At 72.1% G+C, this 54,592-nt stretch carries 57 protein-coding genes and 1 riboswitch (1 of these 58 running past the window's edge); of the genes, 24 read left to right on the plus strand and 33 right to left on the minus strand.

Translation table 11 applies throughout. The annotated features are described in order from the left end of the window. Nucleotides 1–461 precede the first annotated feature (461 nt). The 3 genes from ACIP8Z_RS32240 to ACIP8Z_RS32250 all read right to left on the minus strand — a co-directional run bounded on the left by ACIP8Z_RS32240 (nucleotide 462) and on the right by ACIP8Z_RS32250 (nucleotide 2,640). The gene (locus ACIP8Z_RS32240) at nucleotides 462–701 is read right to left on the minus strand and encodes a chaplin (protein ID WP_319308141.1); all 240 of its coding nucleotides are present in this window, start codon (nucleotides 699–701) and stop codon (nucleotides 462–464) included. 156 nt (nucleotides 702–857) lie between these two features. Continuing rightward, complete coding sequence (locus ACIP8Z_RS32245; protein WP_319308144.1) at nucleotides 858–1,502, minus strand: response regulator transcription factor; 645 nt, start codon at nucleotides 1,500–1,502, stop codon at nucleotides 858–860. Continuing rightward, nucleotides 1,495–2,640, minus strand: coding sequence for a GAF domain-containing protein (locus ACIP8Z_RS32250; RefSeq protein WP_402089758.1), 1,146 nt, complete (start codon nucleotides 2,638–2,640; stop codon nucleotides 1,495–1,497). Before ACIP8Z_RS32250 ends, ACIP8Z_RS32245 begins: the two co-directional genes overlap by 8 nt. 428 nt (nucleotides 2,641–3,068) lie before the next feature. On the opposite strand from ACIP8Z_RS32250, the gene ACIP8Z_RS32255 reads away from it, so the two are divergent. After that, nucleotides 3,069–3,851 carry a transglycosylase SLT domain-containing protein gene (locus tag ACIP8Z_RS32255; protein WP_402089760.1) on the plus strand — a complete coding sequence of 261 codons (783 nt, stop codon included), beginning with the start codon at nucleotides 3,069–3,071 and terminating at the stop codon, nucleotides 3,849–3,851. Between the two features lie 87 nt (nucleotides 3,852–3,938). On the opposite strand, the gene ACIP8Z_RS32260 is transcribed toward ACIP8Z_RS32255, so the two are convergent. After that, nucleotides 3,939–6,527 (minus strand): FHA domain-containing protein, encoded by a 2,589-nt coding sequence (locus tag ACIP8Z_RS32260; RefSeq protein WP_402089762.1) that lies wholly within the window; start codon nucleotides 6,525–6,527, stop codon nucleotides 3,939–3,941. Nucleotides 6,528–6,748: 221 nt separating this feature from the next. Here ACIP8Z_RS32260 and serB point away from each other — a divergent pair, with 221 nt between their 5' ends. After that, on the plus strand, nucleotides 6,749–7,966 hold the full coding sequence (gene serB, locus ACIP8Z_RS32265) for a phosphoserine phosphatase SerB (protein WP_402089764.1): 1,218 nt from the start codon (nucleotides 6,749–6,751) through the stop codon (nucleotides 7,964–7,966). 147 nt (nucleotides 7,967–8,113) lie between these two features. Here serB and ACIP8Z_RS32270 read toward each other — a convergent pair whose 3' ends face one another. The 4 genes from ACIP8Z_RS32270 to ACIP8Z_RS32285 form a co-directional block, all read right to left on the minus strand. Beyond that, complete coding sequence (locus ACIP8Z_RS32270) at nucleotides 8,114–8,632, minus strand: histidine phosphatase family protein (RefSeq protein WP_355964962.1); 519 nt, start codon at nucleotides 8,630–8,632, stop codon at nucleotides 8,114–8,116. 35 nt (nucleotides 8,633–8,667) lie between these two features. After that, nucleotides 8,668–8,871 carry a hypothetical protein gene (locus ACIP8Z_RS32275; protein ID WP_402089766.1) on the minus strand — a complete coding sequence of 68 codons (204 nt, stop codon included), beginning with the start codon at nucleotides 8,869–8,871 and terminating at the stop codon, nucleotides 8,668–8,670. 156 nt (nucleotides 8,872–9,027) lie between these two features. Continuing rightward, nucleotides 9,028–9,144: an SGM_5486 family transporter-associated protein gene (locus tag ACIP8Z_RS32280; protein ID WP_319308163.1), complete on the minus strand. Its 117-nt coding sequence runs from the start codon at nucleotides 9,142–9,144 to the stop codon at nucleotides 9,028–9,030. A gap of 17 nt (nucleotides 9,145–9,161) precedes the next feature. Beyond that, nucleotides 9,162–10,463, minus strand: a complete 1,302-nt coding sequence (locus tag ACIP8Z_RS32285) for a CynX/NimT family MFS transporter (RefSeq protein WP_402089768.1) — start codon at nucleotides 10,461–10,463, stop codon at nucleotides 9,162–9,164. Between the two features lie 81 nt (nucleotides 10,464–10,544). Here ACIP8Z_RS32285 and ACIP8Z_RS32290 point away from each other — a divergent pair, with 81 nt between their 5' ends. After that, nucleotides 10,545–11,258, plus strand: a complete 714-nt coding sequence (locus ACIP8Z_RS32290) for a FadR/GntR family transcriptional regulator (protein WP_402089770.1) — start codon at nucleotides 10,545–10,547, stop codon at nucleotides 11,256–11,258. Here ACIP8Z_RS32290 and ACIP8Z_RS32295 read toward each other — a convergent pair. The 3 genes from ACIP8Z_RS32295 to fabG all read right to left on the minus strand — a co-directional run bounded on the left by ACIP8Z_RS32295 (nucleotide 11,203) and on the right by fabG (nucleotide 13,275). Beyond that, nucleotides 11,203–11,613 carry a hypothetical protein gene (locus ACIP8Z_RS32295; RefSeq protein WP_402089772.1) on the minus strand — a complete coding sequence of 137 codons (411 nt, stop codon included), beginning with the start codon at nucleotides 11,611–11,613 and terminating at the stop codon, nucleotides 11,203–11,205. The genes ACIP8Z_RS32290 and ACIP8Z_RS32295 overlap by 56 nt on opposite strands. Before the next feature lie 163 nt (nucleotides 11,614–11,776). Continuing rightward, complete coding sequence (gene fabI, locus ACIP8Z_RS32300) at nucleotides 11,777–12,553, minus strand: enoyl-ACP reductase FabI (protein WP_209494099.1); 777 nt, start codon at nucleotides 12,551–12,553, stop codon at nucleotides 11,777–11,779. A 2-nt stretch (nucleotides 12,554–12,555) separates the two neighbouring features. Continuing rightward, entirely contained in the window at nucleotides 12,556–13,275 is a 720-nt protein-coding gene (gene fabG, locus ACIP8Z_RS32305; RefSeq protein ID WP_030322734.1) for a 3-oxoacyl-[acyl-carrier-protein] reductase, read from the minus strand. 242 nt (nucleotides 13,276–13,517) lie between these two features. On the opposite strand from fabG, the gene ACIP8Z_RS32310 reads away from it, so the two are divergent. Genes ACIP8Z_RS32310 through tyrS form a run of 3 tightly spaced genes read left to right on the plus strand, consistent with a single transcriptional unit; the run spans nucleotide 13,518 to nucleotide 17,751 of the window. After that, entirely contained in the window at nucleotides 13,518–15,041 is a 1,524-nt protein-coding gene (locus ACIP8Z_RS32310; protein ID WP_055599878.1) for a TldD/PmbA family protein, read from the plus strand. Next, on the plus strand, nucleotides 15,038–16,429 hold the full coding sequence (locus ACIP8Z_RS32315; RefSeq protein ID WP_402089775.1) for a metallopeptidase TldD-related protein: 1,392 nt from the start codon (nucleotides 15,038–15,040) through the stop codon (nucleotides 16,427–16,429). The genes ACIP8Z_RS32310 and ACIP8Z_RS32315 overlap by 4 nt, the downstream gene beginning before the upstream one ends. Nucleotides 16,430–16,482: 53 nt before the next feature. Further along, the gene (tyrS, locus tag ACIP8Z_RS32320; RefSeq protein ID WP_402089777.1) at nucleotides 16,483–17,751 is read left to right on the plus strand and encodes a tyrosine--tRNA ligase; all 1,269 of its coding nucleotides are present in this window, start codon (nucleotides 16,483–16,485) and stop codon (nucleotides 17,749–17,751) included. Nucleotides 17,752–17,832: 81 nt separating this feature from the next. Here tyrS and ACIP8Z_RS32325 read toward each other — a convergent pair whose 3' ends face one another. Then, a complete protein-coding gene (locus tag ACIP8Z_RS32325; RefSeq protein ID WP_402089779.1) occupies nucleotides 17,833–18,108 on the minus strand; it encodes a GlsB/YeaQ/YmgE family stress response membrane protein in 276 nt (91 codons plus the stop codon). Nucleotides 18,109–18,277: 169 nt separating this feature from the next. Between ACIP8Z_RS32325 and ACIP8Z_RS32330 the strand changes: the two genes are divergently transcribed. Beyond that, nucleotides 18,278–18,622: a DUF3099 domain-containing protein gene (locus tag ACIP8Z_RS32330; RefSeq protein WP_402089781.1), complete on the plus strand. Its 345-nt coding sequence runs from the start codon at nucleotides 18,278–18,280 to the stop codon at nucleotides 18,620–18,622. A gap of 182 nt (nucleotides 18,623–18,804) precedes the next feature. Beyond that, a complete protein-coding gene (locus ACIP8Z_RS32335) occupies nucleotides 18,805–19,020 on the plus strand; it encodes a hypothetical protein (RefSeq protein ID WP_055599883.1) in 216 nt (71 codons plus the stop codon). Between the two features lie 68 nt (nucleotides 19,021–19,088). On the opposite strand, the gene moaA is transcribed toward ACIP8Z_RS32335, so the two are convergent. The 3 genes from moaA to ACIP8Z_RS32350 all read right to left on the minus strand — a co-directional run bounded on the left by moaA (nucleotide 19,089) and on the right by ACIP8Z_RS32350 (nucleotide 22,257). Then, nucleotides 19,089–20,078 carry a GTP 3',8-cyclase MoaA gene (gene moaA, locus ACIP8Z_RS32340; protein ID WP_319308187.1) on the minus strand — a complete coding sequence of 330 codons (990 nt, stop codon included), beginning with the start codon at nucleotides 20,076–20,078 and terminating at the stop codon, nucleotides 19,089–19,091. A 167-nt stretch (nucleotides 20,079–20,245) separates the two neighbouring features. Continuing rightward, on the minus strand, nucleotides 20,246–21,886 hold the full coding sequence (locus ACIP8Z_RS32345) for a cation acetate symporter (protein ID WP_319308190.1): 1,641 nt from the start codon (nucleotides 21,884–21,886) through the stop codon (nucleotides 20,246–20,248). Then, the gene (locus tag ACIP8Z_RS32350) at nucleotides 21,883–22,257 is read right to left on the minus strand and encodes a DUF485 domain-containing protein (protein WP_402089783.1); all 375 of its coding nucleotides are present in this window, start codon (nucleotides 22,255–22,257) and stop codon (nucleotides 21,883–21,885) included. The genes ACIP8Z_RS32345 and ACIP8Z_RS32350 overlap by 4 nt, the downstream gene beginning before the upstream one ends. 273 nt (nucleotides 22,258–22,530) lie before the next feature. On the opposite strand from ACIP8Z_RS32350, the gene ACIP8Z_RS32355 reads away from it, so the two are divergent. Together ACIP8Z_RS32355 and ACIP8Z_RS32360 are read left to right on the plus strand one after the other, a co-directional pair. Next, nucleotides 22,531–24,072, plus strand: a complete 1,542-nt coding sequence (locus ACIP8Z_RS32355; protein WP_402089785.1) for a S8 family peptidase — start codon at nucleotides 22,531–22,533, stop codon at nucleotides 24,070–24,072. A gap of 89 nt (nucleotides 24,073–24,161) precedes the next feature. Beyond that, a complete protein-coding gene (locus ACIP8Z_RS32360; protein ID WP_402089787.1) occupies nucleotides 24,162–25,463 on the plus strand; it encodes a CoA transferase in 1,302 nt (433 codons plus the stop codon). Here ACIP8Z_RS32360 and ACIP8Z_RS32365 read toward each other — a convergent pair. From ACIP8Z_RS32365 to ACIP8Z_RS32400, 8 genes are all read right to left on the minus strand, one after another. Then, nucleotides 25,453–26,496, minus strand: a complete 1,044-nt coding sequence (locus tag ACIP8Z_RS32365; protein WP_402089789.1) for a zinc-dependent alcohol dehydrogenase family protein — start codon at nucleotides 26,494–26,496, stop codon at nucleotides 25,453–25,455. The two genes, ACIP8Z_RS32360 and ACIP8Z_RS32365, sit on opposite strands and share 11 nt — an antisense overlap. An 18-nt stretch (nucleotides 26,497–26,514) precedes the next feature. Continuing rightward, entirely contained in the window at nucleotides 26,515–27,159 is a 645-nt protein-coding gene (locus ACIP8Z_RS32370) for a lysoplasmalogenase (RefSeq protein WP_402089790.1), read from the minus strand. Continuing rightward, the gene (locus ACIP8Z_RS32375) at nucleotides 27,156–28,052 is read right to left on the minus strand and encodes a sterol desaturase family protein (protein ID WP_402089792.1); all 897 of its coding nucleotides are present in this window, start codon (nucleotides 28,050–28,052) and stop codon (nucleotides 27,156–27,158) included. The genes ACIP8Z_RS32370 and ACIP8Z_RS32375 overlap by 4 nt, the downstream gene beginning before the upstream one ends. A 115-nt stretch (nucleotides 28,053–28,167) precedes the next feature. Continuing rightward, nucleotides 28,168–28,893: a VIT family protein gene (locus ACIP8Z_RS32380; RefSeq protein ID WP_402089794.1), complete on the minus strand. Its 726-nt coding sequence runs from the start codon at nucleotides 28,891–28,893 to the stop codon at nucleotides 28,168–28,170. A 24-nt stretch (nucleotides 28,894–28,917) separates the two neighbouring features. Beyond that, nucleotides 28,918–30,141: an amidohydrolase family protein gene (locus ACIP8Z_RS32385; protein WP_402089796.1), complete on the minus strand. Its 1,224-nt coding sequence runs from the start codon at nucleotides 30,139–30,141 to the stop codon at nucleotides 28,918–28,920. Continuing rightward, entirely contained in the window at nucleotides 30,141–31,424 is a 1,284-nt protein-coding gene (locus tag ACIP8Z_RS32390; RefSeq protein WP_402089798.1) for an amidohydrolase family protein, read from the minus strand. Before ACIP8Z_RS32390 ends, ACIP8Z_RS32385 begins: the two co-directional genes overlap by 1 nt. Before the next feature lie 10 nt (nucleotides 31,425–31,434). After that, a complete protein-coding gene (locus tag ACIP8Z_RS32395) occupies nucleotides 31,435–32,319 on the minus strand; it encodes an SDR family NAD(P)-dependent oxidoreductase (protein ID WP_402089800.1) in 885 nt (294 codons plus the stop codon). Continuing rightward, entirely contained in the window at nucleotides 32,319–33,116 is a 798-nt protein-coding gene (locus ACIP8Z_RS32400; protein ID WP_402089803.1) for an acetoacetate decarboxylase family protein, read from the minus strand. The genes ACIP8Z_RS32395 and ACIP8Z_RS32400 overlap by 1 nt, the downstream gene beginning before the upstream one ends. A gap of 96 nt (nucleotides 33,117–33,212) precedes the next feature. On the opposite strand from ACIP8Z_RS32400, the gene ACIP8Z_RS32405 reads away from it, so the two are divergent. From ACIP8Z_RS32405 to ACIP8Z_RS32430, 6 genes are all read left to right on the plus strand, one after another. Further along, complete coding sequence (locus ACIP8Z_RS32405; protein ID WP_402090050.1) at nucleotides 33,213–33,881, plus strand: TetR/AcrR family transcriptional regulator; 669 nt, start codon at nucleotides 33,213–33,215, stop codon at nucleotides 33,879–33,881. Continuing rightward, nucleotides 33,878–34,867: a DEDDh family exonuclease gene (locus ACIP8Z_RS32410; protein ID WP_383870785.1), complete on the plus strand. Its 990-nt coding sequence runs from the start codon at nucleotides 33,878–33,880 to the stop codon at nucleotides 34,865–34,867. Before ACIP8Z_RS32405 ends, ACIP8Z_RS32410 begins: the two co-directional genes overlap by 4 nt. 63 nt (nucleotides 34,868–34,930) lie before the next feature. Continuing rightward, complete coding sequence (locus ACIP8Z_RS32415) at nucleotides 34,931–35,164, plus strand: hypothetical protein (protein ID WP_189830397.1); 234 nt, start codon at nucleotides 34,931–34,933, stop codon at nucleotides 35,162–35,164. Between the two features lie 108 nt (nucleotides 35,165–35,272). Then, a complete protein-coding gene (locus ACIP8Z_RS32420; protein WP_402089805.1) occupies nucleotides 35,273–36,103 on the plus strand; it encodes an SURF1 family protein in 831 nt (276 codons plus the stop codon). Nucleotides 36,104–36,137: 34 nt separating this feature from the next. After that, entirely contained in the window at nucleotides 36,138–37,928 is a 1,791-nt protein-coding gene (locus ACIP8Z_RS32425; protein ID WP_402089807.1) for a glycoside hydrolase family 15 protein, read from the plus strand. Between the two features lie 4 nt (nucleotides 37,929–37,932). Then, nucleotides 37,933–38,688, plus strand: coding sequence for an SDR family oxidoreductase (locus ACIP8Z_RS32430; protein ID WP_402089809.1), 756 nt, complete (start codon nucleotides 37,933–37,935; stop codon nucleotides 38,686–38,688). Between the two features lie 58 nt (nucleotides 38,689–38,746). On the opposite strand, the gene amaP is transcribed toward ACIP8Z_RS32430, so the two are convergent. From amaP to ACIP8Z_RS32455, 5 genes are read right to left on the minus strand one after another with little or no spacing between them, the layout of a single operon-like run. Next, on the minus strand, nucleotides 38,747–39,334 hold the full coding sequence (gene amaP, locus ACIP8Z_RS32435; protein WP_402089811.1) for an alkaline shock response membrane anchor protein AmaP: 588 nt from the start codon (nucleotides 39,332–39,334) through the stop codon (nucleotides 38,747–38,749). 26 nt (nucleotides 39,335–39,360) lie between these two features. Next, nucleotides 39,361–40,116 (minus strand): DUF6286 domain-containing protein, encoded by a 756-nt coding sequence (locus tag ACIP8Z_RS32440; RefSeq protein WP_402089813.1) that lies wholly within the window; start codon nucleotides 40,114–40,116, stop codon nucleotides 39,361–39,363. After that, nucleotides 40,113–40,472 carry a hypothetical protein gene (locus ACIP8Z_RS32445; protein WP_402089815.1) on the minus strand — a complete coding sequence of 120 codons (360 nt, stop codon included), beginning with the start codon at nucleotides 40,470–40,472 and terminating at the stop codon, nucleotides 40,113–40,115. Before ACIP8Z_RS32445 ends, ACIP8Z_RS32440 begins: the two co-directional genes overlap by 4 nt. A gap of 6 nt (nucleotides 40,473–40,478) precedes the next feature. Beyond that, nucleotides 40,479–40,670: a hypothetical protein gene (locus ACIP8Z_RS32450; RefSeq protein ID WP_055602871.1), complete on the minus strand. Its 192-nt coding sequence runs from the start codon at nucleotides 40,668–40,670 to the stop codon at nucleotides 40,479–40,481. A gap of 52 nt (nucleotides 40,671–40,722) precedes the next feature. Further along, complete coding sequence (locus tag ACIP8Z_RS32455) at nucleotides 40,723–41,208, minus strand: Asp23/Gls24 family envelope stress response protein (protein WP_402089817.1); 486 nt, start codon at nucleotides 41,206–41,208, stop codon at nucleotides 40,723–40,725. A 93-nt stretch (nucleotides 41,209–41,301) separates the two neighbouring features. On the opposite strand from ACIP8Z_RS32455, the gene ACIP8Z_RS32460 reads away from it, so the two are divergent. Further along, entirely contained in the window at nucleotides 41,302–41,949 is a 648-nt protein-coding gene (locus ACIP8Z_RS32460) for a hypothetical protein (RefSeq protein WP_402089819.1), read from the plus strand. Between the two features lie 22 nt (nucleotides 41,950–41,971). On the opposite strand, the gene ACIP8Z_RS32465 is transcribed toward ACIP8Z_RS32460, so the two are convergent. From ACIP8Z_RS32465 to ACIP8Z_RS32475, 3 genes are all read right to left on the minus strand, one after another. Beyond that, nucleotides 41,972–42,772 (minus strand): enoyl-CoA hydratase/isomerase family protein, encoded by an 801-nt coding sequence (locus ACIP8Z_RS32465; RefSeq protein WP_030322673.1) that lies wholly within the window; start codon nucleotides 42,770–42,772, stop codon nucleotides 41,972–41,974. Between the two features lie 131 nt (nucleotides 42,773–42,903). Next, nucleotides 42,904–43,125 carry a helix-turn-helix domain-containing protein gene (locus ACIP8Z_RS32470; RefSeq protein ID WP_006123601.1) on the minus strand — a complete coding sequence of 74 codons (222 nt, stop codon included), beginning with the start codon at nucleotides 43,123–43,125 and terminating at the stop codon, nucleotides 42,904–42,906. A gap of 342 nt (nucleotides 43,126–43,467) precedes the next feature. After that, entirely contained in the window at nucleotides 43,468–45,066 is a 1,599-nt protein-coding gene (locus ACIP8Z_RS32475) for an ABC-F family ATP-binding cassette domain-containing protein (RefSeq protein WP_030322666.1), read from the minus strand. A 267-nt stretch (nucleotides 45,067–45,333) separates the two neighbouring features. On the opposite strand from ACIP8Z_RS32475, the gene ACIP8Z_RS32480 reads away from it, so the two are divergent. Further along, entirely contained in the window at nucleotides 45,334–46,224 is an 891-nt protein-coding gene (locus ACIP8Z_RS32480) for a neutral zinc metallopeptidase (RefSeq protein ID WP_402089822.1), read from the plus strand. A gap of 67 nt (nucleotides 46,225–46,291) precedes the next feature. Beyond that, nucleotides 46,292–46,693, plus strand: a complete 402-nt coding sequence (locus ACIP8Z_RS32485; protein ID WP_402089824.1) for a VOC family protein — start codon at nucleotides 46,292–46,294, stop codon at nucleotides 46,691–46,693. 58 nt (nucleotides 46,694–46,751) lie between these two features. Here the strand turns inward: ACIP8Z_RS32485 and ACIP8Z_RS32490 are convergent, their stop codons facing one another. Next, nucleotides 46,752–48,188 carry a hypothetical protein gene (locus ACIP8Z_RS32490; RefSeq protein WP_402089826.1) on the minus strand — a complete coding sequence of 479 codons (1,437 nt, stop codon included), beginning with the start codon at nucleotides 48,186–48,188 and terminating at the stop codon, nucleotides 46,752–46,754. A 77-nt stretch (nucleotides 48,189–48,265) separates the two neighbouring features. Next, nucleotides 48,266–49,393 (minus strand): alpha/beta hydrolase, encoded by a 1,128-nt coding sequence (locus ACIP8Z_RS32495; RefSeq protein ID WP_402089828.1) that lies wholly within the window; start codon nucleotides 49,391–49,393, stop codon nucleotides 48,266–48,268. Nucleotides 49,394–49,814: 421 nt separating this feature from the next. On the opposite strand from ACIP8Z_RS32495, the gene ACIP8Z_RS32500 reads away from it, so the two are divergent. The 5 genes from ACIP8Z_RS32500 to ACIP8Z_RS32520 form a co-directional block, all read left to right on the plus strand. Continuing rightward, nucleotides 49,815–51,083 (plus strand): anion permease, encoded by a 1,269-nt coding sequence (locus tag ACIP8Z_RS32500; RefSeq protein ID WP_402089830.1) that lies wholly within the window; start codon nucleotides 49,815–49,817, stop codon nucleotides 51,081–51,083. A 12-nt stretch (nucleotides 51,084–51,095) separates the two neighbouring features. Then, nucleotides 51,096–51,317, plus strand: a complete 222-nt coding sequence (locus ACIP8Z_RS32505) for a hypothetical protein (RefSeq protein ID WP_073917272.1) — start codon at nucleotides 51,096–51,098, stop codon at nucleotides 51,315–51,317. 112 nt (nucleotides 51,318–51,429) lie between these two features. Then, nucleotides 51,430–51,572: riboswitch (cobalamin riboswitch) on the plus strand. 32 nt (nucleotides 51,573–51,604) lie between these two features. Further along, nucleotides 51,605–52,582, plus strand: a complete 978-nt coding sequence (locus tag ACIP8Z_RS32510) for a cobalamin biosynthesis protein (protein WP_402089831.1) — start codon at nucleotides 51,605–51,607, stop codon at nucleotides 52,580–52,582. Further along, on the plus strand, nucleotides 52,579–54,087 hold the full coding sequence (locus tag ACIP8Z_RS32515; RefSeq protein ID WP_402089833.1) for a cobyric acid synthase: 1,509 nt from the start codon (nucleotides 52,579–52,581) through the stop codon (nucleotides 54,085–54,087). The genes ACIP8Z_RS32510 and ACIP8Z_RS32515 overlap by 4 nt, the downstream gene beginning before the upstream one ends. A 55-nt stretch (nucleotides 54,088–54,142) precedes the next feature. Next, nucleotides 54,143–54,592, plus strand: the beginning of a protein-coding gene (locus ACIP8Z_RS32520; protein WP_402089835.1) for a putative cobaltochelatase. It continues 1,605 nt past the right edge of the window; only the first 450 of its 2,055 coding nucleotides appear in the window; its start codon is at nucleotides 54,143–54,145; its stop codon lies beyond the right edge, outside the window.

Below are 54,592 nucleotides of genomic sequence, written 5' to 3' on the forward strand. Positions count from 1 at the left end.
GCGGGTGGCCAGACGGGCGCAGGTCGCCGCCTACAACGCGTACGTGGAGGAAAGGGAGCGGGACCGGGGCTTCTGACCCCCACGGACCCGCCACCCCCGGCCGGCGGACGGAGTCCGCCACAGCGGACCGAAGCCCGGAAGGCGCCCCGGCGCCGAGCGGCGCGAGGACCGCGTCGAGAGAGGGGCTGGCGGCGCGGGGGGAGGCGCTGCGGCCGGTGGAGCGGGTGGCCAGACGGGCGCAGGTCGCCGCCTACAACGCGTACGTGGAGGAAAGGGAGCGGGACCGGGGCTTCTGACCCCCACGGACCCGCCACCCCGGCCGGCGGACGGAGTCCGCCACAGCGGACCGAAGCCCGGAAGGCGCCCCGGCGCCGAGCGGCGCGAGGACCGCGTCGGTAGGGGGGAACGCGGAACCGGCCCCCGGGGGGATCGTCCCGGGGGCCGGTTGGTGTGTGCGGCGGTCAGCCGTTGAGGGCGTGGTTGCCGAAGGCCGGGTTGAGCAGGCCGATCACGTTGACCGTGTTGCCGGAGACGTTCACGGGGACGTGGACCGGGACCTGCACCAGGTTGCCGGACGCGACGCCCGGCGAGTGGAGGGCCTGCCCGTTGGCGTCCGCGTTCGCGGAGGCGACACCCGCACCGGCGGCGACGATGCCACCGGCGACCATGGTGAGGGCAGCGGCCTTCTTGAGGTTCTTCACTTGGTACATCCTCCTGGTCATCGCTGCGGCCGGTCAGCCGCAGCACGCCATGGAGAACGCGGCGCCCCCCGTCAGGTTGCGCCGAACGGGGGACATACACACGACGGTATGAAGGACAGAACGGTCGTGCGCCCGGCGCGCGGGGGGGGGCGCGCGTCAGTCGGTGAGGCCGTGCCGGACCGCCCAGAGGGCCGCCTGGGTGCGGTCCGCGAGGTCGAGCTTCATCAGGATGTTCGAGACGTGCGTCTTGACCGTCTTCTCGGAGAGGACGAGCGCGCGGGCGATCTCGCGGTTGGACCGGCCGTCCGCGATCAGGCCGAGGACCTCGCGCTCCCGCTCCGTGAGGGTCGAGCCGCGTCCCGTACCCCCGTGGGAGTCGTCCTGGCTGAGGAGCGCGCCCGCGACCTCGGGCTGGAGCAGGACGTGCCCGGCGTGTACGGAACGGATCGCGCCGGCCAGCGCGTCGGGGTCGATGTCCTTGTAGACGTATCCGGAGGCGCCGGCGCGGAGGGCGGGGACCACCGTCCGCTGCTCGGTGAAGCTGGTGACGACGAGGACCTTCGCCGGGTTGTCGAGCGCCCGGAGCCGCTTCAGCGCCTCGATGCCGTCCGTCCCCGGCATCTTCACGTCCATGAGGACCACGTCGGGGCGGAGCTCCTCGGCCCGGGCGACGCCCTCGGCGCCGTCCGAGGCCTCCCCCACCACCTCTATGTCGTCCTGCACCTCCAGAAAGGTGCGCAGGCCTCTGCGGACGACCTGGTGGTCGTCGACCAGCAGGACACGGATCTGCTTGTCAGCCACCGGGAACCTCCATCTCGATCGTGGTGCCCTCGCCGGGGGCCGAGGTCACGGTCAGCGATCCGCCGACGCCGCCCGCCCGGTCCCGCATGGAGACCAGGCCGAGGTGGCGCCCCGCGCTGCGGACCGTACGCGGGTCGAAGCCCTTGCCGTCGTCGGTGACGGTGAGCCGCGCGCCCTGGCCCGCGCGGGCGAGGCAGACGGTGACGAGCCCCGCCCCGGAGTGCCGCAGGGCGTTGTGCAGGGCCTCCTGGGCGACCCGGAGCACCGCTTCCTCCTGCGCGGCGGGCAGCGCGCGCGTGCCGGGGCTCTCGAAGGTGACCCGGGCGGTGTGGGCGCGGTCCAGGACCTGGATGTGGGTACGGAGGGTGTGGACGAGGCCGTCCTCGTCGAGGGCGGCGGGGCGGAGCTCGACGACGGCGGCGCGCAGCTCGTCGGCGGCCTCGGCGGCGAGCAGGGCGACCTGCTGGAGCTCTCCCTTGGCGCGGGCGGGGTCGCGGTCGACGAGCGCGGCGGCGGCCTGCGCGGTCAGCCGGAGCGAGAAGAGCTTCTGGCTGACGGCGTCGTGCAGCTCGTGGGCGAGGCGGGAGCGCTCCTCGGCGATGGTGAGCTCGCGGCTGCGCTCGTACAGACGGGCGTTGGTGAGGGCGATGGCCGCGTGCTGGGCCAGGATCGAGAGGAGTTCCTCGTCCTCGGCGGTGAAGCCGCAGCCGCCGGCCTCCCTCGGGCAGCGCTTGTTGGCGAGGAAGAGGGCGCCGAGGATCTCGTCGCCGTCCCTGACGGGGAGGCCGAGGAAATCGGACATCTCGGGGTGGGCGGCGGGCCAGCCCTCGAAGCGGGGGTCCTCGCGGACGTCGGCGAGCCGCTCGGGCTCGGCCTTGTGGAGCATCGCGGCGAGGATGCCGTGCTGCCGGGGCAGCGGGCCGATGGCCTTCCACTGTTCGTCGCTGACGCCGTCGACCACGAACTGGGCGAAGCCCCCGTGGTCGTCGGGGACGCCCAGGGCCGCGTACTCGGCGTCGAGCAGCTCGCGGGCGGAGGCGACGATCGTCTTGAGGACGTCGCGGACCTCCAGATGGCGGCTCATGGCCAGGAGGGCGGTGCTCACGGCGGCCAGGCCGGAGCTCGGTCGATGGCTCATGTGTTCACCGTACCGGCGGCCCGTGACGGTCCGTATCCGTCCGGAGACCGCGGAGGAGGGGGACCGGGGACCTAGGTCGTAGTGCCCGGAGGCCCCTGTCCTCCTTCAGGAGGAGGGGACTCACTGTGCGCATTGCTCACGCAACGGCTGGTGAGTTCGTTACGTGCCCGATGTGAGCCCGCGCATAGGACCCAGGTCACTTACGAAGCCCCCTAGTGGACTCCCGAAGGGCGGGTCAGGGTGGGGTGAGCCCGACATAAGGGTGCTTCTGTGGCCCGTGCACGGGCCCCTGATCCACTACCCGGGATCGTACGTCACACCTTTGCCACGGCATTTTGCGGGCGCTAAGAATTGCCCCCGTCGCCGCCGAGCTGGCGAGACACCGCCCCGGTGGAGCGACCCCCAGCGATTCGAAGAGGTAGTCCGTTATGTCTGCGAACACCCCTGGCCACATTCGTGGTCTGAAGAAGACCCACAAGGCCACGATCGCCGGCGTCGCCGCTCTGGGCGCCGCGGCGCTCACCCTCTCCCTCGTCCCCGGCAACGGCTCCACCGAGACCGAGCCCCAGGCGCTCTCCGGTACGCAGCAGGTCGCCTGGTCGTACAACGCGAACAGCCCGCAGGCGAAGGCCTTGGCCGCCAGCGTGAACGAGCAGCACACCACCATCGGCCTCAAGGCCAAGCAGGACGCCGCGGCGAAGGCCAAGGCCGACGCCAAGGCCAAGGCCGCCGCCGCGGCCAAGGCGAAGGCCGACGCGCAGGCCAAGGCCGCCGCGAAGGCGAAGGCGGACGCCAAGGCGAAGGCCGCGGCGAAGGCGAAGGCCGACGCGAAGAAGCGTGCCGCGGCGAAGGCGGCCGCGAGCCGTTCCGTCGCCCGTACCCCGGTCTTCGCGAACAACCTCGACGGCTGGATCCGCGAGGCGCTGTTCATCATGGACAAGCACGACATCCCGGGCAGCTACCACGGCCTGCACAAGAACATCATGCGCGAGTCCAGCGGCAACCCGCGGGCCATCAACAACTGGGACATCAACGCCATCAACGGCGTCCCGTCCAAGGGTCTGCTTCAGGTCATCTACCCGACCTTCAAGGCCTACCACGTGCCCGGCACCGCGTTCGACCAGTACGACCCGGTCGCCAACATCGTCGCCGCCGCCAACTACGCGGCCGACCGCTACGGCTCGATCGACAACGTCAACAGCGCGTACTGATCGCACTCGGTCCGCTGTCCGTACGCCGAAGGGCGGCACCCCCCGCACTGGGGGTGCCGCCCTTCGGCGTACGGGTCGTTCAGCCGGTCACTTGCGCATGACCTCGGGCTCGTGGCGGCGCAGCAGCCTCGCCACGGCGACGCAGCAGATGGCCGCCATGAACAGCTGGATGCCGAGGTTGAGGCTCCACTGGCCGACCGTGTGCTCCCACAGCGGGTCGGTGTTCGCGGGGTTCTTCTGGTCCCACGGCGGCATCAGGTGGGCCAGGTCCAGGGTGGCGCCCGCGCCGGCGATGCCCCAGCGGGAGGGCATGAGCCAGGCGAACTGCTCCAGGCCGGGCGAGTCGTACACCTGGAAGAGGATGCCGGTGAACACGACCTGGATGATCGCGAACATGACGAGCAGCGGCATGGTCTTCTCGGCGGTCTTCACCAGGGCCGAGATGACCAGGCCGACCATCATCGAGGTCAGGCCGAGACCGATGACCTGGATGCACAGCTCGGCTGCCGGCGGCATCAGCAGGCCCTCTTCGGGCAGCGCGCGGGTCGAGAAGCCGATGGCGCAGATGATCACGCCCTGGAGGGCCGTGATCACGCCGAGGACGATGACCTTGGACATCAGGTACGCGGAGCGGGACAGGCCGACGGCGCGCTCCCGCTCGTAGATGACCCGTTCCTTGATCAGCTCACGGACCGAGTTGGCGGCGCCGCTGAAGCACATGCCGACCGCGAGGATCAGCATGATCGTGCCGGCGTCGCCGTTGAACCGGGACGGGGGCGTGGGCTTCCCGAGGCCGAAGTCGGCGGGGATGACCACGGACACCGCGCCGAGGACGGCCGGCAGGATCACCATCAGGGCCATGAAGCCCACGTCGGAGGCGATGACGGAGACGTAGCGCCGGATCAGGGTCCACAGCTGGGAGCCCCAGCCCTGCGGCTTCGGCGGCCTGGACATCGCCTGCTGCGGCATCTGGACGGGCTGCGCGGCGACGGCGTCGATGTCCGCGGCGTACAGCTGGTAGTGCTGCGAGCCCTTCCAGCGGCCCGCCCAGTCGTAGTCGCGGTAGTTCTCGAAGGCGGAGAAGACGTCGGCCCAGGTGGAGTAGCCGAAGAAGTTCAGCGCCTCGTCCGGCGGGCCGAAGTACGCCACCGAGCCACCGGGGGCCATGACGAGCAGCTTGTCGCAGAGGCCCAGCTCGGCCACCGAGTGGGTGACGACGAGGACCGTGCGGCCGTCGTCGGCGAGGCCGCGGAGCAGCTGCATGACATCGCGGTCCATGCCCGGGTCGAGGCCGGAGGTCGGCTCGTCCAGGAAGATCAGCGACGGCTTGGTGAGGAGCTCCAGGGCGACCGACACGCGCTTGCGCTGACCACCGGAGAGGGAGGTGACCTTCTTCTCCTTGTGGATGTCGAGCTTGAGCTCGCGCAGCACCTCGCCGATGCGGGCCTCGCGCTCGGACTCGGCGGTGTCGCCGGGGAAGCGGAGCTTGGCGGCGTAGCGCAGCGCCTTCTGGACGGTCAGCTCCTTGTGCAGGATGTCGTCCTGCGGGACGAGACCGATGCGCTGGCGCAGCTCGGCGAACTGCTTGTAGAGGCTTCGGTTGTCGTAGAGGACGTCGCCCTCGTTGGCCGGGCGGTAACCGGTCAGCGCCTTGAGCAGCGTGGACTTTCCGGAGCCGGACGGGCCGATGACACCGATCAGCGACTTCTCCGGGACGCCGAAGGAGACGTCCTTGAGGATCTGCTTGCCGCCGTCGACCGTGACCGTGAGGTGGCGGGCCGAGAAGGAGACGGAGCCGGTGTCGACGAACTCCTCGAGCTGGCCGCCGACGAGCCGGAACGTCGAGTGGCCGACGCCGACGATGTCCTGGGGGCCGAGGAGGGCGGAGCCGCCCTTGGTGATCGGCTGGCCGTTGACGTACGTGCCGTTGTGCGAGCCGAGGTCGCGAATCTCGAAGCGACCGTCGGGCGTCGCGTGGAACTCGGCGTGGTGCCGCGAGACCTGGAGGTCGGAGACGACCAGTTCGTTCTCGAGGGCACGGCCGATGCGCATGACGTGGCCGAGGGCCAGCTGGTGGAACGTGGTGGGGCTGCGGTCGGCGTAGGCCGCCGACGCCCCCGCGGCTCCCGGCCCGCCGTGTCCCTGCTGGTGCGGGACCTGCTGCCGGGCGGCCTGCGGGTGCACGGGCGGCGGGCCCTGCTGCCAGTTCTGCTGCGGGACCTGCTGCTGACCCTGCTGCGGCGGGGCCTGGTGCGTGATCCACTCGGCCTGGGCGGCCTGCTCGGCGGCCTGATGGGCGGGGACCTGGTGGGCCGGTGCCTGGGCCGCGGCCCGCTGCTGGGCCGCCGGGGCCTGCTGGTGGGCCGGGGCACCGGCCGCGGCGAGATTCAACCGCGGGCCGTCGGTGGCGTTGCCGAGGTGGACGGCAGAGCCGGGGCCGATCTCCACCTGGTGGATCCGCTGCCCCTGCAGGAACGTGCCGTTGGTCGAGCCGTGGTCCTCGATGACCCAACTCCGGCCGCCCCAGCTGATGGTGGCGTGGCGCCACGAGACCCTGGCGTCGTCGATGACCAGGTCACCCTGCGGGTCGCGGCCCAGGGTGTACGACCTGGACGGATCGAGCGTCCAGGTCCTTCCGTTCAATTCCAGTACGAGTTCTGGCACTCCATGCCCCACTACTTGTCCCCCGATGTACCCCCGTCGCGGGGAGTCCAGGGATGCGAATCATCCTGGGGAACTATTTCAGGCCCGGTCCCTTCTCCGAAAGTCGGGCCGCGTGAAGACCCGGCGCAGGCTCTCCGGGGACGCCCCCGGGATCAAGGGCGCGCCCACTCGGGTGTCCGCTGGGCGGGACGGGGGGTCGGGTGGCACACGGTGCCCGATACGGTGGAAGCACCATGAGCGCATCGCAGACCTCAGACGTTCCCACCCTTCTCGTCAAGATCTTCGGGAAGGACCGTCCCGGGATCACCGCGGGACTCTTCGACACCCTCGCCGCCTACTCCGTCGACGTCGTGGACATCGAGCAGGTCGTCTCCCGCGGCCGCCTCGTCCTGTGCGCGCTCGTCACCGAGCCGACCGTCGCCTCGCAGGGCGAGCTCCGCGCGACCGTGCACAGCTGGGCCGAGTCGCTGAAGCTCCAGGCCGAGATCATCTCGGGTACGGGTGACAACCGTCCCCGGGGTGAGGGGCGCTCGCACGTCACCGTGCTGGGCAACCCGCTGACGGCGGAGCAGACGGCGGCCATAGCGGCCAGGATCGCGGAGGCCGGCGGCAATATCGACCGTGTCTTCCGGCTGGCGAAATACCCGGTCACGGCCGTCGAGTTCGCCGTCTCCGGCTGTGAGACCGCGCCGCTGCGGACCGCCCTCGCCACCCAGGCCCACAGCATCGGGGTCGATGTGGCCGTGGTCTCGGCCGGGCTGCACCGCCGGGCCCAGCGGCTCGTCGTCATGGACGTCGACTCGACCTTGATCCAGGACGAGGTGATCGAGCTCTTCGCGGCGCACGCCGGGTGCGAGGACAAGGTCGCCGAGGTGACGGCCGCGGCGATGCGCGGGGAGCTGGACTTCGAGCAGTCGCTGCACGCGCGCGTGGAGCTGCTCGCCGGGCTCGACGCCTCGGTGGTCGACAAGGTCCGTGCCGAGGTGCGGATGACGCCCGGGGCCCGGACCCTGATCCGTACGCTCAAGCGGCTCGGCTACCAGGTGGGTGTCGTCTCGGGCGGGTTCACGCAGGTCACCGACGATCTGAAGGAGCGGCTCGGGCTCGACTTCGCCTCGGCCAACACCCTGGAGATCGTCGACGGGAAGCTGACCGGGCGGGTGACCGGCGAGATCGTGGACCGGGCGGGCAAGGCGCGGCTGCTGCGCCGGTTCGCGGCGGAGGCGGGTGTGCCGCTGGCGCAGACCGTGGCGATCGGCGACGGGGCGAACGACCTGGACATGCTGAACGCTGCCGGTCTCGGCGTGGCGTTCAACGCGAAGCCGGTGGTGCGCGAGGCGGCGCACACGGCGGTGAACGTGCCGTTCCTGGACACCGTGCTGTATCTGCTGGGGATCACCCGCGAAGAGGTCGAGGCCGCGGACGGCGGCGAGGAGGACCTGCTGCACTGAGCGGCGGGTGAACCCGTACGAGGGAGGGCCCGGCCGTCGCGTGACGGCCGGGCCCATTTTTTCCGTACGGCTGCGGCTTCGGCTACGACGTAGGCACGCGGCTGAGGCGTGCGGATTCCGCCCAGGCGTACGGGTCGGGTGTGCCGGTCAGGCGTGCGGGGTCCAGAAGTCGACGAGGCGTCCGGCGCCGTGCTCCAGGGACTTCCACGAGCCGTTGAAGGTGAGGACGGCGAAGGCGGAGGTCGGGAAGCCGCTGCGGTTCATCCGGGGCAGCACGTCGCCCTCGGACTCGCCCGCGAGGGCGTCGGCGAGGGCGTGCATCCCGGGGTTGTGGCCGATGACCAGGAGGTCGGACACGTCTTCCGAGGTCTCGTTGAGCAGGGCGATGAGCTCGCCGAGCGAGGCCTCGTACAGCCGGTCCTCGTAGACGGTCTTGGGGCGCTCGGGGAGGGCCTGTACGGCCAGCTTCCAGGTCTCGCGGGTCCTGGTGGCGGTGGAGCAGAGGGCCAGGTCGAAGGCGATGCCGGTCTCGGCGAGCCGGCGGCCGGCGACGGGGGCGTCCGCGCGGCCTCGCTCGGCGAGGGGGCGCTCGTGGTCGGACTCCTGGTTCCAGTCCGCCTTCGCGTGTCGGAGCAGCACGATCCTGCGGGGTGTGTCGACGCTCATGGTCCTCAGCTTCGCACGAAACGGCGCGCGCCGACTCAGAGAGAGAGCGTTTGCTGGATCCGCTCCAGGAACCCTCCGACCCCCGGGGAGCCGACCGCCGCGTGGGCCTCACCGGGCCCGGTCATCAGCATCAGAAGGGCGACGAACGCGACCGCCGGGAGGGCGAGCGCCCACCAGGGCAGCCGGGTGTCGACGCCGGTCGCCCCGGGCCGGACGCGGGTGGACGTGTGGGCCGACATGACCGCCTCCGTGGGTGAGAACTCCGCTTTCCCTGTTGTCTCCAACCTAGGGATCGCGGGCCCCTCGGCCCATCCGGTGATCCACCCACTTCACCCTGAGTCCCGCCCCCTAGGGGATGCGGGGGTTGTCCCCACCACGGGTGCGGTGGGCGGGCGTCACGGGGAGGCGAACGAGGCGATGAGGCCGATGACCACCGTGATGCCGATCATCGCGCCGAAGACGATGAGCAGCTTCTTCTGGCCGTTCGGGGGATGGGGTTCGAGAACTGGCATGACGACAGTCTCCCATCTCAGGATTCGTCCTCGACCGTCCGGTCCCTGCCCGCCAGGGTTCCGACGATCATCTGCGGCACCATGAGCCCGCCCATCAGGACGATCGGCAGTCCCCAGCCGCCGCTGTGCTGGTAGAGCACGCCGACGAGGAGCGGGCCGGGGATGGAGATGAGGTAGCCGACGCTCTGGGCGAAGGCGGAGAGCCGGACGACTCCGGCGCCGGTGCGCGAGCGCATGCCGATCATCGTGAGGGCGAGCGGGAAGGAGCAGTTGGAGACGCCGAGGAGCAGTGCCCAGACCCAGGCGCCGGCGGCGGGGGCGAGGAAGAGGCCGGTGTAGCCGGCGAGGCCGCAGAGGCCGAGGGCGACGACGATCGGGCCCTGGTTCCTCATGCGGGTGGCGAGCCGGGGGATCACGAAGGCGAGCGGGACTCCCATGACCATGGTGACGGCGAGGAGCACGCCCGCGGTGGAGGCGGGGACGCCGGCGTCGCGGAAGATCTGCGGCATCCAGCCCATGGTGATGTAGGCGCCGGTGGCCTGGAGGCCGAAGTAGCAGCCGAGGGCCCAGGCGGTGCGGCTGCGGGTGATGCGCGGGGCGGTCTCCGTCGCGGCGGCGGTGGCCCGGGTCTCCCGGGTGGCGCGGTCCCGGTCGCGGACGAGCGGGATCCAGGGCAGGACGGCGAGTGCGGCGATGGCCGCCCAGACGCCGAGGCCGATGCGCCAGTCGCCGCCGAGGGCGGCGGTCATGGGGACGGTCGCGGCCGCGGCCATGGAGGTGCCGAGGGCGAGGGCCATGGAGTACAGGCCGGTCATGCTGCCGATGCGGTCGGGGAAGTACCGCTTGACGATGACCGGCATCAGGACGTTGCTGACGGCGATGCCCATGAGGGCGAGGGCGCTGGCGGCGAGGAAGCCGACGGTGCCGCCGGCGAAGGGGCGCAGGATCAGGCCGGTGAAGATCGCGGCCATGCCCGCGCAGACGACGGCGGCGGGGCCGAAGCGGCGGGCGAGGCGCGGGGCCGTGATGCCGAAGACCGCGAAGCAGAGCGGGGGGACGGAGGTGAGGACGCCGGCGACGGTGCCGCTCATGTGGAGGTCCGCGCTGACCTCTTCGAGGAGGGCGCCGAGGCTGGTGATGGCGGGGCGCAGGTTCAGCGCGGCCAGGACGAGTCCGACGGTGACGAGGCCGAGGGTCCAGCGCCCCCGTGCGGGAGAATCGCCGGCGACGGCGGCTCCGGGCGGGGTCGTGGTGGCCGCCGGAACGGTGGTCGTGGCCGGTCGTGCGGTGGGGTCGAGAGTCTTCGGCTCGTCAGGCATGAGGCCATCATAGAATCATGGGATGATTGGTTGTCCAATCTCGAACGACTTGGGCGACACGAACGAATGGGAAGGTGCTCCATGGCCCTCGGCCACCCCCGGCGCGCAGGCCTCTCCGATCAGGTGATCGCCGAGCTGCGGAACCAGATCACCTCCGGCGAGTGGCCGGTGGGTTCACGCATCCCGACCGAACCCGAGCTGGTCGAGCAGCTGGGCGTGGCCCGCAACACCGTGCGCGAGGCGGTCCGGGCGCTCGCGCACAACGGGCTCCTCGACATCCGCCAGGGCTCCGGGACGTACGTCATCGCCACCAGCGAGCTGGCGGGCGTCATGCACCGCCGCTTCGCCGGCTCCGACCCCCGGCACGTCGCCGAGCTGCGCTCGACCCTGGAGTCCGCGGCGGCGCGGCTCGCGGCCGCGCGGCGCACCGAGCGGGATCTGAAGCAGCTCGACACCCTGCTCGTACGACGGGAGGAGGCGTGGGAGTCCGGGGACGCGGAGCGGTTCGTGACCGCCGACGCGACCTTCCACCACGCGGTCGTCGCCGCCTCGGGCAACGAGGTGCTCACCGAGCTCTACGCGGACCTGGGCGATCTGCTGCGGGAGTGGCTGCGCGACGACGTCGGGCAGGAGTTGCGGCCGGAGAACCGGATGGATCACGCACGCATGGTGGACGCGATCCGGGAGGGCGACGCCGAGCGGGCCGGCGCGGAGGCGGCCGGCTACCCCTACATGTGCCTCAGGAGCCCCGTACCGGAGTCGGATCGGGAGCCTGGTCCGCCGGCTGGTGAGTGATCCAGGCGGACCGGACCTCCTTCCAGCAACGGCCGGTGATCGTGCCGTAGTCGGCCGGGCCGACCTCCACGGGGGCGCTGTCGGAGTCGATGTCCCACCAGCGCTCGCACTCGACGTGGAGCCGGATCCGGTCGGTGCGGGGGTACGGGTTCTGACAGTGCGCGGTGACGGTCGAGCCCTGGACGACGGTGCGGCAGGAGGCGCCGAAGTTCTCCGGCTCCTCGGTCGCCGGGGCGGTGACGGGGAGTTCCTCGGCCGGGGCGGGCGCGGCCCGCACCTCGGCGGCGACGGCGATCCCGGTGAGCAGTACGGCGACGGAGACGAAGGCGCCGAACCCGTGACGTATCGCGCGCATGCCCGTACCTCCTCCCCGTCAGCAGCAGAAGCATCACGCTCTGCCCCAGTCTGGGGTGGTTCGCGCGACTTTTCGAGTCGGGCAGGAGTTGCGGAACGGCGAGGGCCGTGTGTCCGCCCCCTCCGGGGCGGGCACACGGCCCTGACGCTCTGACGAGCAGCGGTTACGCGCCGATGGCGTGCAGGCCGCCGTCCACGTGGATGATCTCGCCCGTGGTCTTCGGGAACCAGTCCGAGAGCAGCGCGACGACGCCGCGGCCGGCCGGCTCCGGGTCCGAGAGCTCCCACTCCAGCGGGGAACGGCTGTCCCAGACGGCCGCCAGCTCGCCGAAGCCGGGGATCGACTTCGCGGCCATCGAACCGATCGGGCCCGCCGAGATCAGGTTGCAACGGATGTTCTGCTTGCCCAGGTCACGCGCCATGTAGCGGCTGGTGGCCTCCAGGGCGGCCTTGGCCGGGCCCATCCAGTCGTACTGCGGCCAGGCGAACTTCGCGTCGAAGGTGAGGCCGACGACCGAGCCGCCCTCGCTCATCAGCGGCAGCAGCGCCATCGTCAGCGACTTCAGGGAGAAGGCGGAGACGTGCATGGCGGTGGCCACGGACTCGAACGGGGTGTTGAGGAAGTTGCCGCCGAGCGCGTCCTGCGGCGCGAAGCCGATGGAGTGCACGATGCCGTCGAGGCGGTCGCCCAGGTGCTCACGGACCTGACCCTCCAGCCGGGCCAGGTGCTCGTCGTTCGAGACGTCGAGCTCCAGGACCTTCACCTTGTCGGGGTGGGGCAGCTTCTTGGCGATGCGCTCGGTCAGCGTCGGCCGCGGCCAGGCGGTGAGGATGATCTCCGCGCCCTGCTCCTGGGCCAGCTTGGCGGTGTGGAAGGCGATGGAGGACTCCATCAGCACACCGGTGATGAGGATGCGCTTGCCCTCGAGAATTCCGCTCATGGTCAGTGACCCATGCCCAATCCGCCGTCAACCGGGATGACGGCTCCAGTGATGTACGAGGCGTCGTCGGAGGCGAGGAACTTCACCGCGGCGGCGATCTCCTCCGGCTGGGCGTAGCGGCCCAGCGGCACCTGGGACACGATGCCCGCGCGCTGCTCGTCGGTGAGCACGGCGGTCATGTCGGTGTCGACGAAACCAGGGGCGACGACATTGAAGGTGATGTTGCGGGAGCCCAGCTCACGCGCGAGGGAACGGGCGAAGCCCACCAGGCCGGCCTTGGAGGCGGCGTAGTTCGCCTGGCCCGCGGAGCCCAGCAGCCCGACGACCGAGGAGATCAGGACGACGCGGCCCTTCTTCGCGCGCAGCATGCCGCGGTTGGAGCGCTTGACGACCCGGAAGGTGCCGGTGAGGTTGGTGTCGACGACGGAGGTGAAGTCCTCCTCGGACATGCGCATGAGGAGCTGGTCCTTCGTCACGCCGGCGTTGGCCACGAGGACCTCCACCGGACCGTGCTTCTCCTCGATCTCCTTGTACGCCTGCTCCACCTGCTCGCCGTCGGTGATGTCGCACTTGACGGCCAGGCAGCCGAGCTCGGTGAGGGCCGCCGGCGGCTCACCGGAGCGGTACGTGATCGCGACCTTGTCGCCGGACTCGGCGAACGCGCGGGCGATGGCGAGGCCGATGCCCCGGTTTCCTCCGGTGACGAGAACCGAGCGGCTCAACGGATCACCCTTTCGATAGCGGTCTGGTAGCCGAAAACCTATCGGTATCGCCCCCGACATGAGGAATCGACCTCCGACAGTGGCGCCCGGGTGTCGCTGTCGGGTCCCTACAGCTCAGGTGGCCGGGCGTCGGTAATGCGCCGACTCCGCGGGCCGTCCCGTGATTGACTTCCGTGGCAGATCAACGACAGCTCCACCCCTGCTCGACCCCAGCCTTCCGATCACCGAGAGCGAGGCCGCTCGTGGTCCACCAGATCGACCCTTCGTTCGTCGCGCTGCCCCTGCGGGCGCTCGCCGACGCGGCGCTCGCCCGAGCGCGCGCGCTCGGTGCCGAGCACGCGGACTTCCGCCTGGAGCGGGTGCGCAGCGCCTCGTGGCGGCTGCGCGACGCCAAACCGTCCGGTTCCTCGGACACCACGGACCTCGGCTACGCGGTGCGCGTGGTGCACGGCGGGGCCTGGGGCTTCGCGTCCGGGGTCGACCTGACCATGGACGGGGCCGCGAAGGTCGCCTCGCAGGCGGTCGCCATGGCGAAGCTGTCCGCCAAGGTGATCGCGGCGGCCGGCTCCGACGAGCGCGTCGAGCTCGCGGCGGAGCCGGTGCACGAGGAGCGCACCTGGGTCTCCTCGTACGAGATCGACCCCTTCTCCATCCCCGGCGAGGAGAAGAGCGCGCTGCTCGCCGACTGGAGCTCCCGGCTGCTGCGGGCGGAGGGCGTGGCGCATGTGGACGCCTCGCTGCTCACCGTCCACGAGAACAAGTTCTACGCGGACACGGCCGGCACCGTGACCACCCAGCAGCGGGTCCGGCTGCACCCGCAGCTCACGGCGGTCGCCGTCGACGAGACCACCGGTGAGTTCGACTCGATGCGGACCATCGCGCCGCCGGTCGGGCGGGGCTGGGAGTACCTGACGGGCACCGGCTGGGACTGGGACAAGGAGCTGGACGAGATTCCGGCGCTGCTCGCCGAGAAGATGAGGGCGCCGAGCGTCGAGGCGGGCCGGTACGACCTGGTCGTCGACCCGTCGAACCTCTGGCTGACGATCCACGAGTCGATCGGGCACGCCACCGAGCTGGACCGGGCGCTCGGCTACGAGGCGGCGTACGCGGGCACCTCGTTCGCGACCTTCGACCAGCTGGGCAAGCTGGCGTACGGCTCCTCGATCATGAACGTGACGGGTGACAGGACGGCCGAGCACGGTCTCGCGACCGTCGGCTTCGACGACGAGGGCGTCGAGGCGCAGAGCTGGGACCTGGTGAAGGACGGCACGCTCGTCGGCTACCAGCTGGACCGGCGGATCGCGAAGCTCACCGGCCTCGGCCGGTCGAACGGCTGTGCCTTCGCCGACTCCCCCGCGCACGTGCCGGTGCAGCGGATGGCGAACGTCTCGCTCCAGCCGGACCCGGGCGGTCTGTCCACGGAGGATCTGATCGGGGGTGTGGAGCGCGGCATCTACGTGGTCGGCGACCGGTCCTGGTCGATCGACATGCAGCGCTACAACTTCCAGTTCACCGGGCAGCGCTTCTTCCGCATCGAGAACGGGCGGCTCGCCGGGCAGCTGCGGGACGTGGCCTACCAGGCGACGACCACCGACTTCTGGGGCTCGATGGAGCAGGTCGGAGGGCCGCAGACGTACGTCCTCGGCGGCGCCTTCAACTGCGGCAAGGCCCAGCCGGGCCAGGTCGCCGCAGTCTCCCACGGCTGCCCCTCCGCCCTCTTCCGGGGCGTCAACATTCTGAACACGACGCAGGAGGCCGGGCGATGAGCCGCGTCAGCAAGCCGTACGAGATCGTCGAGCGGGCGCTTGAGCTGTCCCGTGCCGACGGGTGTGTCGTCATCGCCGACGAGGAGTCCTCGGCCAATCTGCGGTGGGCGGGCAACGCGCTCACCACCAACGGCGTCACCCGCGGCCGTACGCTCACCGTGATCGCGACCGTGGACGGCGCGCAGGGCACCGCGTCCGGTGTCGTGTCCCGGTCCGCCGTGACCGTCGACGACCTGGAGCCCCTGGTGCGGGCCGCCGAGGCCGCCGCGCGTGCCGCAGGGCCCGCCGAGGACGCCCAGCCGCTGGTGACGGACGTGTCCGCGTCGCCCGACTTCACGGACGCGCCCTCGGAGACCTCCTCCGCCGTGTTCGCCGACTTCGCGCCGGCGCTCGGCGAGGCCTTCGCCCGCGCCCGGGCCGGCGGCCGTGAGCTCTACGGCTTCGCCAACCACGAGCTGACCTCCAGCTACCTGGGGACGTCCACCGGCCTGCGGCTCCGGCACGACCAGCCCAACGGCACCCTGGAGCTGAACGCCAAGTCCCCCGACCGCTCGCGCTCCGCCTGGGCCGGCCGCTCGACGCGGGACTTCAAGGACGTCGACCCGGCGGCGCTCGACGCCGAGCTCGCGACCCGGCTCGGCTGGGCGGAGCGCCGGATCGAGCTGCCCGCCGGGCGGTACGAGACGCTGCTGCCGCCGACGGCCGTGGCCGACCTGCTGATCTACCAGCTGTGGTCCTCCACGGCCCGGGACGCGGTCGAAGGCCGTACGGTCTTCTCCAAGCCCGGTGGCGGCACCCGGCTCGGCGAGACCCTGTCCCCGCTGCCGCTGACCCTGCGCAGCGACCCGAACGAGCCGGGCCTGGAGTCCGCGCCGTTCGTCATCGCGCACTCCTCCGGCGACGACTCCTCCGTCTTCGACAACGGTCTGCCGATCGCGCCGACGGACTGGGTGCGCGACGGGAAGCTGGAGCGTCTGATCACCACCCGGCACACGGCGGAGCTCACCCGCCTGCCGGTGGCTCCCGGGGCGGGGAACCTGATCCTGGACGGCGGTGGCGAGCGCTCCCTGGAGGAGATGGTCGCCTCGACGGAGCGCGGTCTGCTCCTCACCTGCCTCTGGTACATCCGTGAGGTCGACCCGGCGACGCTGCTGCTCACCGGACTGACCCGGGACGGCGTCTACCTCGTCGAGAACGGCGAGGTGGTCGGCGAGGTGAACAACTTCCGGTTCAACGAGTCGCCGGTGGACCTGCTGTCTCGGGCCTCCGAGGCGGGCCGGACGGAGAAGACGCTGCCGCGCGAGTGGAGCGACTGGTTCACCCGGGCCGCGATGCCCGCCCTGCGGATCCCCGACTTCAACATGAGCTCGGTCAGCAAGGGGGTCTGACCCACCTAGACTGAGACGACCATTCCCACCTGCATCACAAGGAGACGGACGACGTGACCGACATCGTCGATGAGCTGAAGTGGCGTGGGCTCTTCGCCCAGTCCACCGATGAGGACGCACTGCGCAAGGCTCTCGCGGACGGTCCCGTCACCTTCTATTGCGGTTTCGACCCGACCGCGGCCAGTCTCCACGTCGGCCACCTGGTCCAGGTCCTCACCGTCCGCCGGCTCCAGCAGGCCGGGCACCGGCCGCTGGCGCTGGTCGGCGGGGCCACCGGGCAGATCGGCGACCCGCGGCCGACGGCCGAGCGCACCCTGAACGACCCCGAGACGGTCGCGAACTGGGTGAACCGGCTGCGGACGCAGATCGAGCCGTTCCTCTCCTTCGAGGGGGAGAACGCCGCGGTCATGGTGAACAACCTGGACTGGACCGCCGGCATGTCGGCGATCGAGTTCCTGCGGGACATCGGCAAGCACTTCCGGGTCAACAAGATGCTGACCAAGGACTCCGTCGCCCGGCGCCTGGAGTCCGAGCAGGGCATCAGCTACACCGAGTTCAGCTACCAGCTGCTGCAGGCCATGGACTTCCTGGAGCTGTACCGCCGCTACGGCTGCGTGCTCCAGCAGGGCGGCTCGGACCAGTGGGGCAACCTGGTGGCCGGCCTCGACCTGATCCACCGCCTGGAGCCGGGTGTCGAGGCGCACGCGCTCGCGACCCCGCTGATGGTCAAGGCGGACGGCACCAAGTTCGGCAAGACCGAGAGCGGCGCCGTCTGGCTCGACCCGGAGATGACCACGCCGTACGCGTTCTACCAGTTCTGGCTGAACGTGGACGACCGCGACATCTCGACGTACATGCGGATCCTGTCCTTCAAGTCCCGCGAGGAGCTGGAGGAGCTGGAGGCGCAGACCGCCGAGCGGCCGCAGGCCCGCGCCGCGCAGCGCGCGCTGGCCGAGGAGCTGACCGCTCTGGTGCACGGCGCCGACCAGTGCGCGGCCGTCATCGACGCCTCCAAGGCGCTGTTCGGCCAGGGCGACCTGGCGGAGCTGGACGAGGCGACGCTGGCCGCCGCCCTGTCCGAGCTGCCGCACGCGCGGGTGACGGAGCTCGGCCAGGTCGTCGACCTGTTCACCGAGGTCGGTCTCGCCCCGAGCAAGTCGGGGGCGCGCCGCACGGTGAAGGAGGGCGGGGCGTACGTGAACAACGTGAAGGTCACCGCCGAGGACGCCGAGGTGTCCGCGGACGAACTGCTGCACGGCCGCTGGCTGGTGCTGCGGCGCGGCAAGAAGAACCTGGCGGCGATCGAGTTCGCCGGCTCGTGAATCCGTAGCACCGCGTGAACATGCCGGGGGGCCCGGTACGGCACCTGACGTGCCGTACCGGGCCTCCCGTCTCCCGTGGTGCTAGGCCCGCTGTCTGTTGCCCTTGATCGAGGCCCAGAGCATGTCGCCCACCCCGACCACGGCGATGGCGCCGATCAGCTGGAGCAGGTGGCGGGTCCAGTCGATGCCCTTGGTGTCGTTGACACCGATCCAGGTCGCGACGGCGTTGCCGAGCACGCTGCCGAGAATGCCGAACACGGTCGTCAGCCAGAGCGGGATCTGCTGCTTCCCGGGCAGGATCGCCTTCGCGATCAGACCCAGGACGAATCCCACGATGATCGCCCACAACCAACTCATCGTCGCCTCCTTGTACGCATGTGCGCCCAGTCTCGGCCCATCCGCCATACGACGCATGTCGGACAGCGCCATACGTGCCCCGGTCTCGTCGGCGCGTGAGCGCGGGCGTACGGTGGACAGAGGTCCGGACCTGGGAGAGTCCGGCGCGACCGGTGGGTGGTGGACGGCGATGCCGAAGCGTGACGGGAGCGAGGTCTTCCGGATCACGGGAGCCCGGCAGGGGCTCGCGGACGACGTCCGGGGACGGCAGCGGCGCTACATCATCTCGATGACGGTCAGGACCCTGTCGGTGATCGCGGCCGCGGTGCTGTGGAACGTCGAGCGGCACGTGGCGATCGTGGCGCTCGCCCTGGGCATCCTGCTCCCCTATGTCGCGGTGGTCATCGCGAACGCGGGACGGGAGACGGCTCCGTCCCTTCCCTCCACCTTCGTCCCGGCTCCGGCGCGTCCCGCGCTCGGTGCCGGGGAGGCCTCCGGGGACGGGGACACGGAGCGACCGTACGGCCGGAACTGATCACGCACAGTGGCCGGAAAGCTCAAGAAATGCTCAGATCAATCGTGAAGTTCCTGTGCACCGCACCCCATGTGCCGTGACATACTGCCTACGCGCTCCGCATCCCCCGTCGGAGCGACGGACCGATGCCGGGCAGCTCCCCCCGTGGCTGCTCGGCATCGCCCTTGCTGGACAATGATCAGGTGAGCGAAGAGAAGCCGATCTGTTCCGCCAAGGGCTGCCGCGCCGACGCCGTCTGGGTGCTCGCGTGGAACAACCCCAAGCTGCACACGCCCGAGCGTCGCAAGACCTGGCTCGCGTGCGAGGAGCACCGGGAGCATTTGTCCCAGTTCCTGGGTGTACGGGGTTTCCTCAAGGACGTCGTGCCGCTGGCCGACTGGGAGTCCTCCGAGGCCTGATCCGGCGGAGGGCGCATCCGGAAGACAGGCCCGGGCCAGACAGGCCCCGGGCCCGGGGTCTTCCTCGCTCAGCCGCCGATCGCCGACATCGGGCGGTCGGGCTGGAGGAACTCCGGGTCGTCGAGACCGGAGCCGGCCTTCTTGCCCCACATCGCCTTCCGCCAGAGCTCCGCGACCTCCGCGTCGGAGGCGTCCGAGCGGAGCGTGGCCCGCAGGTCGGTCTCCTCGGTGGCGAACAGACAGGTGCGCACCTGGCCGTCGGCGGTGAGCCGGGTCCGGTCGCAGGCCCGGCAGAACGGGCGGGTGACGGAGGCGATGACGCCGACCGTGTGCGGTCCGCCGTCCACGGTCCAGCGCTCCGCGGGGGCCGAGCCCCGCTCGTCGGCGCCTTCCGGCGTCAGGGTGAAGCGGGTGCGCAGGGACTCCAGGATGTCCCCGGCGGTGATCATGCCGTCGCGCTTCCAGCCGTGCTGGGCGTCCAGCGGCATCTGCTCGATGAAGCGGAGCTCATAACCCTCCTCGACGGCCCAGGCGAGCAGGTCGGGGGCCTCGTCGGCGTTGAGCCCGGGCATCAGGACGGCGTTGACCTTGACAGGGGTGAGGCCGGCGTCGCGGGCGGCGGCCATGCCGTCGAGGACGTCCTGGTGCCGGTCGCGCCGGGTGAGGGTCTTGAAGACCTCGGGGCGCAGGGTGTCCAGGGAGACGTTGACCCGGTCGAGACCGGCGGCCTTCAGGGCGGCGGCCGTGCGCTTCAGCCCGATGCCGTTGGTGGTGAGGGACATCCGGGGGCGCGGCTCCAGGGCCGCGCAGCGCTCGACGATGCCGACGAGACCGGGACGGAGCAGCGGCTCGCCGCCGGTGAAGCGGACCTCGGTGACGCCGAGGTCGGTGACGGCGATGCGGATCAGCCGGACGATCTCGTCGTCGGTGAGCAGATCCGGCTTCGCGAGCCACTGGAGGCCCTCTTCCGGCATGCAGTACGTGCAGCGGAGATTGCAGCGGTCGGTGAGCGAGACGCGCAGGTCGGTGGCCACCCGGCCATAGGTGTCGATGAGCACTGTGGGCCCCCTCCCCCGTCGTTGTGGTTGCGTGTGGTTCGAGCCTACGTGAGCACGCGCCCCACGAGCAGGGCAGATTGTCACGAGGACCGACTCGGCCGCGTCGTAGAACTCTACGACGCGGCCGTCCTGAGGTCGCGGACCGTATACGGTCGACTGCGCTCCGGTCAGTGCTTGACCGCGGCGGCCACCCCGACACCGGTGAGGGACTTGACCTCCAGCTCCGCGTACTTGCCGGCGTCCGGCTCCTCCTTGGAGAGGAGCGAGCCGAGCCAGCCGAGGAGGAAGCCCAGCGGGATCGAGACGAGGCCGGGGTTCTCCAGCGGGAACCAGTGGAAGTCCACGCCCTTGAACATCGAGGCCGGGCCGCCGGAGACGACCGGGGAGAAGAGGACGAGGACGACGGAGGAGATCAGTCCGCCGTAGATCGACCAGAGCGCGCCCTGGGTGGTGAACCTCTTCCAGAACAGCGAGTAGAGGATCGTCGGCAGGTTGGCGGAGGCGGCGACCGCGAAGGCGAGGGCGACCAGGCCGGCGACGTTGAGGTCGCGGGCGAGGGCGCCGAGCGCGATCGAGACGATGCCGATGAGGACGGTGGACCAGCGGGCGGCCCGCATCTCCTCCTTCTCGGTGGCCTTGCCGCGCTTGATCACGTTCGCGTAGATGTCGTGCGCGAAGGACGAGGACGAGGCCAGGGTCAGACCGGCGACCACGGCGAGGATGGTGGCGAAGGCGACGGCGGAGATGACGGCGAGGAGGATCGCGCCGCCGGTGGAGCCGGCGCCGCCGCCGACCTCCAGGGCGGTGAGCGGGGCCGCCGTGTTGCCGGCCTTGTTGGAGGCCTTGATGGTGTCGCCGCTGAGCAGGGCGGCGGCGCCGAAGCCGAGGACGATCGTCATCAGGTAGAACCCGCCGATGATGCCGATGGCCCAGTTGACCGACTTACGGGCGGCCTTGGCGGTCGGCACCGTGTAGAAGCGGATCAGGATGTGCGGCAGGCCGGCGGTGCCGAGGACGAGGGCGATGCCGAGGGAGAGGAAGTCCAGCTTCGAGAGGGCGCTGACGCCGTACTTGAGGCCGGGCTCCAGGAAGGCGTCGCCCTTGCCGCTGTTGGTGGCGGCGGCGCCGAGCAGCTGCGAGAGGTTGAAGTCGAACTTCAGCAGGATGAGGAAGGTGATGAGGAGGGTGCCCGCGATGAGCAGGACGGCCTTCACCATCTGCACCCAGGTGGTGCCCTTCATGCCGCCGATCGTCACGTAGACGATCATCAGGACGCCGACGAGGGCGACGATCGCGATCTTGCCGCCGTCGCTGGTGATGCCGAGCAGCAGCGAGACGAGCACGCCCGCGCCCGCCATCTGCGCGAGCAGGTAGAAGATCGAGACGACGATGGTGGAGGTGCCGGCGGCGGTACGGACGGGCCGCTGGCGCATCCGGTAGGCGAGGACGTCGCCCATCGTGAACCGGCCGGAGTTGCGCAGCGGTTCGGCGACCAGGAGCAGCGCGACGAGCCAGGCGACCAGGAAGCCGATCGAGTACAGGAAGCCGTCGTAGCCGTAGAGGGCGATGGCGCCGCTGATGCCGAGGAAGGACGCGGCGGACATGTAGTCGCCGGAGATCGCGAGGCCGTTCTGGAAGCCGGTGAACTGGCCGCCGCCGGCGTAGAAGTCGGCGGCGCTGCGGGTCTGGCGGCCGGCCCAGACGGTGATGACCAGGGTCGCGATGACGAAGGCGCCGAAGAGGGCGATGATCAGTGGTCGGTGCTCGCTGGTGGCGTTGCCCGCCGCCAGCAGGACGGGGGTGCTCATGCGTCGCCCTCCATGCGCTTTCTGATGGCGTCGGACCGGGGGTCGAGCCGGTTCGCCGCGTGTCGTGAGTACAGCCAGGCGATGAGGAAGGTGGTGGCGAACTGGCCGAGGCCGAGGACGAGGGCCACGTTGATGTTGCCGAAGACCTTGGTCCCCATGAAGCCGCCCGCGTAGTTGGAGAGCAGCACGTACAGCAGGTACCAGGCGATGAAGGCCAGGGTGAGCGGGAAGGCGAAGGAGCGGTACGTACGGCGCAGTTCGCCGAACTCGGCGCCCTCCTGCACCTCGACGAACTGTTCCGTCGTGGGCGTGACGGGAGCGGATGCGGCCTCCGTCCCGTTTCTGGGCGGCGGCGGTGCTTCGGTAGCCACGGAATCTCCTCGTGACGCGGGGACGGACGGCATGGTCAAGGGGGCCTCACCAGGGGTGCGGGATCCGGGGCTCCGGGTGGAGCTCCTCCCCTGACCAACGGCACGGAGCGGACCGGGAAGTGGTTCACGCGAAGGATTTCTTCGGTCAGATCTTCATGAAGTCTTCTCAACTCATTGAAGGGCATGGAAGATCAGCGATAGCTTCACTCGTCATGCACCTGCCTGCGCGTAAACCCGCGCGCGGGCAGTACATACGGATGATGTGGAGAACCCATGGCTCATCTGGGATCGAGGCGCGGCCGAGCTCTCGCTCTGCCTGTTGGTCTCGCGCTCACGGCCTCGCTCGGCTTCCTTCCCTCCGGCGCTGCCTCCGCCGCGGAACTGAGCGACGCACCGGCGACTGCCACCGTGGCGACGAACGGGCCGAAGCTGTCGTACGTCGTGAACGTCGCGGGGGGTCACTGGACCGCCGCCAAGGTGAAGAAGGCGATCGTCGCCGCGGGCGGCGAGGTGGTCATCTCGTACGACCAGATAGGCGTCATAGTCGTCCACTCGCAGAACCCCGAGTTCGCGAAGACGATCCGCAAGGCCCGCGGTGTGGTGTCGGCCGGTTCGACCCGTACCGCCCCGCTCTCCGTGCAGACCGACAACTCCGTCGGTGGCGGCACGCAGGCGCTGACCGAGGCCGAGGCCAAGGCCGCCGCCGCCCGTGCGACGGACGAGCAGGACGCCCTTGAGCCCCTGCAGTGGGACCTCCCGGCGATCAAGGCCGACAAGGCCCACCAGAAGACGCTGGGCAGCAAGCGCGTGACCGTCGGTGTCATCGACACCGGTGTCGACGACACCCACCCGGACCTGGCGCCGAACTTCGACGCCAAGGCCTCGGCGAACTGTGTCTCCGGCAAGCCGGACACCACCGCCGGTTCGTGGCGTCCGAACCCGGGCGAGAGCGACCACGGCACCCACGTCGCCGGTACGATCGCCGCCGCCAAGAACGGCATCGGCATCACCGGTGTCGCGCCGGGCGTGAAGGTCTCCGGCATCAAGGTGTCCACCCCGGACGGCTTCTTCTACACGGAGGCCGTGGTCTGCGGCTTCGTGTGGGCGGCCGAGCACGGTGTCGACATCACGAACAACAGCTACTACACCGACCCGTGGATGTTCGCCTGCAAGAACGACGAGGACCAGAAGGCCCTCATCGAGGCGGTCACCCGCGCGACCCGCTACGCGGAGCGCAAGGGCACGGTCAACGTCGCGGCGGCCGGCAACTCCAAGTTCGACCTGGCGGCCGACTCGATCCTCGACAACAGCAGCCCGAACGACACCACCCCCGGCGACCGGGTCATCGACCCGAAGGAGTGCCTCGACTACCCGGCCATGCTGCCGGGTGTCGTCACGGTCTCCGCGACCGGCGCCAAGGACCTGAAGGCGTCGTACTCCAACTACGGTCTCGGTGTCATCGACATCGCCGCCCCCGGCGGTGACCGCACCCAGTACCAGCCGCCGCAGGCCCCGGCGGTCAACGGCCTCATCCTGTCGACCACGGTCAACGGTGGCTACAACTACAAGGGCGGCACGTCGATGGCCTCGCCGCACGCGGCGGGTGTCCTGGCGCTCCTGAAGTCGACGCACCCCTACGCGAGCCCGGCGGCGCTCAAGGCGCTGCTGTACGCGCAGGCCGACAAGCGCGCCTGCACCAACCCGTACGACATCGAGGGCGACGGCAAGATCGACGCCGTCTGCGAGGGTGGCAAGAACAAGAACGGCTTCTACGGAGCCGGTCTCGTCGACGCGCTGGACGCTGTCCGCCGCTAGTCGGTGAGTGAGTGAGCGAGGGCCCTGGTGCGGTGTGCCGCACCAGGGCCCTTCGCATGCCCATGGCACTGAGTGCCATAGTGCGGTCCATGGACAACACAGTGCGCACCGGTACGGAGTCGTTGTGGTCGGCCCTCGGCGGTGATCCCGCCCTGGTGGACCGGGTGGAGTACGGCGGGCCCGCGGGGCTGCTCGCCGCGCGGCTGCCCGTGATGGAACTGGCCCGCGCGGCGGTCGCCGTCGCCGGGCTCGCCGCCGTCGAGCGGGCCGGGCTCCCGGGGCCGGTCCGCGTGGACGACGGGGCCGTCGCCACCGCGTTCGTGAGCGAGCGTCATCTGCGGGTCGACGGGCGGGCCCCGGTGAGCTTCGCGCCGCTCTCCCGGTTCTGGCGGGCGGCCGACGGCTGGGTCCGTACGCACGCCAACTATCCGCACCACCGGGTGGCGTTGCTGACCGCGCTCGGTGTGCGGGAGGAGTCGGTGGAGGCCGTGGCGGCGGCGATCGGCGAGCGCGGGGCGGTCGAGGTCGAGACGGCGGTGTACGCGGCCGGGGGCCTGGCCGTCGCCCTGCGGACGCCCGAGGAGTGGGCGGCGCACGGGCAGGGCCGGGAGGTGGCGGCGCGGCCGTTGCTGACCCGGGAGCGGCTCGACGAGGCCCCGCCCAGGCGCCGCGGCGGCCCGCTGCGGGTCCTGGACCTGACCCGGGTGATCGCCGGGCCGGTCGCGACCCGGACGCTCGCGCTGCTCGGCGCCGACGTGCTGCGGATCGACCCGCCGGGCAACCCCGAACTGCCGGACCAGCACGCGGACACGGACGTCGGCAAGCGGACCGCCGCGCTCGATCTGGACCGGCCCTCGGACCGGCGTACCTTCGGGGAGCTCCTGGACGCGGCCGACGTCCTGGTCACCGGCTACCGGCCGGGCGCACTCGACCGCTTCGACCTGCACCGCCCGGGTCTGGTCACCGCGCGGCTCTCCGCCTGGGGCGACTACGGGCCCTGGGCCGGGCGGCGCGGCTTCGACAGCCTGGTCCAGGTGGCGAGCGGGATCGCGGTCACCGAGGGTTCGGCGGAGCAGCCGGGCGCGCTGCCGGCGCAGGCCCTGGACCACGGCAGCGGCTATCTGCTCGCGGCGGCGGTCCTGCGGTCGCTGACCGAGCAGGACCGGGACGGCGGCACGCGGCTCGTCCGGCTCGCCCTCGCCCAGACGGGGCACTGGCTGACGCACGCGCTGCCGCGGTACGAGCCCGAGCGGTACGTCACCGGGTCGGAGGGTCCGCTCGGGCGGCTGCGGCACGCGCTGTCGCCCGTCGCGTACGAGGGCGGCCCGACGGGCTGGTCACGCCCGCCGGGCCTGCAGGGTGGGGACGAGCCCGTCTGGACTACGGCTTGACGAGGACCTTGAGCGCGGTGCGCTCGTCCATCGCCTGGTATCCGCCGGGGACGCCGTCGAGGCCGACGGTCAGGTCGAAGACCGGCGACGGGTCGATGGTGCCGTCGAGGACGTCCGGGAGCAGCTCCGGGATGTACGCGCGGACGGGGGCGACGCCGCCGCGCAGCGCGATGTTGCGGTCGAACATGACGGACAGGTCGAGTCCGGTGCCGCTGCCGTGCGGGACGCCGACGTAGCCGATCGAGCCGCCGTCGCGGGCGATGGCGACGGCGGTCCGCATGGACTGCTCGGTGCCGACGGCCTCGATGACGGCGTGGGCGCCCTGGCCGCCGGTGAGCTCGCGGACGGCGGCCTCGGCGGCCTCGCCGCGCTCGGCGACGACGTCGGTGGCGCCGAAGCGGCGGGCGATGTCGGTGCGGGTGGTGTGCCGGCCGAGCGCGATGATCCGCTCGGCGCCGAGGCGCTTGGCGGCGAGGACTCCGCAGAGGCCGACGGCGCCGTCGCCGACGACGGCGACCGTGGAGCCCTTGCGGACGCCGGCGCCCAGGGCGGCGTGGTGGCCTGTGCCCAGGACGTCGGAGAGCGCGAGGAGCGCGGTCAGCAGGTGGTCGTCCGAGGCGGCGTCGGCGGGGAGCTTGACGAGGGTGCCGTCGGCGAAGGGGACGCGGACGGCCTCGCCCTGGCCGCCGTCGGAGCCGACCGAGCCCCAGAAGCCGCCGCTCGGGCAGGAGGTCTGGAGGCCCTCGGCACAGTAGTCGCAGGTGCCGTCGGACCAGACGAAGGGGGCGACGACGAGGTCTCCGGCGGTGAAGCCGGTGACCTCGGAGCCCGCCGCCTCGACGACGCCGAGGAACTCGTGGCCGATGCGCTGGCCGGGCTGCCGGGCGGACTCGCCGCGGTAGGCCCACAGGTCACTGCCGCAGACGCAGGCGCGCAGGACGCGGACGACGACGTCGGTGGGGTCCTGCACCACCGGGTCGGGCACGTCCTCCACGCGCATGTCGAACGGGGCGTGGATGGTGGTGGCGCGCATGAGGGGCGGTCCTTGCTGTCAGACGGTTGTACGACGTTCACCGTACATCGCGCGGAGCGCTCCCGCCGTCAGCAGGTACTGCGCCGCGATGTAGGTCAGCATGACCCAGAAGTCGGGCGCGGGCAGCTGGGGCCACTCGGCGACCCCGGTGGCGATCAGGGTGTCGGACAGCAGGAAGAGGGCGCCGCCGAGCCCGGCCAGGAGCCCGAGGGCGCTGGAGCGGTAGGCCATGGCGGTGAGCAGCAGGGAGTATCCGGCGACGGGGATCCGCAGCTCGGCGGGGAGGTCGGGCCAGAGGAGCAGGACGGTGGCGGCGAGGGCGGCCGCGTACAGGGCGCCGAGCGCCGGGGACGTACGCCGGCGTCCGAAGAGGACCAGGTAGCAGACGTGGCCGGCGGCGAAGCAGCCCATGCCGGCGAGGAAGGCCCCGTCGGCGTCGGAGAGCAGGAACACGTCGCCGCCCCAGCCGAGGAGCAGCGCGGCGGTCAGCGGCTTGGGGGCGCCCCGGGTGACGGCGTACGCGGCGAGCAGGGGCATCAGGAGCGGCTTGGCGAGCCGGTGGCCGAGCTCGGCGCCGGCGAGCAGGGAGATCAGGTCGACGGCGGCCGCGAGCCCGAAGGCGGCGAGCAGCGCGTACGAGAGCCCGCGGGGGGAGGTCGTCACGCGGCGGCCTCCGGAGCGGCGTTGCCGGGGCCTCGGGTGCCGGGGCCTCGGGTGTCGGTGGTGGGCGCGGGCTGCCAGCCCGGGCCGCGGAAGACCCGGCCGGTCCGCTCGCGCCAGTCGTGCGCGGCCTTGAGGTCGCGGGCGATGGCGGCGTACTCGTGGGTGGCGACGCGCAGCGGGTTGTAGGTCTCGATGTTCTTGGTGAGGCCGTAGACGGGCCGTTCGGTCTCGCCGACCCAGGAGCCGAACATCCGGTCCCAGACGATGAGGATGCCGCCGAAGTTCCGGTCCAGGTAGCCGCCCTGCGAGGCGTGGTGGACGCGGTGGTGCGAGGGGGTGTTGAGGACGTACTCGAAGGGCCGGGGCAGCCTGTCGATCCGCTCGGTGTGGATCCAGAACTGGTAGACGAGATTGACCGAGTAGCAGAAGGCGAGCGCCGCCGGGTGCGTGCCGAGGGCGATCAGCGGCAGATAGAACGGCCAGGAGGTCAGGCTGGTCCACGGCTGGCGCAGGGCGGTGCTGAGGTTGAACTTGCGGCTGCTGTGGTGGACGACGTGGCAGGCCCAGAGGATGCGGTTGACGTGGTGCCCGCGGTGCTGCCAGTAGTAGCAGAAGTCCTGGGCGAGCAGCATGAGCGGGATCGTCCACCAGAGGACGGGGACGCGCAGCGGCGTCAGCTCGTGGACGGCGGTGTAGACCGCGACGACGGGGATCTTCCACAGCGCGTCGAAGCCCAGGCTGCCGAGCCCCATGCCGATGCTGGTGGCGGCGTCCTTGGCCTCGTATCCGGCGGCCTCCTCGTCGGGATGGAGCCGGTGGCCGACCATCTCGATGACGGTGAGCAGGACGAACGCCGGTATGGACCAGAGCACGACATCGGGCAGGTGGGGCATGCCGATGACGGTAGAGGCGGGGGCCGGGGTGCCGATAGACGTCGTTACCGACAAGTATGCGAGACGAGTTGTCAGCAAGCCTTGGCACCTTCTGACAAGGAGTCCCCGAGTCGGCCTAGACCCCCGTCGCTCCCAGCAATGAGCCCGCGCCGTAGGTGACCGCCATCGCCAGGGCGCCGCCGGCCACGTTGCGGAGGATCGCGCGGCCCGCGGGGGCCGCGCCAAGGCGGGCGCTCCACCAGCCGGTGAGGGTCAGGGCCGCGAGGACGGAGACGACCGTGACCCACAGGCGGGCCGAGGCCGGGGGCAGGACGATCGCGAGGAGCGGGAGCAGAGCGCCGACGGTGAAGGCGAGGAAGCTCGCGGCGGCGGCGTGCCAGGGGATCGTGAGCCGGTCCGGGTCGATGCCCAGCTCCACGCGCGCGTGGGCGCGCAGGGCGTCGCGGGCGGTGAGCTGCTCGGCGGCCTCGCGGGCCACGTCGGCGGAGAGGCCGCGGGCCGCCAGGAGGCCGGTCAGTTCGGCGAGCTCCGCCTCCGGGTCCTCGCGCAGTTCGCGTTTCTCCTGGGCGAGGGCGGCCTCCTCGGAGTCGCGCTGGGTGGAGACCGAGACGTACTCCCCCGCCGCCATCGACATCGATCCGGCCAGGAGTCCCGCGAGGCCCGCGGTGAGCAGGGCGGCCTGCGACTCGGTGGCGCCGGCGACGCCGACGACGAGGCCCGCGGTGGAGACGACTCCGTCGTTGGCTCCGAGCACGGCCGCCCGGAGCCAGTTGAGACGGGAGCCGAGGCCTCCGTGGGCCTCGTGCGTGGGGGCGTCGGTCGCCTCGGGTGCGTCGGTCACGTCAGGAGCGTCGCACCCGGCGGGTCACCAGACGCGGACCGACCCGCCCGGGGCGAAAGCCGGGCTGGTGGCGCCCGCGGGGACCTCCTTCAGGGGCTCGGCGATCTCCTCGACGGTCGGTCCGTGGACCGCGGCCAGGGTGTCCAGGTAGGGCAGGTCGAAGCCGTAGACGCGGGCCGCGTTGCCGCCGGCCATCGCCGCGACCTCCTCCCTCGGCAGCCCGGAGTAGGCGATCCGGAGGCCTTCGCGGGAGTACGGGGTGGTGCCCTCGTCGTGCGGGTAGTCGCTGCCCCACATGATCTTGTCGAGGCCGATCCGGTCGCGCAGCGGCACCTCGTGGGGGCGCATGAAGCTGGCGCCGACGAAGCAGTTGTCGCGCCAGACCGTGCTGGGGCCCTTGCCCATGGCCTCGGCGAGGCCCGCGCCGAACTTCGACTCCGCCGTGGAGGCCTTCGTCGCGGCCGACACCAGGCGACCGTGGTAGTAGTCCAGCATGTCGAGCACGCCCGGGATCCAGCCCGAGCCCTGTTCGGTCAGGACCAGCTTGAGCCCCGGGTGGCGCCGGAAGGCGCCGCCGAAGACCAGGTGCCAGAGCGCCCGGTGGGAGAACCAGGTGGTCTCCACCATGAAGACCGCGCGGGCGGCCGGTTCGTCGCCCAGCGGCGGCGACGCCGAGCCGCCGTGGTGGTTGACGGGGACGTCGAGCTCGGCGCAGACCGCCCAGATCGGGTCGTACGCCTCCGAGTAGAGCTCGGGCACCGGTGAGCCGGGCGGCACCCCGGGCAGCAGGATGCCGCCGGTGAGCCCCGCCTCGCGGGCGCGGCGGATCTCGGCGACCGCCGCGTCGACGTCGTTGAGGAGGATCTGCGCCACGCCGGCCCTGCGCCCCGGCGCGGCCGCGCAGAAGTCGGCCAGCCAGCGGTTGTGCGCCTGGAGTCCGGCCCAGCGCTGCTCGTACTCGGCCGCGCTGGGCGGCTGGGCCATCAGGGAGGCCTTGGGGAAGAACGGCGGGACGGTGTTGGGGAAGACGACCTCGGCGACGATGCCGTCCGCCTCCAGCTCGCGCAGCCGGCGCTCGGAGTTCCAGTTGCGGTCGGCGGTGTCGGCGAGCAGGTCCTCGTACGGGTTGACGTAGGAGGCCGCCCAGGCGTCGAAGGCCTCGTGGTGCTTCCTCTCCAGGTACGGGCGGTAGTCGAGGAGGTCGGCGCCGGCGTGGCAGTCCGCCGAGATGACGGTGTAGCGGTCCATCAGCTCACCCCCAGGGCGGGGAAGTCGTGGTCCGTCAGCCAGTGCCGGCCGACCTCGCGCGAGCGGGCCCAGGAGGCCTCCACGGCGGTCTGGTCGGCGGGCTGGCCGAGGTCGGCGGGGGTGGGGCCGATGCGGCGGGCGATCGGCTCCAGTTTCCGGAGGTCGAAGCCGAAGACCTCGGCCGCCGCGAGGCCCAGCATCCGGCGGGTCTCCGTCACCGGGATGTCGTGGAAGGTCTTCCGGAGCCACGCGCGCGTGTCCGGCCAGGTTCCCTCCGGGTGCGGGAAGTCCGAGCCCCACAGGATGTTGTCGACGCCTATCTCGTACCGCTGCGCGAGTTCGCGCCGCTTGGTGTTGGTGGCGCAGATGAAGACCTGCCGGTCCAGGTACTCGCTCGGCGGCCGCCTCAGCTCCGCGAACGGGGACAGCTTCTTGCCGCCGTGCGCGCCGAGGTAGAGCCGGTCCATGAACCAGAGGAGGTTCGGCAGCCACCAGCAGCCCGACTCGGCGACCCCGAACCGCAGCCCGGGGTGCCGCTCGAAGACGCCCGACCAGAGCAGGAACCACAGCGGCCTGGCCGGCCACCAGGTGACCTCGGAGACGTAGATGCCGAGGTGGTCGCCGTACTCCTCGCGGGGCGCCGCTCCCGAGTGGGTGACCAGGGGCATCCCGGTCTCGGCGGCGGCCGCCCAGACCGGGTCGTAGCGCCGGTCGTGGTACGGCTCCTTGTCCACCCACATGGAGGGGATCATCAGCGCCCCGAGCCCGGACTCCTTGGCCCGGTGGATCTCGGCGACGACCTTCGCGGGCTCGGCCGTGATCGGCAGCAGCGCCACCCCGCAGTGCCGTTCGGGGTTCTGGCCCACGAACTCGGCGAGCCAGCGGTTGTGCGCCTGCGCGCCCGCCATGCCGAGCTCCGGGTCCTGGTCGCCGGAGAGGCCGAGGCCGACGCCGAAGGGCGCGGCGGTCTGGCTGTCGACGGCGTCCGCGTCGGGGAAGACGACCTCGGCGGCCACCCCGTCGCCGTCGAGCTCCTTGAGCCGCTGCCCGGCGTCCCAGCCGCCGCGCAGCCCTTCCTCGTTGTCGGTGAACCACTTGTTCGCGAAGGCCTCGTTGCGGACCCCGAGCCGGGTCATGGCCTCCCGGCGCGCCTCGCGTCCGGCGAGGAACTCGTCGAACGCACCGTGGAAGCGGGAGTCGAGGTAGGGCCGGTACTCCTCGGTGGGCAGCCCGGCGTGGCAGTCGGAGGAGATGATCAGATACGGGTCGTTCGGATCGGCCATCGGGGCCCCCTCAGTCGAGGATGAAGTTCTCCAGGTACGACGGGTTCGAGCGGTCGAGCATCGACCGCGAGCGCGCCGTGATCTGCCGGTCGCTGTGCTCGCTCTCCGGCAGCATCCAGAAGCGGTCGGCGCGGATGCCGTCGACGACGTGCTCGGCGACCTCCTCCACCGGGGTGAAGGCGACCTCGTGGCCGGCCTCCTTCATGGCGGCCTCCCACTGGTCGAGGCTGCGGTACGGGGTCCGGCGCGGGCGCTCCTTCGCGTACCGCTCGGGCCGGTTGCGGTGCGACTCCCAGAGGCCGGTGCGGAGCATGTGCGGGCCCGGGAAGAGGACGGAGGCGCCCACGCGCGCGTGCTCGGCCTTCAGGTGCGCGTACAGGGACTCGGTCATGGTGACGACGGCCGCCTTGGTGACCGCGTACACGGAGGCGGTGGGCAGCGGGGCGATGCCGCCGTCGCCGGAGGAGGTGTTGACGACATGGCCGGGTTCGCCGCCCGCGAGCATCCGGGGGACGAAGGCCTGGATGCCGTGGAAGACGCCCCAGACGTTGACGGAGAAGGCCCACTTCCAGTCGTTGGGCTCGTGCTCCCACATGCGGCCCTCGGCGCCGGAGCCGACGCCTGCGTTGTTGCAGAGGACGTGGACGGCGCCGAAGGTCTCGTACGCGGCCTCCGCGAACGCCCGCACCGCGTCGGGGTCCGAGACGTCGACCGTCCGGGCGAGGACCTGCGCCCCGCCCGCCATCAGATCGTCGGCGGCCGCGGCGAGCGCGCCCTCCTCGACGTCGCCGAGGACGACGGCCAGGCCCTCGGCGGCGAAGCGGCGGGCCATCGCGAGCCCGATGCCGCTCGCCGCACCGGTGACGACGGCGACCTGTCCCTCGCGGAACTCCATCAGACGCTCCCCTCGGGCGGGCCGTCGAGGATCTGCTGCGGGTCGTCGTACCGCTGGTGGATGTACGGCAGGAGGGCCCGCGCGGAGACGCGCTCGGCGACCGTGCCCTTCTGGTCGGTGGTCTTCTCGCCGATGGTGATCTCGACGAGCCGGCGGACGGGGAGGTCGGCGACCGGGTCGTACATGGACTCGCGCAGCACCACGTCGCCGGTGACGCGCTCCAGCTTCCGCACCTTCTCGTTGCGGACGCAGTGGACGAGGACGGGGTCGGCGTCGAAGCCGGAACCCTCCACGCCCGGCAGGAACTTGAAGTAGAAGTCGGTCTTCTCGACCGGCTCCGGCAGCGGCAGGGGCCCGGAGACCGCGCCGCGCACCTCGACGAAGTCGATGCCGTGCCGCCCGAGCGAGGCGCGGACGACGAGCCCGTCGCGCTCGACGACGACCTCGCCGAGCTTCTTCGGTTCGCCGAAGACCTCGCGGCCGCCGACGAGGGCGCGCTCGTGGGTCATCGGCATCACCAGCGGGTACCAGCCCTCGCGGTCGCCGTGGGCGGCGGCGACCGCCACCGAGCCGGCGCCGAGCGGATAGCCGGGCAGGTCGACCTGGGAGATGTTGGCCCGCACGAGGGGCCGCTCGGTGGGTTTCAGCGGGGGCGGCAGGACGGCCGCCACCACGTCCGGATCGGTCTCCCAGACGGCGACCACTCCGGTGGACCAGATGTCGGGAAGCTTCGCGCTCCTGGTGCGGGCCGCCGTGATCTCGGCGTCCGTGCGCGCCCCGTACCGTACTCGTGCCATGACGTACCACCCTTCAGGGGGTCGGGTCTGTAACAGAGTTACACCGGCGGCGATGAAGGGTAAAGACCCGTGCACGCGACAGAGTTGGGGGAACGGATGGCGCGCGCCGCACTCACCCGCGAGGAAGTCCTGGAGACCGCCGCCGCCCTGGTGCGACAGCACGGCCCGGACGCCCTGACCATGCGCAAGCTCGCCGCCGAGCTCGGCACCGCGGTCACCTCGATCTACTGGCACGTCGGCAACCGCGAGTCCCTGCTCGACGCGCTGGTCGAGCGGACGGTCGCCGATCTCGACACGATCCGCCCGCGCGGCACGACCCCCGCCGAGCGCCTGGTCTCGGTCGCCCGCGCCCTGCGCCGCGCCCTGCGCGAGCGCCCCCACCTGGTCGCGATGGTCCACGAACGGGGCCTGACGGAACGCATGTTCCTGCCGGCCCAGCGCGCCCTGGTCCACGAGGCCCACGCCGCGGGACTGCGCGGGGCGCACGCGGCGCGGGCCGTCCGCGCCGTGCAGTTCCAGGTCGTCGGCTATGTGCTGGTGGAGCGCAACCGGGAGCGCGCGCCGGCGCAGTCGCCCGCCGAGGAGGAGCTGTGGAGCGGCGAGGACGCCGAGTCAGACGGCCCCCTCGCCCGGGCGCTCGCCGCGCCGATCGACACCGAGCGGCTGTTCGTCGACTCGGTGCGGGCCCTGGTGGACGGACTCCTCGCCGGGGCTCCCGGGGACACCGGGGGCGGAGTCGCCGGCCGCGGGCCGTATTCTCAGTGACCGTGCTTGACGACCGTACGACAGCAGCGACGTGGCCGGCCGCCTACCCGCAGGGGTACGCGGTCGTCGACGTGGAGACCACCGGACTCGCCCGCGACGACCGGATAGTGTCGGCTGCCGTCTACCGGCTGGACGCCCAGGGGAACGTCGAGGACCACTGGTACACGCTCGTCAACCCCGAGCGTGATCCGGGACCCGTCTGGATCCACGGGCTCACCACCGACGTCCTGGAGGGCGCCCCGCTCTTCCCGGAGATCGCGGCGGAGTTCGCGGCGCGGCTGGACGGACGGGTGCTCGTCGCGCACAACGCGATGTTCGACTGGCAGATGATCGCCCGGGAGTACGCGCGCGCGGAGTCGGCCGCGCCGGTGCGGCAGCGGCTGTGCACGATCGCGCTCGCCAAGGAGCTGTCGCTGCCGCTGCCGAACCACAAGCTGGAGTCGCTCGCCGCGCACTTCGGTGTGGTGCAGCAGCGCGCACACAACGCGCTGGACGACGCGCGGGTGCTCGCCGAGGCGTTCCGGCCGAGCCTGCACGCGGCGGCCGAGCGCAACGTACGGCTGCCGCTGCTCGAGTGCCGGCCGCTGACCGAGTGGGCCGCGTCGCCCGCGCAGCAGCCGCGGATCGGCCACCAGGCCGGGTACGCCTCCTCGTACCGGGCGGGCAGCTGGCGTCCCTCGCGGAAGCGGCCGCCGTGCCCGTACCCGAACCCGGGCCGGTACGAGACGGACAAACCGCTCAAGCAGGGCATGCGGGTGGCGTTCTCCGGGGACACCTCCGTCGACCGCGAGCTCCTGGAGGACCGTACGGTCGACGCCGGGCTCCATGTGGCCGGGAGCGTCTCCCGGCTCACCAGCCTCCTCGTCACCAACGACCCGGACTCCGCCACATCCAAGACCGTCAAGGCCAAGTCCTTCGGCACGCCGATCGTCGACGAGGCGGCGTACACCCAGCTGCTGCGGGACGTGGCCCCGGCAGACGGGTGACACCCCCGGCCCTGCGGGCGTGCCGAGCTGCGCGCGCCCGCCGGGAGCCCCACCCTGTGGCGCATGGCACGTTGTGAGGTCTGCGGAAACGATTACGGCATGTCCTTCGAGATTCATGCCCAGGGCGCGATCCATGTCTTCGACTGCTTCGCCTGCGCCATCCACCGTATGGCGCCCATCTGCGAACACTGCCGGGTCCAGATCATCGGGCAGGGCGTCGAGGTCGACGGCAGCTGGTACTGCGGCGGCCACTGCGCCCGCGCGGAGGGAAAGGTGGGCATCGTCGACAGGGTGTGAGGCGGGCGGGGCCGGGAACGACGGGATCCGGGGAAACGATCCCGGGCCCGTCTCCCGCGAGCCGCCCCCCGTGCGTACACCCCATGGACCGAGTTGTACGGTCATGGGGTGTACCGCTTCTTGTTGTCCCGGCAGTGGGTGATCCTCACCCTCATCGCCCTCGTCCTCGTCCCGACGATGATCGAGCTGGGCTTCTGGCAGTTCCACCGGCACGAGCGCCGGGTCGCCCAGAACGCCCTGATCGCGGACAGCATCGCGGCGAAGCCGGTCCCGGTCGAGGAGCTCACCTCCCCCGGCCACACGGTCCCGCGCTCCGACTACTGGCGGCCCGTCACCGCCACCGGCACCTTCGACACCGCCCACGAGGTGGTCGTCCGCCGCCGCACCTCCTCCGACGAGCGCGTCGGCGTGCACATCCTGAGCCCGCTGGTCCTCCGCGACGGCCGGATCGTCCTGGTGAACCGCGGCTGGATCCCGGCCGCCGCCGACCAGCACTCCTACCCGCCGGTGCCGCCCGCCCCCAAGGGCGAGGTCACCATCAGCGGCCGGCTCAAGGCCGACGAGACGACCGGCGCCAGCGGCATCAAGGACCTGAAGGGTCTGCCGGACCGCCAGGTCATGCTCATCAACAGTCGGCAGCAGGCGGAGCTCATCGGCCGCGAGGTGCTCGGCGGCTACCTGGAGCAGACCGGACCCGCGCCCGCCGGGAACACCCCCGAACTGATCCCCGAGCCCGACCACGCGTCGATCGGCTCCCACATGGCGTACGCCGTGCAGTGGTGGCTCTTCGCGGCCGGGGTACCCGTCGGCTGGGTGATCCTGGTCCGCCGCGAGAAGCGCGACCGGGAGACCGCCGCCTCCTCCGGCACCACGGGAAACGACACCCCGGGAACCCCGGAACGGGACCCCGAGGCGATCCAGGCCACTCCGTCCCTCTGATTGACCGCCACCGCTTCCGGGAACAGCCCAGAGCGTGACGCAACGTATCGACGACTACGCCCTCATCGGCGATCTCCAGACCGCCGCGCTCGTCGGCCGCGACGGGTCGGTCGACTGGCTGTGTCTGCCCCGCTTCGACTCCGCCGCCTGCTTCGCCGCGATCCTCGGCGACGAGGACAACGGCCACTGGCGGATCGCCCCCAAGGGCGCCACGACCTGCTCCACGCGCCGGTACGCCGAGGACTCCCTCGTCCTGGAGACCTACTGGGAGACCCGTACCGGCACCGTCAAGGTCGTCGACTTCATGCCGCAGCGGGACGAGGCCCCGGAACTGATGCGGATCGTGGAGGGCGTCAGCGGCACCGTCGAGATGAGCGGCGTCCTACGGCTGCGCTTCGACTACGGCTCGATCGTGCCCTGGATGCGCCGCGCGGACGGCCACCGGGTCGCGATCGCCGGGCCGGACGCCGTCTGGCTGCGCAGCGAGCCGCCCGTGAAGACCTGGGGCCAGCAGTTCTCCACCTGCTCCTCCTTCACCGTCACCGCCGGCGAGAAGGTCGCGTTCGTGCTGACCTGGCACCCCTCGCACCAGCCACGCCCCGAACTCGTCGACCCCCACGCGGCCCTGGAGCAGTCCCTCGCGGACTGGCGGGAGTGGTCCGGCCGCTGCACCTACCGGGGCCCGTACCGGGAAGCGGTGCTGCGCTCCCTGATCACCCTCAAGGCCCTCACGTACGCCCCGACCGGCGGGATCATGGCCGCGCCCACCACCTCCCTGCCGGAGGAGGTCGGCGGCGTACGGAACTGGGACTACCGCGCCTGCTGGCTGCGCGACTCCTCCCTCACCCTCGGCGCGCTGCTCGCCGCCGGATACGTCGACGAGGCGTGCGCCTGGCGGGACTGGCTGCTCCGCTCGGTCGCCGGTGACCCGGCCGACCTGCAGATCATGTACGGGCCCGCCGGAGAGCGCCGGCTCCCCGAGACCACCCTGCCGTGGCTGCGCGGCTACGCCGACTCGGCGCCGGTACGGACCGGGAACGCGGCCGTGGACCAGTTCCAGCTCGATGTGTACGGCGAGGTCATGGACTCGCTCCACCGCGCGCACAAGGCCGGGATTCCGGCGGAACGGCACGCCTGGAACCTCCAGCTGAGCCTGCTCGGCTTCCTGGAGTCGACCTGGCGCGAGCCCGACGAGGGACTGTGGGAGGTGCGCGGGCCGCGCCGGCACTTCACCCACTCGAAGGTGATGGCCTGGGTGGCCGCCGACCGGGCGGTGCGCACCCTGGAGGCCGACCCCTCGCTGCCGGGCGACGCGGCACGGTGGCGGACGATGCGGGACGAGATCCACGCCCAGGTGTGCGCCCGGTCCTACGACCCGGTGCGGAACACCTTCACCCAGTCGTACGGCTCGCGGGAGCTGGACGCCGCGACCCTGCTCATCCCGCAGGTCGGCTTCCTGCCCCCGGACGACCCCCGGGTGGCGGGCACGGTGGACGCGGTGCGGGCGGAGCTGATGCACGGCGGCTATCTGCGCCGCTACAGCACCGACTCGGGGACGGTGGACGGCCTCCCGGGGCAGGAGGGCACCTTCCTGGTCTGCTCGTTCTGGCTCGCGGACGCGCTCCGGCTGTGCGGCCGCCGCGAGGAGGCCCGCGAGCTCTTCGAACGCCTCGTGGCCCTGTGCAACGACGTGGGTCTCCTGGCGGAGGAGTACGACCCGGTGACGGACCGCCAGCTGGGCAACTTCCCGCAGGCCTTCAGCCACATCGGCCTGGTGGGCACGGCGCTCGCACTGGCAGCGGAGGATCAGGACCCGGCAGGATAGGCCCATGGATCTTGGGATGAAGGACCGCGTGTACGTGGTGACCGGGGCGACGCGGGGGCTCGGGCGGGCCTCCGCCGAGGCGCTGCTCGCCGAGGGGGCCAAGGTGCTCGTCACCGGCCGCGAGGAGAAGACCGTCGCCGAGGCCGTGGCCGAGCTGGGGCCGGGCGCGGCGGGCATCGCCGCCGACAACACCGACCCGGAGACTCCGGCACGGCTCATCGCCGAGGCGCGGGCGCGCTTCGGCGGCTTCGACGGCATCCTCATCAGCGTCGGCGGGCCGGCGCCCGGCTTCGCGGCCGACAACACCGACGAGGAGTGGGCCGCCGCCTTCGGCACCGTCTTCCTCGGGGCCGTACGGCTGGCCCGCGCGGCCGCCGAGACGCTCGGCGAGGGCGGCGTCATCGGCTTCGTCCTGTCCGGCTCGGTCCACGAGCCGATCCCCGGCCTGACCATCTCGAACGGTCTGCGCCCGGGCCTCGCGGGTTTCGCGAAGTCCCTCGCCAACGACCTCGGCCCGCGCGGGGTGCGCGTGATCGGACTGCTGCCCAGCCGGATCGACACGGACCGGGTGCGGTTCCTGGACTCCCTCTCCGGCGACGCGGACGCGTCCCGCGCGGCCAACGAGTCCACCATCCCGCTGCGTCGCTACGGCACCCCGGAGGAGTTCGGGCGGACGGCGGCGTTCCTGCTGTCGCCGGCCGCCTCGTACCTCACGGGGCTGATGCTCCCGGTGGACGGCGGGGCGCGCGCCGAGTTCTGACCCTGAGGACCCCTGCGGGTCCTCAGGGTCCTCAGGGTTCTCAGGGTCCTCAGGGTCCTCAGGTGACCCTGCGGGCCCGGTGCTTCACGGCCCGCAGGCGGGCCTCGGTGGGCAGGGCGGGCAGGCCCGTGGACGTCCGCGCGTGGGCCAGGGCCTGGGTGCTGAGCGTGGTCAGGGCGGCCCCCGGGGAGGCGTACGGCTCCAGGAGGAGCGCGACGCGGGTCCTGGGGGTGGCCCGGCGGCCCGTGAGGGAGACACGGGCCTTGGCCACGCCTTCCTGGGCCGTGGCGTCCGCCTCCAGGACGCCCTCCAGGGCCCGGCCGCGCAGGACGGCCACCTCGCCGTCGCCGCTGTCGACGACGACCTCGGCGAGCCGGGCCCGCCGGAACTGGACGAGCAGCCACCACAGGGCGAGCAGGACGACGAGCCCGAGGACCGCGATGACCACCGGCCACCACCAGCCCTCGTCGCGCCAGCGCTGCCGGTCGGCGGCGGACAGCAGCACGTCCGAGGGGCCGGACCAGGGCCACCAGGACGGTACGGACAGGTCGAGGGAGGCGGCGAGGACTCCCCCGCCGCCGAGGACGAGCAGCAGCCCGGCGAGGCCGAGCAGGACGCGGTTGACGCGCCGGAGGACGACCGTCACCGGAGCACCTCCTCATGACTCATGGCTCACGCCTTCCTGGGCGGCCGGGCCACCCGTACGGTCAGCGCGGGCGGGCGGGCGAGGGCCAGTTCGTCGATGCCGGCGGCGGTGGCCGTCTCCACGTCGGCGCGGACCTCGTCGAGCGCCCGAAAGTGCGAGACGGCCCTGACCGCCACCTTGGCACGGCCCACCCGGACCCGGACGGACTGCACGCCGGAGACCTCCATGGCGCGGTCCCGCAGGGCAAGGGCCGCGGCCTCCCGGTCGAGTCCGGCCCGTACGTCGGCGTGTTCGCGGCGCATCGGGAGGACGGCACGCAGGCCGGGGGTCGTGGCGAGGACGAGGAGCCAGAGGCCGAGGACGACCGCGACGGCCGCGCCGACGACGACCCAGGTGTCGTCGAGCGGCCGGGTCGCGAGGCCGTCGGCGAGCTCGCGCCTCCAGGCCATGGCGGTGCGGTCGGCCCGTACGGCCGCCACGTCGTAGAGCAGGAGCCCGGCCCCGCCGAGGACCAGCGCCGCGAGCACTGCGGCGGGGATGCGCCGGACCGCCCAGAAGCGGCGGACGCGGGGCGCGGGGGCGGGGTCGCGGTCGGGGTCGACATCGGCACCCGCACCGGCACCGGCACCGGTGAGGACGGGGACGCCGCCGGCGGGGGACCCGGGAGGCGTGCCGGGGCGGGACCCCGTGGGCGAGCCGGGGTCGCTGTCGCGCGCCCTGGTCGGCTCGTCGCCGGGGTCCCGGGCCGGCTCGTGGGCGGGGTGCGGTTCGGGGGGCGTCATGACAGGCGGCCCCTCGGACCGGCCTGGCGGGTGAGCGGGGAGTGGAGGCGTTCCACCTGGACGGTGACCTCGTGGACCTCCATGCCCACGAGCTCCTCCACGCGTGCGCGTACCCGCCCCCGGACGGCCCCGCACCGGGCCCCGACGTCGGTGGGGTAGTCGAGGTCGAGGCTCACCGCCACCCGGGCGACGTCGCGATGGACGACGACCGAGGCGTGCGGCTTCGATCCGCCCTTCGGGGCGGGACCCGCGGCCTCGCCGGCCGCCCGGGCGGCGATCTTCGCCACCACCCGGTCGGCGATCGAGGTGGCGCCCCGGTCACGTACCGGGTCCGGGGAGACCAGGTCGGTAGCCACCCCGGGTCACCGCCGCCGGTCGCCGCGGTCGCGGCCCCGGAACAGATCGCCGGGTTCGAGGTCGCCGTCGAGGAAGCGGCCGGCCACGAAGCCGATCGCCCCCAAGGCCGCGACCAGTACAAACGCTCCGAAACCGCCGAAGTATCCGGCGAAGCCGAGAGCCATGCCGGCCACCAGGCCGACCACCGCCATGCTCATTCCTGACCCCTTTCCGAGTCCTCCTGAGCCACCTGTGTGCCGTCGTCAGCGACTACTGGAGCCGTGACTCCGGCTCTTCGTCCTCTTCGTCCGGGAGTTTCACGTCGCTGACCGCGATGTTGACCTCGACGACCTCAAGGCCGGTCATCCGCTCCACGGCCGCGATGACGTTCTCCCGGACGTCGCCGGCGACATCCGCGATGGAGACGCCGTAGTCGACGACGATCTCCAGGTCGAGCGCGGTCTGCACCTCGCCGACCTCGGCCTTCACCCCGCGGGTGGCGTTCGACTTGGCGCCGCCCCCGCCGGGTACCCGGTCGCGCACGGCACCGAAGGTGCGGGAGAGGCCGCTGCCCATCGCGTGCACGCCCACGACATCACGGGCGGCGAGACCGGCGATCTTCTCGACGACGCCGTCGGCGATCGTGGTCCGGCCCCGGGAGGCCGGGGCTCCGCCGCCCCGCTTGGTGACCGAGGTGCGGCGCGGTTCGCGCGGCCCGTCGGTCGCAGGGTCGCCGGAGTGAGTGGTGTCCGTCATCAGATTTCGCCCCTTCTGGGATATTTCGGGGTTCTTTGCCCACACTAAGGGCGGTTCCCCGGTCTCGCCCCGGGGATACGGCAGGCTGGGGCAATGACGACTGCTGAAAGTTGGACGGCGGGGGTGCGGGACCACCTCGCGCCGGGCAGGCTGCTGCCGCTCGGAGCGGCGGCGGAGAAGGCGTGGATCACCGAGCGGGCGGTACGTGACGTGCTCGCCCGGGGCGCCTCGGGAGTACGGGGTGTGGTGCCGGGCACCCTGCGGATCGGCCCGGCGGACGCACCCGACGCGCCGGATTCGGGGGCCGTGCTGGTCACGGCCTCGTTCGGAGCGGTCGCGGGGCGGGCGCTGCCGGAGCTGACGGAGGCGCTGCGGGCGGCGCTGCTCGCCGCGGCCGAGGACGGGCTCGGTCTGGTGGTCGACGCGGTGGACCTGCGGGTGACGGAGCTGCTCGACGCGGCGCCGCCGGAGCCGGATGCCGGCACCGCTCCCCCGCCCGGCCCCACCTCTCCGGCGACGGACGACCCCGTGGCGCTCGCCGCCCTGGGGGTGACGGGGGTCGCGGCGGTGACGGACACGCTGGGTCCGCCGGTGCGCCGGGGGCCCGACGGAGTGCGGGTGGAACTGGCCGTGACGGCCGGGGCCCGCCCTCTGGACGTGGCCCGCGCGGTGCGCACGGCGGTGACCGCGGCCGCCCCGGAGGGCGCCGCGGTCACGGTCGTGGTGTCGGACCTGCGCTAGGACAGGCGCGTGCGGGCAGGCGTCAGTCGCCGAGGCCCGCGAGGTCGCGCAGGCGGCGGGCCTGGGCGGCGCGTTCTGCGACGCGCTGCTCCTCGTACGAGCGGCCGGAGACGCCCTGGAGGAGCGCCTTGGTCTCGGTGACCGCGTCGCGCGGCGCCGCGAGCAGGGCGGCGCCGAGGTCCCGTACCGCCGCGTCGAGTTCGTCGGCGGGCACGGACAGGTTGGCGAGACCGATGCGCTCGGCCTCCTCCGCGTGGACGAAGCGGCCGGTGGCGCAGATCTCCAGCGCGCGGGCGTAGCCGACGAGCGAGACGAGCGGGTGCGTCCCGGTCAGGTCCGGGACGAGACCCAGGCTGGTCTCGCGCATGGCGAACTGCACGTCCTCGGCGACGACCCGCAGGTCGCAGGCGAGGGCGAGCTGGAAGCCCGCGCCGATGGCGTGTCCCTGGACGGCCGCGATCGACACGAGGTCGCTGCGGCGCCACCAGGTGAACGCTTCCTGGTACTCGGCGATGACCGCGTCGAGGTCCGCGTCGGAACCGCGCGCGAGATCGAGGAAGGACGGCTCTCCGTCGAAGCCCTCGGGCGTGAACGCCTGCCGGTCGAGTCCGGCGGAGAAGGACTGTCCCTCACCGCGCAGAACGACGACCCGCACGCTGCCGGGCAACGACCGGCCGGCTTCTGTCAACGCCCGCCACAGAGCGGGAGACTGAGCGTTGCGCTTCGCCGGATTGGTCAGGGTCACCGTGGCAACGGCGTCCTCGACGGTGAGCCGTACACCGTCCTTGTCGAATACGAGCTCAGAGTCGTCGAGCGTAGTCATGGGGCGCCTCCGGTTACGGTGCAGCACACTGCATACGAAATGCTAAGTGACTGCACAGTAACCACCTGGCCGGCGCGATGACCGACCGGGTGGCCACCGGGGATCCGGTGGCCCGGTCGAGGCGTCCTATGTCAGGCCGAGGCGGCTTTCTTGCCCCGGGTCGCTCCGCCGCGTCCACGCAGCGTGACTCCGGACTCACTGAGCATCCGGTGGACGAATCCGTAGGAGCGGCCCGTTTCCTCGGCCAGCGCCCGGATACTCGCACCGGAGTCGTACTTCTTCTTCAGGTCTGCCGCGAGCTTGTCGCGCGCGGCGCCGGTCACCCGGCTGCCCTTCTTCAGAGTCTCGGCCACCCGTGCCTCCTCATGGGAAGTGCGCTCTGGACTTCTCATGATCACCCCTCCCGTGCGTCCTGGCCACCCATTCGACAAGGTCCATGCCGCCGGGTTTGTGGACGAGCGCCAGTTCGTCACGACCGGAGGCTCAGATTCCGCTGGGCCGGAAACCGGGCTCCACGGCGCCCGGCACGGGAATCAGCAGGTCAGCGATATAGGGGGAACACACGTACGGCGCGGGTCTGCCGGAAGGATTCGGCAGAGCACCGCGCCGTGGTGTACGAGACGCCCTCACTCAGATGAAGGATCACCCGTGGGCCGAATGATCCAGCCGGGCATGATCACCCGGCCCTCTCCGGGTCAGGCGAGCGCGACCAGGTCCGCGTAGTCCGGGCCCCACAGGTCCTCGACGCCGTCCGGGAGCAGAATGATCCGCTCCGGCTCCAGCGCGTCGACCGCGCCCTCGTCGTGGGTGACGAGGACGACGGCGCCCTTGTAGGTCCGCAGGGCCCCGAGGATCTCCTCGCGGCTGGCCGGGTCCAGGTTGTTGGTGGGCTCGTCGAGGAGCAGCACGTTCGCCGAGGAGACGACCAGGGTGGCCAGGGCCAGACGGGTCTTCTCACCGCCGGAGAGCACCCCGGCCGGCTTGTCGACGTCGTCGCCGGAGAAGAGGAAGGAGCCGAGCGTCTTGCGGACCTGGACGAGGTCGAGGTCCGGCGCGGCCGAGCGCATGTTCTCCAGGACGCTGCGCTCGGGGTCGAGCGTCTCGTGCTCCTGGGCGTAGTAGCCGAGCTTGAGACCGTGGCCCGGGGTCACCTCTCCGGTGTCGGGCTTCTCGGCGCCGGCGAGCAGCCGGAGCAGCGTGGTCTTGCCCGCGCCGTTGAGGCCGAGGATGACGACGCGCGAGCCCTTGTCGATCGCGAGGTCCACATCGGTGAAGATCTCGAGCGAGCCGTAGGACTTGGAGAGTCCCTCGGCCGTCAGCGGGGTCTTGCCGCAGGGCGCGGGGTCGGGGAAGCGGAGCTTGGCGACCTTGTCGGAGGCGCGCACCGCCTCCAGGCCGGAGAGCAGTCGCTCGGCGCGCTTGGCCATGTTCTGCGCGGCCACGGTCTTGGTGGCCTTGGCGCGCATCTTGTCGGCCTGCGAGTTGAGGGCGGCGGCCTTCTTCTCGGCGTTCTGGCGCTCGCGCTTGCGGCGCTTCTCGTCGGCCTCGCGCTGCTGCTGGTAGAGCTTCCAGCCCATGTTGTAGACGTCGATCGTGGAGCGGTTGGCGTCCAGGTAGAAGACCTTGTTGACCACGGTCTCGACGAGGTCGACGTCGTGGGAGATCACGATGAAGCCGCCGCGGTAGCTCTTCAGGTAGTCGCGCAGCCAGACGATGGAGTCGGCGTCGAGGTGGTTGGTCGGCTCGTCGAGGAGGAGCGTGTCGGCGTCCGAGAAGAGGATCCGGGCGAGCTCGACACGGCGGCGCTGACCACCGGAGAGGGTGTGCAGCGGCTGGCCGAGGACCCGGTCGGGCAGGCCCAGGGCGGCGGCGATGGTGGAGGCCTCGGCCTCGGCCGCGTATCCGCCCTTGGTCAGGAACTCGGTCTCCTGGCGCTCGTACTGCCGCATCGCCTTGTCGCGGGTGGCGCCGGAGCCGGTGGCGATGCGCTCCTCGTTCATCCGCATCTTCTTGAGGAGGACGTCGAGGCCGCGGGCGGAGAGGATGCGGTCGCGGGCCAGCACGTCGAGGTCGCCGGTGCGCGGGTCCTGCGGGAGGTAGCCGACCTCGCCGGAGCGGGCGATCTGCCCGGCGGCGGGGACGCCCTCACCCGCGAGGCACTTGGTGAGGGTGGTCTTGCCCGCTCCGTTGCGACCGACGAGGCCGATGCGGTCGCCCTTGGCGACACGGAAGGAAGCGGACTCGATGAGGACTCGGGCGCCGGCGCGCAGCTCGATGCCGGAAGCGGTGATCACGGACAGACTCCAGGGCGATGGGAAACGGCGGAAGGACGGCTGGTGAAGGGCTTCGACGCCGCTAATGCACGGGGAGAATGGCCATACGGCCAGTCTAACGGGCCCCTGCAACTGCTTTTCGGCCATGAGGGGGTCCGGGGGCACGATCGGAGCTTTCTCACATAACCGCCATTGCTGGAACAAAAGGGGCGAGTGGTGAGAGATCGATCGATACTCGGCGCAGGGCGGCGGCCTCTGCCGCGGCAGTGACGCGGAGGGTGGTGGACCGTGCAGTTCGACGACGACGCCGATCTGGACACCTCGGAGGTCAAGGACGTCCGGGGCAGTCGGATCCCGGGCGGGAAGGCGACCGTCGGCGGCGGCATCATCGGATTCATCGCCCTGATCCTGGGCCTGTTCCTCGGGGTGGGGCCGGACCAGCTCGGACTCTCCTCGGGCGGCGACGAGCCGGTGGCCAGCTCCTCCGGGGCCGCCCAGGTGGATCAGGCCTGCAAGAAGGGTGCGGACGCCAACACCCGCGAGGACTGCCGGATCGTCGCCGTCGTCAACAGCGTCCAGGACTTCTGGCGGAGCGAGTACACGCGCCGCGGCGGTACGTACGGGAGCGCCGCCACCGTGATGTTCAGCCAGCGGGTCCCGACCGCCTGCGGTTCCGCGACCTCGGCGGTGGGGCCCTTCTACTGCCCCGGTGACCGGCAGGTCTATCTGGACCTGGGCTTCTTCGACGAGCTGCGCACCAAGTTCGGGTCGAGCGGCGGGCCGTTCGCCCAGGCGTACGTGGTGGCGCACGAGTACGGCCACCACATCCAGAACCTGATGGGGACCCTGAGCCGGGCCCAGGACGGGCGGACCGGCGCGAACTCCAACGCCGTGCGGGTCGAGCTCCAGGCCGACTGCTACGCGGGCGTGTGGGCCCGGCACGCCACGACCACGCCCGACGACCGCACGGGCCGGCCGCTGCTCACGAGGCTGACGGACGAGGACATCAGGGACGGCCTCGACGCGGCGGCCACGGTGGGCGACGACCGGATCCAGGAGCGGTTCCAGGGCCGGGTGACGCCGGAGAACTGGACCCACGGCTCCGCGGCCCAGCGCCAGCAGTGGTTCTACGAGGGCTACCGGACGGGCGACATGGCCCGGTGCAACACCTTCCGTTGATTGCCGGTGGGGACTGCCAGACTGAGACCTGGGTCACATTCGACTGAATCGAGAGGAAGTGATCGGGATGGCTGAGGCTCCCCACATCTGTCCGACGCTGACGTACGAGGACGCGAAGGCGGCGATCAACCTGCTCACGGAGGGCTTCGGCTTCCGCGCGGACGCCGTGTACGAGGCGGAGGACGGACGCGTGGCGCACGCCGAGCTGTCGTACGGGAACGGCACGGTGATGCTGGGCAGCAAGGGCACCGGCAGCGAGTTCGACAAGCTGATGGCCGACGCCGGCCCGGTCGGTGTGTTCGTGCACGTGGACGACGTCGACGAGCACCACGCGCGGGCGGTGGCCCACGGCGTCGAGATCGTGATGCCGCCCAAGGACCAGGAGTACGGCTCGCGGGACTACATGGCGCGGGACGCCGAGGGCAACATCTGGAGCTTCGGGACGTACACCCCCGGCGCCGCGGAGTAGCCGGGCGCCGGGGACGTCGGGAGGTTCCGTCCGTCGGGATCCCCGGGCGGGGATCCCGTCACGCTCCCCCGGTGTGGACCTGGAAGGCGGCCCGGCGGACGGCTTTGGCCAGGGCCGGGTCCGGGTGGGCGGCGGCGAGGGCGACCAGGACCTGGACGGTACGGGGGTGGCCGACGGCCCTGATCTCGTCGAGGAGCGCCGGGACGGTGCCCTGCACGGCGGAGTCGAGGTGCCGGACGAGCAGCTCGCTCTCCCCGTGGTCGGCGACGGCCGCGGCCGTGTCCACCCAGAGCCAGGTGGACTCCTCGCGGGTGAGGACCTCCTGGGCGTCGTCGGGGTCGGCGCCCTCGTACTCGGCGAGCCAGAGCAGCGCGTACGGCCGCAGGGAGGGTTCGGCGACGGTGGCCCGCACCTCGGCCTCGGCGGGGGCGCCGACGACCCGGAGCGCCTCGAAGGCGAGCCCGCGCAGCAGCGCGTCCTCGCCGCGGGCGACGGTGAGGAGTTCGGTCACCGCGCTGGAGAGGGTGCGGGCCGCGAGCCAGGCGCGGTACTCGGCGCGGGCGGGGCCGGGGGTGAGCCGGGCGCAGCCGCGGAGCATGTCCTCGGCGGACTGCTCGATGTTCCCCGCGGGGCTCTGCGCGGCGACGCAGATCTGCTCCAGCTTGACCCAGACCGCCCAGTTGCCGAGCGGGGTCAGCGTGGCGTGACGCCCCTCCGCACCGAGGTCCAGGGTGAGCGCTCCGACGGCCGCCAGACCTTCGAGCGCCCAGTCGAGCAGGGCCGGGAGCCCGTCGGTGCCGTTCACGGCGGGTGCGTCGGTGGTCCCGGCGGCCTCCGCGGTCTCGGTGGCCTGTTCGGCCCCCGGGACCTCGCAGCGCTCCTCGCGCAGCTCCTCGACGCGCTGGCCGAGCAGGTCGAGCAGGGCGGGGACGAGGACCGGGCCCTGGGAGAGCTGAAGCAGCGACAGGACCTGCGGGAGGGCCTCGACGACCTCGGCGACGGCGCTCGGCTCGACGCCCTCGGGGGCCGGGTGCACCAGCGACCAGGCGTCGAAGAGGGCGACCCAGCCGCGCAGGACGGCGGAGTCGTCACGGTCCCAGGCGTGCAGCCGCCAGCCGGGGCGGGCGGTGTCGCCGTGGAGCTCGACGAGGCCGGCGAGGCGGGCGCGGTCCCAGCCGGCCCTGATCTGGCCGGGCGTCAGGTTCAGTGCGGCGGCCGCCCGTTCCTGGGCGGGGACCGCTCCGGGGCCGCTGCGGGGTGCCGCTGCGGCGCCGCGCTCGACGGCCGCCCAGCGGGCGATCCGTACGGCGTCGGCGAGGACGTGGCGGGCCTGGCGGGCGAGCTCCGCACGGGGCGGAGTGCCCTCGGGCGGCCGCGGCGCCGGCCGGGTGCGCCGGGTCGTCACGGCCCGTCGGGCGGTGGCCAGCGCCCGCGGGCGGACGAGTCGGAGTCTGGAGTTGCGCGCCAATGGTTCATCGGGCTTTCGAGACGTCACGGGGGCAGTCTTCCCGCTGACGGCCCGAAAGCCCAATCGGAATCGGCCGTGCCGTCCCCGGCGCCCCCTGCCGGGCCCTAGAGGAGCGGGGTGAGGAAGCGGCGCAGGGCCTCCTCGTAGCGGACCGGGTCGGCGTTCCACATCGCCGCGTGCGGGGCGTGCCGGACGGTCTGGAGGCTGACCAGATCGGGGCGGCGGGCGGCGAGTTCGACGGACGGTTCCCAGGGGGCGATGGTGTCGTCGGGTCCGTGGAAGAGGAGCACGGGGACACGCAGCGCGCCCGGCGCGGAGGCCTCTTCGAGGAGGTCGCCGTGCTGTCCGGTCCTGCCCTGGGCGGCGCGGACGGCGAGCGGGAGGAGGGGGGCGGGGACGTGGTGGGCCGCCGCGAGGTTGCGGAGGGTGGCCTCCCAGTCCAGGACGGGCGAGTCGAGGACGAGGCCGCTGATCCGGTCGCGCACCCCGGACTCGGCGGCGGCGCGCAGGGCCATCGAGGCCCCGGTCCCCCAGCCGTGCAGCACGACCTTCGCGGCGCCCCGGTGGACGGCGTAGCGGATGGCGGCGTCGACGTCGCGCCACTCGGAGGCGCCGAGGTGGGCGAGGCCGTCCGGGGAGGCGGGTGCTCCCTCGTCGCCGCGGTAGGCGGGGACGAGGACGGGGACCTTGCGGCGGTTGAGGAAGGGGACGACGTTCAGCGGGTGCTCGCGGGTGGTGCCGAGGCCGTGCAGGGCGATCACCCAGGTGGTGCGGGGCGCGGCCACCAGCCAGGCCGGCAGGGGCCCGAGCTCGCCGGGGATCTCGACGTCCTCCTGGGCGAGCCCGAGGGCGCTGATCGGCGTGCCGATGTGCAGCTGGGGGGTGAGGCGGACGCGGGAGCCGGGGCCGAGCACCCCGCGCTCGACGCGTTCGAGGCGCCGGACGACGGTGTCGGCGGTGTGCGGCACCCGGTCGAGGACCGGGCCGACGACGGCGTGCTGTCCGTGCCCCTCCACGCCGTACGTACCGGGGCGCAGCGAGGCGAGGCTGCGGGTGAGCGTGATCCGTTCGGGGCCCGTGGCGTGCACGGTGAGTCTGGGATCCCCGGGCAGGGGACGTCCGGACGGCACCCTGAGGGCGACGTCGCTGGCGTACCGGCCGGCCGCGAACGCGGCCGCGCCGACACCGAGCAGGGTGGTGACGGCCGCTGCCGTCGCTGTAGCCGGGCGCACGCTCCCAGTCTCGGCAGGGTGGGGGCGGACTGCCACCGGTGGGACCCGTACGGCCCCGGCCGGGAGGCCGGAGGAGGAGTACGGACGGGGGTCGGCGCCGCGGGGTCTCCCGGGTCCTCCGGGAGCCCTCCGGGGAGTGATATGGGTCTCGTCCGCGGGGTCCCCCGGTCGGATGGTTCCGTCCAGGGACCGGAACCGGGTGACCGAGGAGGAACCGGGGCAGGTCGCATGTGCCCGGCGATGGCCCGGATTACCCGGGGTTGCGGGGTGACCGCATCGTGGACAGCTCGCGGGACGGGACCGTAAGCGGAATCTCTTGACACCGGTTCGAGACACCACACCGCCCGACCCAGTTCACCTTCCGTTCACCCAGGTTGCTTACGTTCGTCCAGCCACTGACGTCAAACGATTGCCTGGGTAAATGGAACACATCACGCTGCTGCTCGCCATTGTGGTCGTGACAGCTCTCGTGTTCGATTTCACGAACGGTTTCCACGACACCGCGAACGCGATGGCCACGACCATCTCGACCGGTGCTCTCAAGCCGAAGACGGCGGTGGCCATGTCCGCCGTGCTGAACCTCGTCGGCGCGTTCCTGTCCGTGGAGGTCGCCAAGACGATCTCCGGCGGGATCATCAACGAAGAAGGCATTCGTACAGAGGTGATCTTCGCCGCGCTGGTCGGCGCCATCCTCTGGAATCTCCTGACCTGGCTGCTCGGGCTCCCGTCCAGCTCCTCCCACGCCCTCTTCGGCGGCCTCATCGGCGCCGCGGTCATGTCGGCCGGCTGGTCGGCCGTGAACGGCCCGACCATCGTCACCAAGGTCCTCATCCCGGCCGTCGCCGCGCCGCTCGTCGCCGGCCTCGCCGCGATGGCCGCCACCAAGCTGACGTACAGGATCAAGGCCAACCCCGAGGCGAAGGCCACGGCCAAGGGCTACCGGGCCGGCCAGATCGCCTCCGCCGGTCTCGTCTCCCTCGCCCACGGCACCAACGACGCCCAGAAGACGATGGGCATCATCACCCTCGCCCTGGTCACCCAGGGTGTCGTCGCCCCCGGCTCGAACCCTCCGCTGTGGGTCATCGTCTCCGCCGGTGTCGCCATCGCCCTCGGCACCTACCTCGGTGGCTGGCGCATCATCCGCACCATGGGCAAGGGCCTCACCGACCTCCAGCCGCAGCAGGGCTTCGCCGCCCAGACCAGCGCCGCGACGGTCATCCTCGCCTCCTCGCACCTGGGCTTCTCGCTCTCCACCACCCAGTCCTGCTCGGGTGCCGTGATGGGCGCCGGTCTCGGCCGCAAGGGCGGTGTCGTCCGCTGGTCGACCGCCACCCGGATGTTCGTCGCCTGGGGTCTGACCCTGCCCGCCGCGGCCGTGGTCGGCGCCGGCGCCGAGTTCCTCACCAAGCAGGGCCCCTGGGGCATCGCCGCCGTCGCGGTCCTGCTGGTCGCCGGCTCCGGCGTCATCTGGTCGCTCTCCCGCCGCAAGCCGGTCGACCACAACAACGTCACCGCCGACGACCTCGACAGCGAGCCCGCGGGCGTCGTGACCACCGCCATGGCGGCCGTCACCCCGCCGCCGGCCGCCGGTTCCGTCGCCGCCGTCGCGGACCAGGACCTCAAGGCGACCATCCCCGCGCCGGCCCCCACCGACCCGACCGCTCCCCCGGCCCCCGCCGCCGCGGTCTAAGGAACGAACGACATGAAGATCGACTGGGCAGCTCTCGGCTCCGTCTTCGGAGTCAGCCTCGTGGCGACCGTCGCCCTCGTGGGCCTCTTCACCCTCGGCATCGTCGGCCTCACCAAGCAGGAGGAGGCCGCCGCCCGCGGCGGCTCCGCGGCTCTGGCCCGCACCGCCGCGTACGCCTGCTTCGCCCTGTGCGCGGCGGCCGTCGCGTACGGCATCTACCTGATCGTCGTCTGACGGTCCGAGCGTGACCGGTGGGGCGGTCCGCACCTTCGGGTGCGGGCCGCCCCGTCGCCGTGTCTGTGGTGCTTCGCACAGTGACTCGCTGCAGGTCAAGGGTGAGTTGACGGCTGTTCTCGGGCCGTGGTGGACTGCCGAGGCCATTACGGCGGCAGTAGAGGAAGTCCGGTGCGAATCCGGCGCGGTCCCGCCACTGTGACCGGATCCGAAGGGTCCGGGAGTCAGGAACTCACGCCGCCGGTCACGTCGATCCAGGGCGCGGACCCTGAGTGAGGACATGCGCCATGCCCGGCCGCAGCAGTACCACTGGTGTCTTCGCGTACGGAGCGGCCGCGGGTCTCGCCGTCGATCTGCTCATCGGCGATCCCCGCCGCGGACATCCCGTCGCCGCGTTCGGCCGGGCGGCCGCCGCGGTCGAGAACCGCCTCCACCACGACCACCGCGGCTGGGGCGCCCTGCACACCGCCGTCTGCGCCGGCTCCACCGTCGCCCTCGGAGCGCTCGCCGCCCGGGCCGTACGGAACCGGCCGGCCGCCGCCGTCGCCCTGACCGCCGCCTCCGTGTGGGCCGTCGTCGGCGGTACGACCCTGGGGCGGGAGGCCCGCGCGATCGGCGGCGCGCTCGCCGCCGGGGACCTGGACGTCGCCCGGGAGCGGCTGCCGCATCTCTGCGGGCGCGACCCGCAGTCCCTGGACGGACCCGCGATGGCCCGCGCGGTCGTCGAATCGGTCGCCGAGAACACCTCCGACGCCGTGGTCGGCGCCCTGTTCTGGGGCGCGGTCGCGGGCGTACCGGGCCTCGTCGGCTTCCGGGCCGTCAACACCCTGGACGCCATGGTCGGCCACAAGTCGCCGCGCCACCGTCGCTTCGGCTGGGCCTCGGCCCGGCTCGACGACGTGGCCGGCTGGCCCGGGGCACGGCTGACGGCCGTCCTCGCGACCGTCGCCGGCGGCAACCCGCGCGGTGCTCTGAAGGCCTGGCGGGCCGACGCGGCGAAGCACCCCAGCCCCAACGCGGGCCCCGTCGAGGCCTCCTTCGCGGGCGCCCTCGGCATACGCCTCGGGGGCACCCTGTCGTACGGCGGCCGGATCGAGCACCGTCCGGTGCTCAACGGGGAGGGACGGGCCGTCGAGGTGACCGACATCGACCGGGCCGTACGCCTGTCGCGCCGGGTCACCGGACTCACTCTGGCCGCCTGTGTGGGCGGCCGGCTGATCATCGGCGCCCTGGCCGCGTCGACCCGGAAGCGGAGGAACGCATGAGGGGTGGGGGACTGCTCGTCGCCGGGACCACGTCCGACGCCGGCAAGAGCGTCGTGACGGCCGGCATCTGCCGCTGGCTGGTCCGCAAGGGACTGAAGGTGGCCCCGTTCAAGGGGCAGAACATGTCCCTCAACTCCTTCGTCACGCGGGAGGGGGCCGAGATCGGGCGCGCCCAGGCCATGCAGGCGCAGGCGGCGCGGGTGGAACCGACCGCGCTGATGAACCCCGTCCTGCTCAAGCCCGGCAGCGACCGGTCCAGCCAGGTCGTCCTGATGGGCAAGCCGGTCGGCGAGCTCAGCGCTCGTGGCTACCACGGAGGGCGGCAGAAGGAGCTCTTCGAGCCCGTCCTCGCGTGCCTGGAGGAGCTGCGGAGCACGTACGACGCCGTGATCTGCGAGGGCGCCGGCAGCCCGGCAGAGATCAACCTGCGGCGCACCGACATCGTGAACATGGGCATCGCGCGGGCCGCGCGGCTGCCCGTCGTCGTGGTCGGCGACATCGACCGGGGCGGGGTCTTCGCCCAGTTCTTCGGCACGACGGCGCTGCTCGCGCCCGAGGACCAGGAGCTGATCGCCGGCTTCCTCGTGAACAAGTTCCGCGGTGACGTGACCCTGCTCGAACCGGGCCTGGACATGCTGCGCGGACTCACCGGACGGCGGACCTTCGGCGTCCTGCCGTACGCCCACGGGCTCGGCATCGACGAGGAGGACGGCCTCCGGGTCTCGCTGCGGGGCGCGGTGCGCGAGTCCGTCGTCGCGCCGCCGGTCGGCGAGGACGTGCTGCGGGTCGCCGTCTGCGCGGTGCCGCTGATGTCCAACTTCACGGACGTGGACGCGCTGGCCGCCGAGCCGGGCGTCGTCGTGCGGTTCGTGGACCGGGCCGAGGAGCTCGTCGACGCGGACCTGGTCGTGGTGCCGGGGACGCGCGGGACGGTCAAGGCACTCGCCTGGCTGCGGGAGCGCGGGCTCGCCGACGCGCTGGCGCGCCGGGCCGCCGAAGGCCGTCCGGTGCTCGGCGTCTGCGGCGGCTTCCAGGTCCTCGGCGAGCACATCGAGGACGAGGTCGAGTCCCGTGCGGGGGCCGTCGACGGGCTCGGGCTGCTGCCCGTACGGGTGCGGTTCGCGCGCGAGAAGACGCTCGCCCGGCCGGTGGGCTCGGCGCTCGGGGAACGGGTCGAGGGGTACGAGATCCACCACGGCGTCGCGGACGTACGCGGCGGGGAACCGTTCCTCGACGGGTGTCGGGTGGGCTCCGTGTGGGGTACGCACTGGCACGGCTCCCTGGAGAGCGACGGGTTCCGGCGGGCGTTCCTGCGGGAGGTCGCGGCGGCGGCCGGACGGCGGTTCGTACCGGCGCCCGACACGTCGTTCGGGGCGCTGCGGGAGGAACAGCTGGACCGACTGGGGGATCTCATCGAGGAGCACGCGGACACGGACGCGCTGCTGCGGTTGATCGAGGAGGGAGCCCCGCCGGGGCTCCCCTTCGTGCCGCCCGGCGCGCCGTGACGTGCGGCCGTCCCACAGGACATCAGCGAATCGAACTGAAGGAGAGGACCACCCGATGAGCACCCGGTATCCGTTCACCGCCGTCGTCGGCATGGACGACCTGCGGCTCGCGCTGCTGCTCAACGCCGTCAGCCCGGCCGTCGGCGGTGTGCTCGTGCGGGGTGAGAAGGGCACCGCCAAGTCCACCGCCGTGCGCGCGCTCGCCGAGCTGCTGCCCGCCGTGCCCGTCGTCGCCGGCTGCCGCTTCAGCTGCGACCCGGCCTCGCACGACCCCGGCTGCCCCGACGGCCCGCACGGGACCGAGCCCGGCGTCCAGCGGCCCGCGCGGATGGTCGAGCTGCCCGTCGGCGCCTCCGAGGACCGGCTCGTCGGCTCCCTCGACATCGAGAAGGCGCTCAGCGAGGGCGTCAAGGCCTTCGAACCCGGCCTCCTCGCCTCCGCGCATCGCGGGATCCTCTACGTCGACGAGGTCAACCTCCTCAGCGACCACCTCATCGACCACCTC

This window comes from Streptomyces sp. NPDC088553 (genome assembly GCF_044752965.1).
Taxonomy (GTDB): domain Bacteria; phylum Actinomycetota; class Actinomycetes; order Streptomycetales; family Streptomycetaceae; genus Streptomyces.

Bases quoted from the DNA above. Each gene is read 5' to 3' on its own strand.
- ACIP8Z_RS32250 (WP_402089758.1), bottom strand. From the start codon at position 2,640: ATGAGCCATCGACCGAGCTCCGGCCTGGCCGCCGTGAGCACCGCCCTC.
- ACIP8Z_RS32255 (WP_402089760.1), top strand. From the start codon at position 3,069: ATGTCTGCGAACACCCCTGGCCACATTCGTGGTCTGAAGAAGACCCAC.
- serB (WP_402089764.1), top strand. From the start codon at position 6,749: ATGAGCGCATCGCAGACCTCAGACGTTCCCACCCTTCTCGTCAAGATC.
- ACIP8Z_RS32270 (WP_355964962.1), bottom strand. From the start codon at position 8,632: ATGAGCGTCGACACACCCCGCAGGATCGTGCTGCTCCGACACGCGAAG.
- ACIP8Z_RS32275 (WP_402089766.1), bottom strand. From the start codon at position 8,871: ATGTCGGCCCACACGTCCACCCGCGTCCGGCCCGGGGCGACCGGCGTC.
- ACIP8Z_RS32280 (WP_319308163.1), bottom strand. From the start codon at position 9,144: ATGCCAGTTCTCGAACCCCATCCCCCGAACGGCCAGAAGAAGCTGCTC.
- ACIP8Z_RS32285 (WP_402089768.1), bottom strand. From the start codon at position 10,463: ATGCCTGACGAGCCGAAGACTCTCGACCCCACCGCACGACCGGCCACG.
- ACIP8Z_RS32290 (WP_402089770.1), top strand. From the start codon at position 10,545: ATGGCCCTCGGCCACCCCCGGCGCGCAGGCCTCTCCGATCAGGTGATC.
- ACIP8Z_RS32295 (WP_402089772.1), bottom strand. From the start codon at position 11,613: ATGCGCGCGATACGTCACGGGTTCGGCGCCTTCGTCTCCGTCGCCGTA.
- fabI (WP_209494099.1), bottom strand. From the start codon at position 12,553: ATGAGCGGAATTCTCGAGGGCAAGCGCATCCTCATCACCGGTGTGCTG.
- ACIP8Z_RS32315 (WP_402089775.1), top strand. From the start codon at position 15,038: ATGAGCCGCGTCAGCAAGCCGTACGAGATCGTCGAGCGGGCGCTTGAG.
- ACIP8Z_RS32325 (WP_402089779.1), bottom strand. From the start codon at position 18,108: ATGAGTTGGTTGTGGGCGATCATCGTGGGATTCGTCCTGGGTCTGATC.
- ACIP8Z_RS32330 (WP_402089781.1), top strand. From the start codon at position 18,278: ATGCCGAAGCGTGACGGGAGCGAGGTCTTCCGGATCACGGGAGCCCGG.
- ACIP8Z_RS32345 (WP_319308190.1), bottom strand. From the start codon at position 21,886: ATGAGCACCCCCGTCCTGCTGGCGGCGGGCAACGCCACCAGCGAGCAC.
- ACIP8Z_RS32355 (WP_402089785.1), top strand. From the start codon at position 22,531: ATGGCTCATCTGGGATCGAGGCGCGGCCGAGCTCTCGCTCTGCCTGTT.
- ACIP8Z_RS32360 (WP_402089787.1), top strand. From the start codon at position 24,162: ATGGACAACACAGTGCGCACCGGTACGGAGTCGTTGTGGTCGGCCCTC.
- ACIP8Z_RS32365 (WP_402089789.1), bottom strand. From the start codon at position 26,496: ATGCGCGCCACCACCATCCACGCCCCGTTCGACATGCGCGTGGAGGAC.
- ACIP8Z_RS32375 (WP_402089792.1), bottom strand. From the start codon at position 28,052: ATGCCCCACCTGCCCGATGTCGTGCTCTGGTCCATACCGGCGTTCGTC.
- ACIP8Z_RS32385 (WP_402089796.1), bottom strand. From the start codon at position 30,141: ATGGACCGCTACACCGTCATCTCGGCGGACTGCCACGCCGGCGCCGAC.
- ACIP8Z_RS32390 (WP_402089798.1), bottom strand. From the start codon at position 31,424: ATGGCCGATCCGAACGACCCGTATCTGATCATCTCCTCCGACTGCCAC.
- ACIP8Z_RS32395 (WP_402089800.1), bottom strand. From the start codon at position 32,319: ATGGAGTTCCGCGAGGGACAGGTCGCCGTCGTCACCGGTGCGGCGAGC.
- ACIP8Z_RS32400 (WP_402089803.1), bottom strand. From the start codon at position 33,116: ATGGCACGAGTACGGTACGGGGCGCGCACGGACGCCGAGATCACGGCG.
- ACIP8Z_RS32405 (WP_402090050.1), top strand. From the start codon at position 33,213: ATGGCGCGCGCCGCACTCACCCGCGAGGAAGTCCTGGAGACCGCCGCC.
- ACIP8Z_RS32415 (WP_189830397.1), top strand. From the start codon at position 34,931: ATGGCACGTTGTGAGGTCTGCGGAAACGATTACGGCATGTCCTTCGAG.
- ACIP8Z_RS32430 (WP_402089809.1), top strand. From the start codon at position 37,933: ATGGATCTTGGGATGAAGGACCGCGTGTACGTGGTGACCGGGGCGACG.
- ACIP8Z_RS32440 (WP_402089813.1), bottom strand. From the start codon at position 40,116: ATGACGCCCCCCGAACCGCACCCCGCCCACGAGCCGGCCCGGGACCCC.
- ACIP8Z_RS32450 (WP_055602871.1), bottom strand. From the start codon at position 40,670: ATGAGCATGGCGGTGGTCGGCCTGGTGGCCGGCATGGCTCTCGGCTTC.
- ACIP8Z_RS32455 (WP_402089817.1), bottom strand. From the start codon at position 41,208: ATGACGGACACCACTCACTCCGGCGACCCTGCGACCGACGGGCCGCGC.
- ACIP8Z_RS32460 (WP_402089819.1), top strand. From the start codon at position 41,302: ATGACGACTGCTGAAAGTTGGACGGCGGGGGTGCGGGACCACCTCGCG.
- ACIP8Z_RS32465 (WP_030322673.1), bottom strand. From the start codon at position 42,772: ATGACTACGCTCGACGACTCTGAGCTCGTATTCGACAAGGACGGTGTA.
- ACIP8Z_RS32485 (WP_402089824.1), top strand. From the start codon at position 46,292: ATGGCTGAGGCTCCCCACATCTGTCCGACGCTGACGTACGAGGACGCG.
- ACIP8Z_RS32500 (WP_402089830.1), top strand. From the start codon at position 49,815: ATGGAACACATCACGCTGCTGCTCGCCATTGTGGTCGTGACAGCTCTC.
- ACIP8Z_RS32505 (WP_073917272.1), top strand. From the start codon at position 51,096: ATGAAGATCGACTGGGCAGCTCTCGGCTCCGTCTTCGGAGTCAGCCTC.
- ACIP8Z_RS32510 (WP_402089831.1), top strand. From the start codon at position 51,605: ATGCCCGGCCGCAGCAGTACCACTGGTGTCTTCGCGTACGGAGCGGCC.
- ACIP8Z_RS32515 (WP_402089833.1), top strand. From the start codon at position 52,579: ATGAGGGGTGGGGGACTGCTCGTCGCCGGGACCACGTCCGACGCCGGC.